Raw genomic sequence first — 56,956 nt, forward strand, 5'->3', positions numbered from 1 at the left:
CCGGAGCGGAGGGCAGGGGTCGCCCGAGGAACGAGGGCGGCACCTGTCCGCAGCGGTGGCGAAGCCCAGCGCGACCGAAGAACCGAGCGGCTGAGCTGAGCCGGAGCGGAGGGCAGGGGTCGCCCGAGGAACGAGGGCGGCACCTGTCCGCAGCGGTGGCGAAGCCCAGCGCGACCGAAGAACCGAGCGGCTGAGCCAGGAAGGGGCGGGGCCGCTTCCGGCCCCCGTTCTCCAGGGACCGAACGCGTCAACCACCCCGCGTCCAAGCCGTGACCGAATCTCCCCCAGGATGTGACATACATCCCGGGGGAGTTCGTTTTCCCAGGTCAGGGTGGTTCTGGGACTAAACACCCAGCCAAAATACCTGTCCGTTTCGTGACGTAATGCACTGACAGGGGGTCCCGGGCCGCGACAAGCTGATGTAGGAAGTCGGGGGATCGACTCGAATCGGGAGTACGTCAGTGAGCGCCATGTCTCTTGCCCTGCTGCTGACCACCGCCGCTGCCACGGCCGTGGGCGCTGCTGCCCTGCACCACGTGCGGGGTCTCCGCCGGGAGGTCACCGCCCTGCGCACCGAGCTGGCCGCCGGCCGCGGCGTGACGGTCCCCGCGGCCCGCACCACGCCCGCCGCCGAGATACGGGCCGCGGTCGCGGAGGCGCTGGCCGAGGAGCGCGAGCGCGAGCTCGCCGAGGCGCGGGCCTTCTGGGCCGCGCAGGAGGCCCGGGACGCGGCGGACGCGCCCTCCGCCCTCCTCGGCGGCCCGGGCGGCGAGGAGTCCACCGGTCTCTTCGTGCCGCGCCAGACGGACTTCGTGGGCCTGGAGGCGATGGCGCTGGAGGCCATGGAGGCCGAGGCGGCCGCGCTCGACGGCCTCGTCGAGCCGGTGGACGACTTCCCGGAGGACTCCGCGGAGCTGGCCGCCGCCCGCCGCCGCCACCCCTCGCACCCGGACTTCGTGCCGGTGCAGACGCCGGTGGTCACGGACCACGAGCGCACGGTGGCGCGCCTGGAGGAGCTGGCCGACACGGCGACGGCGCTCACGGACGTCCGCCCCGGCCCGCTCGGCACGCTGGACGTGTACGTCTTCGCCGACGGCACCACGCTCTGTATGACCCCGGGTCACCGGGAGACCGCGGAGCGCCTCGCGGAGGCCCTCCGCGCCGGCCGCACCCCGGTCCTCCTCGGCGGCTCCGGCGTCTCCGGCGCCTTCGCCCTGACCTTCTCGTACGGCGAGTCCGACGAGGAGAACGTCTACATCCTCGCGGACCGCGTCATCGCGTCCCTCTGATCGACCGCGCCCCTCGCACTGCGGGGCCCCGGGGGCCTCGCAGGCTTCGGGTCGCCGCGGCGGCCTCCGGCCGCCGGGCGGGGGCCGGGCCGGCACTCCGGCCGCGGATCCCCCGGGCGGACCCGCCCGGGGTCCCCCCACCGCCGTTAGAGCCCCGACCGCTCCCGCGCCGCCCTCACCAACGTCACGGCCTCGTCCAGTTCCCGCTCGCGGGAAGGGGACGGGGCCGTTCGCAGTACCTCGGCCAGATCGGCGCCGGCCACGGCGAGCTGGTCGGCGACGGTGAAGACGCCCGCGTCGGGGATGATCCGCGGCTCCCGGTCCGGCTCCTCGGCGCGCTGCGCGCGTACCGCCAGCTCCCTCGCCAGGGCCAGGCCCTCGGCGGCCGCGCCCTGCTGGAGGCGGCTCTGGGGGGCCGCCCGCAGCCGGTCGGCGAAGCGTTCCACGGCGGCGGTCAGTTCACTCGTATCCAGCACCCGGCCGACCCTACCGGGGGCGCCGGGGAGGGACGCGGAAGGGCCCGCCCGGCGGGTGCCGGACGGGCCCTTCCCCCGAGTCACGGGGTGCGTCAGTCGTCGCCCTGGAGGATCGACAGCAGACGCAGCATCTCCAGGTAGATCCACACCAGGGTCATGGTGAGACCGAAGGCGGCCAGCCACGCCTCCTCGCGCGGGGCACCGTAGGTGATGCCGTCCTCGACCTGCTTGAAGTCGAGGGCGAGGAAGCAGGCGCCGAGGATGATGCCGATGACGCCGAAGAGGATGCCGAGGCCGCCGCTGCGGAAGCCGAGGCCGTCACCGCCCGCGAAGACCGCGAAGAGCAGGTTGACCACCATGAGCAGCATGAAGCCCATGGCGGCGGCCATCACGAAGCCGGTGAAGCGCCGGTTGACCCGGATCCAGCCCATCTTGTAGGCGGTCAGCACGCCGGCGAAGACCGCCATGGTGCCGAGGACCGCCTGGATGACCACGCCGTCGGCGATGTACGTCGAGACGGCGGCGGAGATCACGCCGAGGAAGACGCCCTCGAAGGCCGCGTAGGCCAGGATGAGCGCCGGCGACGGCTTGCGCTTGAAGGACTGCACGAGCGACAGGACGAGCGCGACCAGGGCGGCGCCGATGGCGATGCCGTAGGACTTGCCGAGGTTCGCGGGGTCGACCGGCAGCAGCAGCCAGGACAGGACGGCGGTGAGCACGACCGTGCCGAGCGTCATGGCCGTACGGCTCACGACGTCGTCGATCGTCATCACGTTGCCGCGCGCCTGCTGCGGGGCGCCCGTCTGGACGTCCTGCGGCGCGTAGGGGTTGGTGGCGTACGGGTTGGCCGTGGCGCCCTCGGCGTACGGGTTACCGGTCGCGTAGGGGTTCGTTCCGACGGCGGGGCCCCCGGCCTGCGGCTGCTGCGCGTTGAAGCCCGCGTAGCCGTTGTCGCGGCTGAACCCCCGTCGCGAGAAGACCGGGTTGCTGCTCCTCATCTCACTCCTCCATGGACGGCCGCACTGCGCGGCCTTGCGTCAAGGGTAATGCGTAGGCAAAAGAAACTCTCTAGTGCTCGGGGAGGATCTTTTGCGACAACTTCCGATCTTCCCCGGCCACCCGGGAGCCCGGGAAGGGGGGAGAGGGAGAGGAGTGGGGGGAGTCCGGGAGGGAAGGAGCGGTTCACCGGGCCACAGGGGGTCACCTGGGCCCGGGTGGTGCCCGGAACCGGACTTGAACCGGTACGGCCCGAAGGCCAGCGAGGTTTAAGCTCGCCGTGTCTGCTATTCCACCATCCGGGCGTTGCCGCGAAGCTCCGCGTTGGCACAGGAGCCTATCGGGGCCCTTCCCTCGTTCAGCGGAACGAGCGACCGATGTTGTCTTATTTTATTGACGTCTGAGGGTGCGTCAGTGCAGGTGGGCGGGGTTTTCCCGAACTGTGACGGGGATCGCGGGCGCAAAGCCGCCACCCCCGGATTGACCAGATCTCGCCGCAGGTGTGTCACCTCCGCGGTCGGGGTCGCCGTCATACCAGAGGAGGAGGAGCGGGGCTCCCGGTCCGACCCGAGAGGGCCCCGGGAACGGGCACCTGGGCGGACGACCGGCGCGATAACGTTCGAAACGATGGAGTGGTTCCCGGGACACCGGGTTGCCGCTCATCCGATCGACCGTCGTGACAGGAGTCCCCTCGTGACCACCACCCCCACCGTGCCCCGCGCCACCGCGGTGGCCGCCCGCGCCACGGAGCTCACGAAGGTCTACGGCCAGGGCGAGACCCAGGTCGTCGCGCTCGACCGGGTCAGCGTGGACTTCCGCCAGGGCGAGTTCACCGCGATCATGGGCCCCTCCGGTTCGGGCAAGTCGACGCTCATGCACTGCGTCGCCGGCCTCGACTCCTTCTCCTCCGGTTCGGTCCGGATCGGCGAGACCGAGCTGTCCACCCTCAAGGACAAGCAGCTCACCCAGCTCCGCCGGGACAAGATCGGCTTCATCTTCCAGGCGTTCAACCTGCTGCCCACCCTCACCGCCATGGAGAACATCACGCTCCCCATGGACATCGCCGGACGCAAGGCCGACCGGGCGTGGGTCGAGAAGGTCATCGACATGCTCGGCCTCTCCGGCCGCCTCAAGCACCGCCCGACCGAGCTCTCCGGCGGCCAGCAGCAGCGCGTCGCCGTCGCCCGCGCCCTCGCCTCCCAGCCCGAGATCATCTTCGGCGACGAGCCCACCGGAAACCTGGACTCCCGCTCCGGCGCCGAGGTCCTCGGCTTCCTCCGGAACTCGGTCCGCGAACTCGGCCAGACCGTCGTCATGGTCACCCACGACCCGGTCGCCGCCTCCTACGCCGACCGCGTGATCTTCCTGGCCGACGGCCGGATCGTCGACGAGATGCTCCGCCCCACGGCGGACGGCGTGCTCGACCGGATGAAGGCCTTCGACGCCAAGGGCCGTACGAGCTGACACCCGGCGCCCCCGCCGGGGCCCGCACCCGACTTCCGTCCCGCCTTCCTCCAGGACACACCCATGTTCCGTACCGCCCTGCGCAACGTCCTCGCGCACAAGGCGCGGCTGCTGATGACCGTGCTCGCCGTGATGCTCGGCGTCGCCTTCGTCTCCGGCACCCTCGTCTTCACCGACACCCTCTCCCAGGCCTTCCGCAACCAGTCCGCGAAGAGCTACGACGACGTGGCCGTCGCCGTCTCCCTGCGGCCGGACCCCGAAGAGGCCGCCAAGAACCCGGGCCTCTCCCAGGCCACCGTCGACGAGGTCGCGAAGCTCGACGGCGTCACCGGCGTCCAGCCCCGCGTCGACGGCTTCGCCGGCGTGCCGGACGCGAAGGGCAAGCTGATCGGCTCCGGCTGGTCCAACAAGGGCACCAACTTCGCCCCCGGCCCCGACGGCAAGGACCCGGCCCTCGCCTTCACCACCGGCGCCGGCCCCGCCGCCGCGGACCAGATCGCGCTCGACAGGGAGACCGCCGACAAGGGCGGCTACCAGGTCGGCGAGCGCGTCCGCGTCGCCACCAACGGGCCGGTGAAGGAGTACACCCTCTCCGGCGTCTTCACCACGGAGGACGGCGCCGTCAACGCCGGCGGCAGCCTCGTCGTCTTCGACGCCCCGGTCGCCCAGAAGCTGTACCTCAAGCCCGGCTACTACTCCGACCTGAACGTCTCGGCCGCCCCCGGCACCGACGACGACAAGCTCCGCGACGCGGTCCTGAACGTCGTCCCGAAGGCCGCCACCGCCCAGACCGGCCAGGCCCTGGCCGACGAGCAGGCCCGCCAGATCGAGTCCGGCCTCGGCGCCCTCAACCAGACGCTCCTCGGCTTCGCCGGCATCGCGCTCTTCGTCGGCGTCTTCCTGATCTCCAACACCTTCACCATGCTGGTCGCCCAGCGCACCAAGGAACTGGCCCTGATGCGCGCGGTCGGCGCCTCGCGCAAGCAGATCACCCGCTCCGTCCTGGCCGAGGCCGGCATCGTCGGCATCGTGGCCTCCGCGGTCGGCTACCTGCTCGGCATCGGGCTCGCCGTGGGCCTGCGCTCCGGCATGGCCGCCTTCGACATGAAGGTCCCGGACGGCGACCTGGTCCTCGGCACCACCCCGGTCCTCGCCGCCTTCGGCGTCGGCGTCGTCATCACCATGCTGGCCGCCTGGCTGCCCGGCCGCCGCGCCGCGAAGATCCCGCCGGTCGCCGCCATGAACAGCGTCCACGCCACCCCGAACGCCAAGTCGCTCGTCGTGCGGAACGCCATCGGCGCCGCGATCACCGCCATCGGCGCCGTCCTCATCGTGCTCGGCGCCAACGCCGGCGGCGACGAGGGCCGGATGACCATCGCGGGCGGCGCCTTCGCCACCCTCATCGGCATCATCATCCTGATCCCGTTCCTCTCCCGGCCCGTGATCGCCCTGATCCGCCCCTTCTTCGTGAAGGCGTTCGGGATCTCCGGAAAGCTCGCCGGCCTCAACGCGGTCCGCAACCCGCGCCGCACCGGCGCCACCGCCTCCGCCCTCGCCATCGGCCTCACCCTCGTCACCGGCCTCACCGTGATCGGCGTCAGCGCCGGCCAGGCGCTGGACAAGATGACCGTCGAGCAGATCAAGGCCGACTACATGGTCACCATGGCCAGCGGCGGCGGCCTCTCCCCGGAGGCCCTGACCGCCCTGGAGAAGGCCCCCGGCGTCACCGCCGTCTCCCCGCAGCAGGCCGGCGCCCTCGACATCAAGGGCTCCTACGTCTCCGCCTCCGGCGTCACGCCCGGCGCCATCGAGAAGGTCCTCGAAATCGAGGTCCTGGAGGGCTCGCTGAGCGGGCTCGCCGACGGCCGGATCGCCGTCGCCGACAAGACCGCCGCCAAGCGTGGCCTGAAGGTCGGCGCCACCGTCCCGGTCGAGTACCTGGACAAGAAGAAGGGCGCGCTGAAGGTCGCCGCGATCTACAAGGACAGCGAGTTCCTCTCCCCCGTCCTCGTGGACACGAAGGTCCTCGACGCGCACGACGCCGAGAAGTACATCGGCCAGATCTTCGTCTCGACCGAGGGCGGCCCGAGCGACGCCCACGAGCAGGCCCTGACCAAGGCCATGGGCGACAACCCCGCCATCTCCGTCATGGACGAGAAGGACATCCGCGACACCTTCGGCGGCCAGATCAACCTGCTCCTGAACATCATGTACGGCCTGCTCGCGATGGCCCTGATCATCGCCGTCCTCGGCGTCGTCAACACCCTCGCGATGTCCGTCTTCGAGCGGCAGCAGGAGATCGGCATGATCCGCGCGATCGGTCTCGACCGGCGCCGGGTGAAGCGCATGGTCCGCCTGGAGGCCGTCGTGATCTCGGTCTTCGGCGCGATCGTCGGCATCGGCCTCGGCACCTTCCTCGCCTGGGCCATCGGCAAGACCTTCGAGGCCAGCCTGCCCGGCTACGGCCTGGTCGTGCCGTGGGACCGGGTCGGGATCTTCCTCCTCCTGGCCGCCCTGGTCGGCGTCCTGGCCTCGCTCTGGCCGGCCCGCAGCGCCGCCCGCCTGAACATGCTCACCGCCATCAAGGCCGAGTAGGCGCCGCCGTACGACGAAGGGCCGGTCCCCCCGCACGGGGACCGGCCCTTCGCGTCGCTCCGCTACTCCGTCCACTCCCGCGACCGCAGCGGCAGCCCGCTCGTCCCCGACGGCGGCGTCCTGACCGCCAGGAACTGGTTCACGCCGATCCGGTTGCGCTCGAAGGAGACCGCGGAGGCCGCCATGTACAGCCGCCAGATCCGGGCCCGGCCCGGGGAGGTGAGCCGGACCGCGCGGTCCCACTCCCCCTCCAGGTTCGCCACCCACCGGCGCAGCGTCAGCGCGTAGTGCTCGCGGAGCGCCTCGACGTCCCGGACCTCGAAGCCGGCGTCCTCCAGGGTCGTCAGGGTCCGGCCCATCGGGGCGAGTTCGCCGTCGGGGAAGACGTACGCGTCGATGAAGGGGTCCACGCGGTACGCCTCCTCGTCCGGCTCCGGTCGGCGCGAGATCTGGTGGTTCAGGAGCCGTCCGCCGGGCTTCAGGAGGCCGTACAGGAGGTCCGCGTACTCCCGGTACCGCACGGCCCCGACGTGCTCGGCCATGCCGATGGAGGAGATCGCGTCGAACGGGCCGTCGGACACGTCCCGGTAGTCCTGGACGCGGATCTCGATCCGGTCGGTCAGTCCCTCCTCGGCGATCCGCTTGCGGGCGAAGGCCGCCTGCTCGCGGGAGAGGGTGATGCCGACGACCCGGGCGCCGTACGCGCGGGCCGCGTGGATCGCCATCGAGCCCCAGCCGCAGCCCACGTCCAGGAGCCGGTCGCCCTCCTTCAGGGCCAGCTTGCGGGCGACCAGGTCCAGCTTGTCCCGCTGGGCCTCCTCCAGCGTCCCGCCGTCCGTCCAGCGGGCGCACGAGTAGACCATCGACGGGCCGAGGACCAGGGAGTAGAACTCGTTGCCCACGTCGTAGTGGTGGCTGATCGCCTGCCGGTCGGTGCGCCTGCTGTGCCGCCCCCCGCCGTGGCCGCGGGCCTCCTCGGCCGGCGGCTTCGGCGGCGGCAGCGGCCCGGCCAGCCGGACCAGCTCACCGGCGGCGGCCCGCAGCCGCGGATCGCGCACGGCGGCGAGCAGGCCGCCGCCCTCCCCGTCGCGCTCCCAGAGCAGCCCGGAGAGCCGCTCCAGGGCCTCGTAGAGGTCCCCCTCGACGTCGAGCTCGCCGGCCACCCAGGCGCGGGCCAGGCCCAGTTCGCCCGGCTTCCAGATCATGCGGCGCAGCGCCCTGCGGTCCCGGACCACCAGCACGGGTCCGCCGTCCGCCGGGCCGGCCTCGCTGCCGTCCCAGGCGCGCAGGCGCAGGGGGAGGGGACTTCCCAGCAGATCCTCGGTGAGAGTCGCGAGCCGCGTCGCGGCGTCGGCCATGGTGAAACACCTCCGTGGTCCTTGCCCCAGACTTGTCCGTCACCAAGGGAACACCGACGGTAGGGGTTTCCCATCCCGCCGCGACGCAAGGACTCGGCAAAACGCGCCGAAAGCACGCCGAAGGGCCGCCCGCACCACGGATGACGGACGGCCCTTCGGTACTGCCGGGGGTGTTACGACGCCTTGGCCTTCTCCGGGGCCGGGGCGGCCGCGGCGGGGGCGGGCTTGGCGGCCTCGTAGAACTCCTCGCGCGGCGTCTCCATGGCGCCGAGCGAGACGACCTCGCGCTTGAGGAACATGCCGAGGGTCCAGTCGGCGAAGACGCGGATCTTGCGGTTGAAGGTCGGCATCGCCATGCCGTGGTAGCCGCGGTGCATGTACCAGGCGAGACGGCCCTTGAGCTTGATCTTGAACTTGCCCATGACGATCATGGCGACGCCCTTGTGCAGACCGAGGCCGGCCACGGCGCCCTTGTTGGCGTGGCTGTACTCCTTCTGCGGGAAGCCGCGCATGCCGGACACGACGTTGTCGCCGAGGATCTTGGCCTGGCGCAGGGCGTGCTGGGCGTTCGGCGGGCACCAGGCGCGCTCGGCCGGGACGCCGGCCTTGATGGCGGCCAGGTCCGGGACCTGGGCGTTGTCGCCCGCGGCCCAGACGTAGTCCATGCCGTTGACCTGGAGCTTCTCGTTGCAGTCCACGTGGCCGCGGGGGCCGAGCGGCAGACCGAAGCGGGCGAGCGCCGGGTTCGGCTTGACGCCGGCGGTCCACACGATGGTGCTGGAGTCGACCTCCAGGCCGTTCTTGAGCACGACGTGGCCGTCCACGCAGGAGTCCATGGAGGTCTCCAGGTAGATCTCGATGCCGCGGCTCTCCAGGTGCTCCTTGCCGTACTGGCCGAGCTTGGGGCCCACCTCGGGGAGGATCTTGTCCGCGGCGTCGACCAGGATGAAGCGCATGTCCTCGCGCGACACGTTCTGGTAGTACTTCGCGGCGTCGCGGGCCATGTCCTCGACCTCGCCGATCGTCTCGGCGCCGGCGAAGCCACCACCGACGAAGACGAAGGTCAGGGCCTTGCGGCGGACCTCCTCGTCGGTGGTCGAGTCGGCCTTGTCCAGCTGCTCGAGGACGTGGTTGCGCAGACCGATGGCCTCCTCGATGCCCTTCATGCCGATGCCCTGCTCGGCGAGGCCGGGGATCGGGAAGGTGCGGGAGACGGCACCCATCGAGATGACCAGGTAGTCGAAGGGCAGCTCGTACGCCTCGCCGACGAGCGGCGCGATCGTGGCGACCTTGCGGTCCTGGTCGATGGTGGTGACCCGGCCGGTGAGCACCTCGGCTCCGCGCACGACGCGTCGCAGCGGGACGACGACGTGGCGCGGCGAGATGCTGCCGGCGGCGGCTTCGGGGAGGAAGGGCTGATAGGTCATGTACGACCGGGGGTCGACGACCGTGACGGTCGCCTCGGCGTAACGCATCTTCTTGAGGATGCGCCGCGCGGCGTACAGGCCAACGTACCCGCCGCCTACGATGAGGATCCTGGGACGCTCCGTGGTGCTCATGGCATCGAGTATCCACCCACTCGTGGGGGGTACCTCGTGCGCCCCTTCACAAGCTCTCCGGGGCGCTCTGCTACACTCCGCCGCCCACGTGATCCACGTCATGGTCGTGCAAAGGAACCGGAATGCAGTGGTGAACGTTGTTCACCCCTACTGAACTGGCCCGGAGAGCCCCCGTTAACGCGGAACCAGGGGGCGCGTTCACACGATGGAAACTTCGAGCGAAGTGGCCTCCGCGCCTGCGAAAGGGTCCCGATGACCCCCTCGGGAGGCCCAAACGCCTCCCTCGGGTGCCATCAGGACCCTTTTCCTTGTGAAGAACTTCACGAAGCTTCTGCGGCGGGGTGTCGTGGGACCCCTCGATAGCTGCCCGCTATGCCACGGATAGGGCGATCCCATCGAGGATGTCGTGCTCGCTGACCACGACCTCGGCCGCTCCGACCCGCTCGACGATCTCCTGGAGCACCAGCGCGCCGGCCACGATGACGTCCACCCGGCCGGGGTGGACGACGGGGATCGCGGCCCGCTCCTCGTGGGTGGAGGCGAGCAGCCGGGCGACCACCTCGTCGACCTGCGCGCGGGAGATCCGGGAGTGGTGGACCTTCTCGGAGTCGTACTCCGGCAGGCCGAGGGCGATGGCGGCGACCGTGGTCACCGAGCCGGCCAGGCCCACCAGGGTCTCGGCCTCGGTGATCGGCACCGTGCCGGCGGCCAGGTCCATGGCGGCGCGGACGTCGGCGCGGATCGCCTCGGCCTCCTCGGCGGTCACCGGGTCGTGCCGGACGTGCCGCTCGGTGAGCCGGACGCAGCCGACGTCGACGGAGCGGGCGGCCTCGACGTGCCGGTTGCCGACCACGAACTCGGTCGATCCGCCGCCGATGTCCACGACCAGGCGCCGGTCGTCGCCGTGCAGCTCGCCGGTGGCGCCGACGAAGGAGAGCTCGGCCTCCTGGTCGCCGGTGACGACCTCGGGCTCGACGCCCAGGATCGCCACGACCCCGTCGACGAAGTCCTGCCGGTTCTCGGCGTCGCGGGAGGCGGAGGTGGCGACGAAGCGGATCCGCTCCGCGCCCAGCTCCTCGATGACGGCGGCGTACTCGCGGCAGGCGGCGAAGGTCCGCTCCAGCGCCTCGGGGGCGAGCCGGCCGGTCCTGTCGACGCCCTGGCCGAGCCGGACGATCGTCATCCGCCGGTCCAGCTCGACCAGCTCGCCGGTCCCGGGATGGACGTCGGCGACGAGGAGGCGGATGGAGTTGGTGCCGCAGTCGATTCCGGCGACCCGGGTCACTCGCCCTTCCCCTCTTCCCGGTCTTCCCTGTCCGCGCACGGGTTCACGCAGGGGCCCTTGGCCCACCACTCGGGGAGCATCGCCAGGGCCTCGTCGCCGAAGGGGTTGACGCCCGGGCCGGCGACCAGCGAGTGGCCGACGAGGACGTGCAGGCACTTCACGCGGTCGGGCATGCCGCCGGCGCTGGGGAAGCCCTCCAGGACCTCGATGGCGTCGCGGCGGGCGAGGTAGTCCTCGTGCGCGGCGCGGTAGGCGGCGGCCAGCTCGGGGTCGGTGGCGAGCCGGGCCTGCATCTCCTTCATGACCCCGTTGGCCTCCAGGGTGCCGATGGCCGAGGCCGCCCGGGGGCAGGTGAGGTAGTACGTGGTCGGGAAGGGGGTGCCGTCGGGCAGCCGGGGCGCGGTCTCGACGACGTCCGGGTTGCCGCAGGGGCAGCGGTGCGCGATGGCGCGCAGGCCGCGCGGCGGCCGGCCCAGCTGGGCCTCGAAGGCGGCGACGTCCGCCTCGGTGGGCTCGGTGCGTTCGGTCTGCGGAGGGGGCGTTTCCATCGTGGATCCTGAGTCGGGTCGGTCAGTGGCGGTCGGCGTTGTCGACGCCGTCCCAGAGGTTGTCGTACCAGGGCCGGTCGGCCGTGCCCTGGTCGGCGCGGGGGCGGTCGGACGCCCCGGGGTCGTTCACGGTGAAGCCGGTCTCGCCGGGGAGCACGTAGTGGAGGTGCTCGCGGGCGAGGCGGCGGACGTAGGCCGGGTCCTGGAGGCGGGCCTTCTCGTCCCTCAGCTCCTCGACCCGCTGTGCCGCCTCGGCGGCCCTGCGCTCCTGTTCCTCGATCTCGCCCTGCTGGGAGACGTAGCTCCTTATGGGGTAGGCGAGGGCGACGACGAGGGAGCAGACGACCAGGGCGAGGAAGGCGGCGCGGCCGGTGAGCCGGGAGCGCCGGGCCTGGCGGCGGGTCTGGGAGCGGTAGACGCGGGCCGCGGTCTGCTCGCCGAGCAGCCTGATCCGGGTCGCGGTGGAGAACCGGTCCCCGTTCTTCACGGCCATGCGGTGTCGCCTCCCCTGGTCACACGTACGTCCCCGCACACGGTACGGGACCGGGTGCGGGGACGGACGGAACTGCGGTGCCGGGGCCGGTCGGCCCCCGCGATCAGCCCTTGAAGCGCGGGAAGGCGCTGCGGCCGGCGTAGACCGCGGCGTCGTCGAGGATCTCCTCGATGCGCAGCAGCTGGTTGTACTTGGCGACGCGCTCGGAGCGGGCCGGGGCGCCGGTCTTGATCTGGCCGCAGTTGGTGGCGACGGCGAGGTCGGCGATGGTGACGTCCTCGGTCTCGCCGGAGCGGTGGGACATCATGCACTTGAAGCCGTTGCGCTGGGCGAGCTCGACGGCGTCCAGGGTCTCGGTCAGCGAGCCGATCTGGTTGACCTTGACGAGCAGGGCGTTCGCGGACTTCTCCTCGATGCCGCGGGCCAGGCGCTCCGGGTTGGTGACGAAGAGGTCGTCGCCGACGAGCTGGACCTTGTCGCCGAGCTTCTCGGTGATGACGTTCCAGCCGGCCCAGTCGTCCTCGAACAGCGGGTCCTCGATGGAGACGAGCGGGTACGCGGAGACGAGCTCCTCGTAGTACTCCGTCATCTCGGCGGCGGAGCGCTCCTTGCCCTCGAAGAGGTACTTGCCGTCCTTGTAGAACTCGGAGGCGGCGACGTCCAGGGCGAGGGCGACGTCCTTGCCGGGCACGTAGCCGGCCTGCTTGATGGCCTCCAGGATGAGGTCGAGCGCCTCGCGGTTGGAGCCGAGGTTCGGGGCGAAGCCGCCCTCGTCGCCGAGGCCGGTGGAGAGGCCCTTGGTCTTCAGGACGGACTTGAGGGTGTGGTAGACCTCGGTGCCCCAGCGCAGCGCCTCGGAGAAGGACTCCGCGCCGATCGGGGCGATCATGAACTCCTGGATGTCGACGTTGGAGTCGGCGTGCGACCCGCCGTTGAGGATGTTCATCATCGGAACGGGCAGCAGGTGCGCGTTCGGGCCGCCCAGGTAGCGGAAGAGGGGGAGGTCGCTGGCCTCGGAGGCGGCGTGCGCGACGGCGAGGGAGACGCCGAGGATGGCGTTGGCGCCGAGCGACGACTTGTCCGGGGTGGCGTCCAGGTCGAACATGGCCTGGTCGATCAGGCGCTGCTCGGTGGCGTCGTAGCCGACGAGCTCCGGGCCGATCTGCTCGATGACGGCGAGGACGGCCTTCTCGACACCCTTGCCGAGGTAGCGGTTCTGGTCACCGTCGCGGAGCTCCAGGGCCTCGAACGCACCGGTGGAGGCACCGGACGGCACGGCAGCACGGCCGGTGCTGCCGTCGTCGAGGCCGACCTCGACCTCGACCGTGGGGTTGCCTCGGGAGTCCAGGATTTCCCGGGCTACGACGACGTCGATGGACGGCACGAGCATCTCCTTCTGGGATGTGACGCTAGGTGTGACGCATGGGTCGCAAGGTCTCGTTCGCCTTGCGACAAGAGCCTAACCGGCTCGGGCGCTCCGGCCAGCCGACCGCCCGTCCCCTGGGACGAAAAAGGGCCCAAGAGCACGCAGTGGGGGACGAAAGACCCGGGATCTACTGGACGGTAACGGCAGAACCCCGGTTCCGGGCCCCCGGGGGGAGGGCTCGGGACCGGGGTGGTCACCGCGGGAGGGTCGTCGGGCACCGGTGAGCCGCCGGACTCACGGGTGCCGCGGGGCTCACTTCAGGTGGAGCTGCTGGCCCGGGTAGATCAGGTCGGCGTTCTCGACGACGTCCTTGTTGAGCTCGAAGAGCTTCGCCCAGCCGCCCTGGACGCCCTGCGCCGCGGCGATCTTGCTGAGGGTGTCGCCGGCCGTGACCTTGTACTCGCCGTCGCCCTTCTTGACCGTCTTGCCGGTCGGGGTGGTGACGGTCTTCTTGGCGGCGGCCTTCGGAGCGGCCTGGACGCTCCGCTTCGGGGCCTGGCGCTGCTCGCTGCGGTTGGCGGGCTGCTCGGCGGTGCGCTTCGGGGCGCTCTGCTGCTGCGGGGCGCTCTGCTGCGGGGCGGCAGCCTCGGCGGAGCCGCCGTCGTACGAGGCACCGGAGAGGCCCACGCCGCAGCTCGGCCACGCGCCCTTGCCCTGGCCCGCGAGGACCTTCTCGGCGACGGCGATCTGCTGCGACTTGCTGGCCTGGTTGGCGGTGGGGGCGTAGGCGGTGCCGCCGTACGCGGCCCAGGTGGAGGCCGAGAACTGGAGGCCGCCGTAGTAGCCGTTGCCGGTGTTGATCGACCAGTTGCCGCCGGACTCGCACTGGGCGACGCGGTCCCACTCGGAGGCGGTGGCGGCCGAGGCGGTGCCGGCGGCCATCAGCGGGGCGGCGACGGCCGCACCGGTGACGCCGACGAGGGCGACGACGCGGGTGGCCTTGGAGGGACGACGACGCTTGCCCGTGCCGGAGAACAGCATGGAGTTTCCTCTTCTACCGACGCCTGTGAGGTGAGCTGTCGGGTTCGGGCCGGAAGAGTTCGCCCGGCCGCGCGTCCTTGCGCGCGGCTTCACCCCTAGCCGGTCGTCGGCCGTCCGTCTCGACGGCCGGGACCGGCGCAAACCTTGGGTCCCCCACTCCTGCCTGCGGCGCTTTCGCGACGACAGTTCCCGACGGCCGACGGCAGGACTCGGCGTTTCGGTCGACGGGGCCCGCGGTGGCGAGCGGTCACGACCGTAGACACACAGGTGCTCGAAGTTCAAAGAGGCTCACGACGGACAAAACGCCCTTACTTGCACACCGTCAGACCTCGTTTGCGCAGGTGAGGCCTGACGGGAGCAAAGTTTGCGGACGTGACACGCCAGTTGGGACGAAGAGACCCATGTCTCACTTTCCCAAAATCGGACATACGCCCCTGAAACGTCCTCACTTCTCCAGCGGAGGGGTCGTCAACTCAAGGCTCTGACCAGGGATGATGAGGTCAGGATCGGCTCCGACCGTCTGGCGGTTGGCGTCATAGAGGGCGTCCCAGCCGCCGGCAAGATCGTTCTCCTGCGCAATCTCCGACAGGCTGTCACCCGGCCGCACGGTGTAGGCGTCACTTGCGTCCGACTTGAAGGGGGTTGAGGAGACCTTGTCCGATGCTGCGGCATGACGACCGGATTCCGCACTGGTGTCCGTTACGCCGGTTTCCTCCGGTGCCGCCTCGCCCCGGTGCTTGCCGGTGCCGGTCGTGGCCGACGGCGCGTCAGCCCCGTCCGTACCGGGGGTCACGGGGGTGGTGGGCGCCAGGGGGGTCTCCGAGGCGTCCGGAGGCGTGACGGGGGTTCCGGGCGTGCCGGGCGTCACCGGGGTGCCCGTGGAGGCGTCCGGAGCGGTCGGGGCGGTGCTGCCGGGAGCGGTCGGGGCGGTGCCCGCCGCCGGCGGCGTGGCCGTGCCCGTGCCCGTGGGGGCCGGGGTCGTGGCGGAGCCGGTGGGGGCGGCGGGCTTCGCCGGGGCGGTGGTGGTCTCCGCCTCCTCCGCGGCCTTCTCCGCCTTCTCCCGCACACCGGGGGCGTGCCCGGCCCCGGCATCCCGCTCCGGCGCCGTGGCGACGGCCGTGCCGCCGGTCCGGTTCGACTCGGGCGCCACTCCGCCCTCGTCCTCCTGCTGGACGGCGGGGCCCGGCTGGACGCCGGTGGCCACGCCGTCGTTCTCCAGGCCCGCGATGGGGGCGCAGGTGGCCCAGTCGGTGCTGCCGGAGGCGAGCGCCTCGTCGGCGATCGCGATCTGCTGGGCGCGGCTGGCGAGGTCCGGGCTGGGGGCGTACGCGAGTCCGCCGTGGCGCTCCCACGCCTCCTGGGTCATCTGGAGGCCGCCGTACGCGCCGTTGCCGAAGTTGGCGCTCCACTGGCCGCCGGACTCGCAGGCGGCGACCCGGTCCCAGGTGGCCGCGTCGGCGGCGGAGGCGGAGCCGGTGGCGAGCAGCGGCAGCGCCAGGGCGGATCCGGTCACTCCGGCGGTGACGACGATCGCGGGAGCCTGGCGGGGTCGACGGTGTCGTCCGTTTCCGGAAAGCATGTCGGGGCCTTTCGCGTGACGGCGGGGACTGCGGGGACGGCCGGGGTGGGGCCGAACGTTGGCGCGAACGTAGCCGCATTCGAACGTCCGTCACAAGTCGATGGCTTCGCGATCACGCGAAGATCACATTTCTGACGCGACGTCACCCTTCCCGCGGGGGTGCGGAAGGGGTGAACTCCACCGGAAGCGTGCGCAATCCCCTCATGATGAGCCCGCCGCGCCACCGGAGTTCGTCCGGATCGGCGCCAAGTCGCAGGTCCGGCAGACGGGTCAGCAGGGTGGCGAGCGCGGTCTGCCCCTCCAGGCGGGCGAGCGGCGCGCCCAGGCAGTAGTGGATGCCGTGGCCGTACCCGAGGTGCTGGTTGTCGCCGCGGGCGAGGTCGAGGGTGTCCGGGGCGCCGAAGCGGTCCGGGTCTCGGTCGGCCGCCGCGAGCACCACGAGGACCGGGTCGCCGGCCGGGATCGCCTGCCCGCCGATCGTGAGGGCGGTCGTCGCGTACCGCCAGGTCGCCAGCTCGACCGGCCCGTCGTAGCGGAGCAGCTCCTCGACGCCGGTCTCCAGGAGGCCGGTCTCCCCGGCGGCGAGCGAGGCCTGGAGGAGGGCGCGCTGCTCCGGGTTCCGCAGCAGCGCGTAGGTGCCGTTGCCGATCAGGTTGATGGTCGTCTCGAAGCCGGCGAAGAGCAGCACGAAGCACATGGCGACGGCCTCGGCCTCGGTGAGGTGGTCGCCGTGGTCGGAGGCCCTGATGAGCCCGGAGATGAGGTCGTCCTCCGCCCCGTCCTCGCCCAGGTGCTCCCGCTTCCGGTGGATCAGCTCCGCCAGGTACCCGCGGATCTTCTTCACCGACCGCGCCACCCCGCCGCGCGGGCCCCCGCCGTGGCGGATCATCATCCCGGCCCAGTCGCGGAAGTCGTCCTGGTCCTCCGCGGGCACCCCGAGCATGTCGCAGATGGCGTAGATGGGCAGCGGGAAGGCGAACTCGTGGATGAGGTCGGCGCTGCCCCGCGCCGCGAAGTCGTCGATGAGCCGGTCCGTCAGCTCCTGCACGCGCGGCGCGAAGGCGGCGACGCGGCGCGGGGTGAAGGCCTTCGACACCAGCCGCCGCAGCCGGGTGTGGTCCGGCGGGTCGATGTTGAGGAGGTGGGTCATCAGCCCGGCGCTGCGCTCGCCCGGGATGCCGGTCTTGCCCGGCTCGGCGTGGTGCGCCGGGTTCTTGGAGAGCCGCTGGTCGGCGAGGGCCTGCCGGGCGTCCGCGTACCGCGTGACGAGCCACGCCTCGACGCCGCTGGGCAGCGTGGTCCGGTGCACCGGCGCGTGCTCCCGCAGCCAGGCGTACGCCGGGTAGGGATCGCTCGCGAACTCCCAGCCGAACAGCCCGGGCACGGGCCCGCCACCGGCTCCGTCCACCCGGTCGCCCGCACGTCCGCCAAACCCGTCACCGCGTCCGCCGGACCCGTCACCGGGTCCGCCCACGCCTCCGGAGACGGGGCAGGAGGCCGGGGCAGCAGGGGGCGTATCGGACCTTCCGGGCACATCGGGTGCGGCGGGCGTCGGGGCGGATCCTTCACTCACTCCCCGACCGTACCGTCCGGCCTCCCGCGCCCCGCCGGCCGACCTGACGTGATCACCGCCCGGTGATCACGTCGTGACGGCCCGTGCCCTACATTTCCGGCGTGGACCTCCCCTTGCTCAGAAGCACGTTCGCGATCGTCGAGAGACGGGCCGAACACGCCGTCACGTACTTCTACTCGCACCTCTTCTGGCGCAACCCCGGCGTGCGTGAGCTCTTCCCCGAGGACATGGTCCCGCAGCGCGACCGGCTGTTCGCCGCCCTCACCCACGTGGTGACCGGCCTCGACGACCCGGGACTGCCCGCCTATCTGGGGCGGCTCGGCCGCGACCACCGCAAGTTCCTCGCCACCCCCGCCCTCTACGCGGCGGTCGGCGAGAGCCTGCTCGCCGCCTTCGCGCACGCCGCCGGTTCGATGTGGACGGTCGAGGCGGAGAAGGCCTGGTCGGAGGCGTACGGCCGGGTCGCCGACCTGATGCTGCGGGGCGCGGACGAGTCCGCCGCCGCCGGGGACCCGGCCTGGTGGGACGCGGACGTCGTCGGTCACCGGCGGCACGGCGACGACCTGGCCGTGCTGACCCTCCGCCCCCGGCGGCCGTACCCCTACCTCCCCGGCCAGTACGCCGGCGTCAGCTCGCTCCGGGTCCCGCGGGTGTGGCGCACGTACTCGATCGGCAACGCCCCGCGCGAGGACGGCACGCTCGACCTGCACGTGAGCCGGATCCGCGGCGGGGCCGTGTCCACGGCCCTGGTGGCCGGCGTCCGGCCGGGCGAGACGCTGCGGCTGAGCGCGGCCGGCGGGGCGGCGGTCTCCCGCACGGCCCCGGGCGGACTGCGCACCTACATATGCGCCGGTACGGGCTGGGCGCCGGTCAAGGCGCTCCTGGAGGAGGCGGCCGCGTCCGACCCGGGGGCCGAGGGCCGGATCTTCGCGGTGGCCCGCTCGCGGGAGTACCTGTACGGACGCGAGGACCTGGACGCGCTGGCCGCGCGGCTCCCCGGCCTGAGCGTCACCTACATCACCTCGGCCCCCCGCCACCCGCGCGACCAGGCGACCGAACGCCTCCTCACCGCGCTGCGGACCTGCGGCCGCTGGCCGGACCACGACGTGCACCTGGCCGGCCCGCCCGGCTTCCTCTCCGAGGTCTCCGAGGTCCTGGCCGAGCTGGGCGCCGACCCGGCCCGCACCCACCACGACGACCTCCCCCCGGTGGGCCGCTTCACCGCCCGCCCCGCCTCCCGCGCCGAGTGGCTCCTGGAGCCCCCCGCGGTCCGCTGGCACGACCCGGCGGCCCGCGCCCCGCGCGGGGGCTAGGCCATCTCTTTCGGATCTTGCCGGGCTCGCGACGCCTGGCACGCACGCTCGCCGCGTTGTCGTCGGTCGCCGATGCTCCGCATGGTCTCCCTCCTCCGCCTTGCGATCGCACGCACCAGACGCCGCTCCCTGACCCGGCCTGATCCGAAAGAAACGGCCTAGACCCCTTCGGCCGTGCGGATCGCGTCCCGGTAGGCGCGGGCCGCCGCGCGCAGGGCGGCCTCCGGGTCGACGCCCTCGGCTTCGGCGCGGACCGCGAGGGCCAGGAGTTCGTAGCCGACGCCCTCGCCGCGCGGCAGCGGCGCGTCGAGGCCGGCGGTGCGGACGCGGCTCGCGAGCTTGGCGGCGAGCGCGAGGCCGGGCTGGCCGACGGGCACGCCGTCCGTGACGGACTCGCGGCGCTTCTCGGCGGCCTTGGTGCGCAGCCAGTGGGCCCGGACGTCCTCGGGGGTCTCGGCCGTCTCGTCGCCGAAGATGTGCGGGTGGCGCTGGATCAGCTTCTCGATGAGCGTGGCGGCCACGTCGTCGACGGAGAACGGCTCCTCGGCGTCCTCCTCGGCGATCCGCGCGTGGAAGACGACCTGGAGGAGGACGTCCCCCAGCTCCTCGCGCAGCTCGCGCCGGTCGCCGGCCTCGATCGCCTCGACGAGTTCGTACGCCTCCTCGATGGCGTACTTCGCCAGGCCCCGGTGGGTCTGGAGCGAGGACCAGGGGCACCGGCGGCGGATGACGTCCATGACCTGGACGAGGTCGAGGAGCCGGGCGCCCGGCAGGTCGTACGAGCCGGGCAGCAGCTCCAGGTCGGGCATGGCGACCCGGCCGGAGCCGGCGAGCCGGGCGAGCCCGTCGGTGAGGGCCCGGTCGCCCTCGCCGGAGGGCAGGACGAGGACGGTACGGCCCCCGGCGCAGGCGGCGACCAGCTCCTCGGCGGTGGGGCGGACGTGCTCGACGGCGACGCCCGCCTCCCGCAGGTACGGCAGCTGGGGGTGGTCCTCGTCGGGGCACAGCACCCGGTCGGCGCCCCGCAGCGCCTCCCAGGCGGGCCAGGACAGCAGTCCGGGCGCCACCCGGTGGCTGGCGGTGAGCAGGACGACGCGGCCGGGGTTCTCGGAAGTCACCCTCCGAACCTACCCCGGGCGCGGGGTCAGCCCGGAAGCTGCTCCGGGCCGGCGGCGGCCGGGTCCTTGGTGACCTTCAGGAGCCAGGGGGCCGTGTCGGCGCCGGTGTCGAGCTGGACCTTGGTGTCGTCCCAGGCGCCGTAGCGGGGGTTCACGTCGATGTCGAGGGACTTCGACGCGGCGGTGAAGAGGTCCTGGAGCTTCTGCTGGCCCTCGGGGGTCTCGGTGATCCCCTGCTTCTCGATGATCTTCGTCATGAGGACGTTGCGCCGGACGACGTCGTCGACCTGGCCGGGGGCGACGCCCTGCTGCTGGAGCAGGACGGCCTCCAGGCCCTCCTCGCCGCCGTTCTCACGGACGAACGCCTCGCGGGTCTCCTGGAGTTCGGCGCGGCTGGCGGTGACGCCCTGGTCGGCGGCGACCTTGCCGAGGATCCGGTCGAAGATCATGCCGTTGAGCTTCTGCCGGCCGAGGTCGCCGGTGGCGGCGATCAGCTGGGCGGACTGCGGGGACTTCGCCTGGGCGTCCCGGGCGGCCTTCACCTGGGCCTGGAGGGCGGAGACGTCGATCCGCTCGCCGCCGACGACGGCCGCCGCCCCCGGATGGGCCTCGCCGCCGCACGCGGTGAGCAGCGGGGCCGCGGCGAGGAGCGCGGCGGAGAGGGCAAGCGCGGTGCGGCGGCGTGCGGGGCTGTCGTGGCGGCGGTCGCGGCGGTGCAAAGGAGCCTCCCGGGCTGGTCGTGCGTCAGTTGGACGACCTTGCGGTGATCGATGTTAGGGAGTCGCCGGGACCGTAGCCACTACTTCGCAGCGACAACTTGCCCGTCGCCGCGTCACGGAGGTCACTTCCGGACGACCGTCTCCCACAACGAGGCACCCGCCGCCCGGGTGTCGGCCCGGGCGCCCTCCTTCTCGCGGCCCGCGTGCGTCTCGGCGACCAGGTAGTGCGGCCGGCGCTTCACCTCGTAGTAGATGCGGCCGACGTACTCGCCGATCAGGCCGACCATGACCATCTGGACGCCGGCGAGGGCGGTGACGGCGACGAGGAGGGTGACGTAGCCGGGGGTGTCGACGCCGTGGGCGAGGGCGTCGACGACGATCCAGCCGGCGTAGGCGAGGGCGAGGGAGACGAGCAGCAGGCCGAGGTAGACGGCGGCGCGCAGCGGCTTGTTGTTGAAGGAGAGCAGGCCGTCGAGGCCGTAGTTGAGGAGCTTGCCGAAGGTCCACTTGGACCGGCCCTCCTCGCGCACCGCGTTCTCGTAGGCGAAGGTCGTCGTCCGGAAACCGACCCAGGAGAACAGCCCCTTGGAGAAGCGGTTGTACTCGCCGAGCCCGAGGACGGCGTCGACCGTGCGCCGGGACAGCAGCCGGAAGTCGCCTACCCCGTCGACGAGTTCGACGTCGACGAGCCGGTTGATCGCCCGGTAGTAGAGGCGGGCGGTGAGGGTGCGGGTGACCCGGTCGCCCTCGCGGGTGCGGCGGGCGACGACCTGGTCGTACCCCTCGGCGTGCAGCGCGACCATGCGGTGCACCAGCTCGGGCGGGTGCTGGAGGTCCGCGTCCATGATGACGACGGCGTCGCCGGCCGCGTGCCGCAGCCCGGCGAGCATCGCGGCCTCCTTGCCGAAGTTGCGGCTGAAGGAGACGAAGCGGACCCGCGCGGAGTCGGCGGCGGCGAGGTCCCGCAGGATCGGGAGGGTCCGGTCGCGGCTTCCGTCGTCCACGTAGACGATCTCGAAGTCGCCCTCCAGGGCGTCGAGTTCCTTCGTCACGTGGGTGTGGAAGCGGGCGAGGACGTCCTCCTCGTTGAAGCAGGGGACGACGAGAGAGAGCAGCACACCGGACACCCAAAGGCAGGCCGGTGACCCGGCAGGTCCACCGGGGTGACGACGGGGCGACCATTGCGTGAACTGCCCCGCGGCCACCGCCTCCCGCCCCCCGGGCACTGCGATATTCGGACCGTCATGCGAACTGCCCTGCGAACCGCCCCGCGCGCCGAGGCCCCCGGAACCCCCGCCCCGCGCCGCGCCACCGCCGCCGCCACCGCCCTGGCCGGACTCCTCGCCGTCGCGGCCGTCTGCGCCGGGGACGCGGCCGCCCGGGTCTTCCCCTTCGGCCCACGCCACCGCTCCGTGAACGACCTGGCCAACCAGTTCGTCCCCTTCCACGCGCACCTGTGGGACCTGCTGCACGGCCGCGCCGACGGCGGGCTCCCGCTGGACTGGCGGGCGGGCTGGGGCACGAGCTTCCTCCCCGACTACGGCACCTACCTGTCGAGCCCGCTGGCCCCCCTGGTGGCGCTGGCCCCGCGCGCCGACGTCGAGTACGCCGTCTACGCGCTGACCGTCCTGAAGACGGCCCTGGCGGCGGCCGCGACCGCCCTCCTGCTGCGCCGCCTGTCGACCGCCCCCGCCTGGTGGTGGCCCGGCCTGCTGGGCGCCGCCTACGCGCTGTGCGGCTGGTCGCTCGTGGAGGGCGCGTACAACCCGATGTGGCTGGACGGGCTGATCGCCTTCCCGCTGCTCTGCCTGGTCGCGGAGCGGGCCCGCGAGGGCCGCCGCCCGCTCGCGGGCGTCCTGACGGTGGCGGTCTGCTGGACGGCGAACTTCTACACCGCCTACATGGCGACCCTCGGCGCGGCCCTCTTCCTCCTCGCCCGCCTGACGGCCACCGGCGGGCCGCGCCCCCGGGTCCTGCTCCGGGCCGCCGTCACCGCGGCCCTCGGGGTGGGGCTCGCCGCGCCGGTCCTCGCGCCCGTCTTCCTGTCGACGCGGCAGGCGTACCCGGGGGTCGTGCGGGACTTCGACGCGGCGGGCGCCACGGACGTCCTGGCGCGGCTGCTGCCGGGGACGTACGGCTTCTCCACGCCCGCCGCCTTCGTCGCCACGCCGGTGCTGCTGCTGGTGGCCTCGCTCGCCTTCCGGCGGGACGTGCCGGGGCGGGAGCGGTGGGTGTGGACCGGGCTCGTCCTGGGGGCGGCGCTCTCCCTCCAGTGGGGTCCGACGCACCTGGTGTGGCACCTCTTCGCCACGCCGAACGGCAGCCCGTACCGCCAGAGCTTCGTCCTCGCCGGGCTGCTGGTCCTCGCCACGCACGCCGGCCTCGTCCACGGACCGCCCGGCCTCCGGCCGCTCGCCGCCGGCGGCGCGGTCGTCCTCGCCCTCACCGCCGCCGCCGTCCCGAGCCCCCTCGCCACCCGGCCGGCCCTCCTCCTCGCCCTCGCCGGCCTGGCCGCGACGGCGGGCGCGCTGGCCCTCCCCCGCCGGCGCCGCCACGCCGTCCTCGCCGCGCTGCTGGTCACCGGCACGCTCCTCGGCCAGGCCGCCGCGACGACGGCGTACGCGGACCGCCGGCGCCTCGCCCACCTCGACGACTACCCGCCGTACGGCCCGGAGCAGGAGCGCCGGGCGGCGGCCCTGGCGGCGGCCGACGGCTGGCCGGAGTACCGCACCGACTCCGGGCTGCCGCGCGTCGCGGGCAACGACCCGCTGCTCCTCGGCGGCCAGGGCGCCGCCTACTACAGCAGCCACACCCCCGCCGTCCTCACCGGCCTGCTGACCGGTCTCGGCGGCGGCTGGACCTCCCGCGGCCGCAATCTCCAGAGCCTCGACAACCCCGTCGTGGACGCCCTGTTCGGGGTCGGCGCCCGCTGGCGGGACGGCGGCGTCGTCCGTACCGGGCCGGTGCCGCCGCTGGTGACGGTGCGGCCCCCGGGGCCCGCCCCGGTCTTCGGTCCTTCGCCCTTCCGCAACCAGGAACTCCTCCTGGGCGCCCGGGTGTACGCCGCCCCGGCCGCCGGCGCCTGCCCGGTCGGCACGGAGGTCTTCCTCTGGGCCCCCGAGCGCACCGGCGAGGCCCGCCTCGGCACCGGCGCGCCCGTCCGCCTCCTCGGCGGCGGCCCGAAACGACGGGCCGCGATGGTGTCCCTGGGCCCCCAGCCCGCCCCGGGCGTCCGCCCGCGGGTCCCCGCGGGGCGGGGCCCGGCGGAACTCGGCTGCCTGGACCGGACGCGGCTGCGCACGGCCGTGGCCGCGCTGCGCGCCTCGGCGGCGGTCACCGTGACCCCCACGCCGGCCGGCCTCACGGCCCGCTTCCGGGCGCCCGTGACGGGCACGGCGGTGGTCGCCGCCCCCGCGATCGCCGGCTGGACCTGCCGGGGCCGCGAGCCGGTCCCGTACGCCGGCCTCCTGGCCGCCCGCGTCACCGCCGCCACCACCCTGGAGTGCTCCTTCCGCCCTCCGGGCCTGCTGCCCGGCCTGGCGGCCGCGGCCCTGGCGGCCCTGGCCCTCGTGGTCCGGGCGGTGGTCCGGCGGCGCCGGTCCCCGGCCGCGGGCGCACCGCCGCGGACGACGGACGGCCGGGAGCGCGCGCTCCCGGCCGTCCGTTCCGCCTCCCGTGGGGCGGGGGTTACTTCTTGACCTCGGAGAGGCACAGGACGAACTTGTCCGAGTCCAGCTGCTGCGCCAGCGCCGAGAGCTCCTCGCCGCACTTCTCCAGGTCGAAGGTGTCCTCGAAGACCTTCTCGACCTTGTACAGGTCGGCCTTGCCGGAGGAGCAGTCCGCCGTGTCGACCTTCGGGTCGTTCTCCGCGCCGGTCACGACCACGCACTCGCCGACCTTGGCGTGCACCGGCGCGTCGCCGGTGAGGTACGGCAGGCCGAGCTTCAGGCCCACGGCGACGACGATCGCCACGACGATGCCGCCGATCTTCTTCAGGGCCTTCTTGCTCTTGGGGGCCTCGGGCGCGGGGGCGTGCTCGGGCAGGGGGGAGGTGGACGGCGTCGTCATGAAGGGTCCTTGATTGGCGTGGACGTGATCAGACGCGAACATTACAACCCGCAAATCAGACAATCGTGATGATGGGGTTTCCTTTCCCCTCACGTTGCGGAGTCGTGATGCTGACGGTCCGTCCGGCCGGTCGCGGACCCGCGCTCAGGGGCGCGCGTACGGCACCGTCATGATCTCCATGTTGTGCCCGTCCGGGTCGTCGAAGTACGCGCCCCGGCCGCCGAAGAGGGTGTTGACCTCGCCCGGCTGCCGGTGGGACGGGTCCGCGTAGTAGGTGACCCCGGCCGCCTCCAGGCGGTCGATCATCGCGTCGAAGTCCTCGTCCCGGACGAGGAAGGCGTAGTGCTGGCCCTGGATGGGCCCTTCGGGCGCCTGGTAGAAGTCGAGCGTCACGCCGTTGGCGAGGTCGACGGGGAGGAAGGGGCCGAAGGGAGCGCCCACCCGGAGGCCGAGGATCCCGGCGAGGAAGCGGGCGGAGGCGGCGCGGTCGGAGGAGTGGACGACGGTGTGGTTCAGCTGGACGGAAGGAGCGGAAGGAGTGGAAGGAAAGGTCACGCTTCCGACCGTACGCGACCCCCTCCCCCTCCGTCCCGCGCGAATCGGCCGAAGGGCTCAGGCCTGGCGGCCGAGTTGGCGCTGGTGCTCCAGTGCCCGGCGCAGCTCCGCCGCCAGCGGATGGTACGGCCCGTAGAACCGCTCCGCGTCGAGCAGGAGCCGGTGCAGCTCCGCCCGGCCCTCCGCGTGCTGCCCGGTCGCGAGGAGCAGCAGGCCGGTGCGGCGCCGGATGTCGAAGGCCCGGCCGGGGTCCTGCGCGGGGCCCCGCTCGAAGGCGGGGAGGACCGCGCGGAAGGCGGCGAGCGCCTCGGCGGTCTCGCCGAGCTGTTCCAGGCAGAGCGCGATGTCGTGGCCGAACTGGGCGTTGCCCGGGTCGTCGGCGGCGAGCCGGCGCAGCTCGGGCAGGGCGCGCCGGTACTGCCCGTCGTCCATCAGGGTGGACGCGTACTGCTTGCGCAGGATGCGGACCACCGGCGAGCCCTCGCCGTGCTCGGCGGCCGCGGCCGGGAGGATCCCGCCGAGGACGTCGACGGCCTGGGTGAGGGCGCCCTCGCCGAGGAGCCGCTTCACCTGCTCGACGGCGCCCGCCACGTCCGCGCCGCGTGGCGCCTGCGCCGGCAGCGGCGGCACGGGTGGCGCGGGGGGCGGCGCGGGGGCGGCGACCCGGGGGTCGGCGACGGCGGGAGGGGTGGACGGCGCGGCGGGCCGGACGGCGGCCGGGGCCGGGCGGGGTGCGGCGGGCCAGGGGGCGTGCGGGCGCAGGAACGGCCGGGTGGGGTCCATGGGGCCCGAGGGGGTGCCGCGCGCGGGGAGCAGGGGCAGCAGTGCCTCGTACACCTCGTGGGCGCCGGCGGGGCGGGCGGCGGGGTCCTTGGCGAGGAGGCGCAGGACGAGGGCCTCCAGGGCCTCGGGGACCTCGGGGCGCACCTGGCGGAGCGGGAGGGGCGGCTCGTAGAGGTGGCGGTGGAGGATGCCGAGGGCGGTGGAGCCGGCGAACGGCACGTTCCCGGAGAGGAGTTCGTGGAGCAGGACGCCGAGGGCGTAGAGGTCGGTCTGCGGGCCGACGGCGCCGCCCATCGCCTGCTCGGGCGCCATGTAGGCGGGGGTGCCGATGGGTTCGCCGGTGTGGGTGAGGCGGGTGGTGTCGGAGTCGAGGACGGAGGCGATGCCGAGGTCGAGGACGGTGACGGTGCCGTCGGGGCGGACCATCACGTTCCGCGGCTTGAGGTCGCGGTGGACGATCGGCACCGCGTGGACGGCGGCGAGCACCGCGCACAGCTGGGCGGCGACGCAGACCGCCCACTCCCAGGGGTACGGGTCGTGCTCGGCGAGGTGGTCGGCGAGGTCGGCGCCGTCGACGTACTGCATGACCAGGTAGAGGTCGTCGCCGTCGCTGCCGGCGTCGTGGACGGTGACCAGGCCGGGGTGGTCGACGTGGGCGGTGACCCGGCACTCGCGGACGAAGCGGCGGCGCAGTTCGTCGGCGGCGGTGGCGGGGCCGGTGAGGGCGGCCGGGCTGAGGAGCTTCACGGCGACCCTGCGGTCGAGGCGGGTGTCGTAGGCGGTCCACACCTGGCCCATGCCGCCCTGGCCGACGACGGTGGCGATCTCGTACCGCCCCCCGACGACCCGTCCGTTCACTTCTCGCCCTCCTTGCGGAGCAGGTCGCTGAGCTCGTCCAGCTCGGCGCGGACCTGGTCGATGCGGGGGGAGTGGGCGGGGGTCGCCGGGCCCGGTGCCGGGGTCGGCGCCTGGGCCGGGTGGGGCACCGGAGCCGGGGTCGGCGTCGCGTACGGGTTGGGGGCCTGGCCCTGCGGGGGGTGGCCGCCGGGGAGGGTGACGGCCGTGGCCGGGTTCACCGGCGGGTAGCCGTACGCGGGCGCGTGCGGGTGGAGCGGCGGGTACGGCCCCGGTGCCGCCGGCGCGCGGTGGTGCTTGATGTCGGCCGCCAGGTAGTGCGCGGTCACGGCGGTGGCCATGGCGATGACCAGGCCGGCGCCGACGTTGATCTGCCAGGAGTTCTGGTCCTCCTCCTGGAGCAGCACGAAGCAGCCGACGGTGGCGGCCAGCTGGAGCCAGAAGAGGGCCCAGTCGCGGACGGTCCGGCGCATGATCGCGAGCCGGAGCATCGCCACCCAGGCGAGCAGCCCGAGGGAGAGCACCACGGCGGCCGTCACGAGCACGCGGACGGCGACGGCCTTGGCGGACGGGCCGCCGCCGGGTCTCGGCGCGGGAGCGGCAGGCATCTGTCCGTACATGCGAATTCCCCCCAGGGACGGCTGTTCAGGCTATGAGATTAGCCCCGTCCTCACCCCGGGCGGACGCTTCCGTCCGCGAGGCCGTCGTAGAGGCCCTGGAGCAGTTGCTCGCCCAGGCGGGCGGTGAGCCGGAGGGCCTCCTCGAACTCGGCGAGGGTGCGGTAGCGCTCGCCGTGCCGGCGCTGGTCGGCGAGCGGCAGCCGGGGCAGCTGGAGGCGGCGGACGTCGAGCCGGGCGGCGGTGGAGGCGAAGCTGCTGGCCTGGCGGTTGTTGGCGGTGCCGCGCAGGAAGCCGGCGAGGAACCAGGGGTCGAGCGCCTCCGGGTCGGGGCGCAGCAGCTGGAGGCCGCGGCCGAGGGCGGCGCCGGCGGTGGCGGCGTCGACGACGCGGGCGGCGGGGCCGCCGCCGAGGACGGGCACGATGACGTCGCCCTCGCGGACCAGGACCGGCTCCTCGGCCTGGTCGGCGGCCGTCTCCGGGAGGGTCCCGGAGGGGGCGGCGCCGGTGAGGACGTCGTGCTCGGTGAGGACGGGGACCTCGCGGCCCGCGGGGGCGGTGCCGGCGCCGCCGGTGCGGAGCCGGAGGGCGCCGGTGCGGGCCAGTTCGCCGACGGTGGTGAGGGGGCGGGGCGCGGGGCGGGCGGGCTCGGGGTCCGGGGCGAGGGTCAGGGTGCGGCGCAGGGTGGCGTCCAGGCGCTCGCGGACGGTGGCGAGTTCGGCGGCGGAGCCGCCCGCGTCGGGGGCGGTGAGGTAGCGGGCGGGGGCGAGGTCGACCTCGTCGTCGAGGAGTTCGATGACGGGGACGGCGCGGGCCAGGGTGTCGTCGGCCGAGCGGCCGGCCCAGGCGTCGAGCACCGCGTTCTGCAGGGCGGTCCAGGGGAGCTTGTCGCGGCCCGCGTCGGGCGCGAGTCCCGCGGTGTCGACGAAGAGGGCCTCGGCCGGGGGGCGGCGGTCGGCGGCGGGGCGGACCAGGACCCAGAGGTGGAGCGGGATGCCGTACGGGGGCGCGGCGCCGGCCGGGAGGGCGATGACGGCCCGCAGGGCGCCGCGGCGCAGGAGGTCGGCGCGGATGCGGCGGCCGGAGCGGCGGGAGGCGACGGCGGGGGGCATGAGGAGGACGGCGGTGCCGCCGTCGCGGAGCCGGGCCAGGGCGTGCTGGACCCAGGCCAGCTCGGACTCGGTGCGGGCGGGGAAGCCGTACTCCCAGCGGGGGTCGTAGGCCAGCTCGTCGTGGCCCCAGGCGCGCTCGTTGAACGGCGGGTGGGCGAGGACGGTGTCGGCGCGCAGCTCGGGGAAGGCGTCGGCGCGCAGGGTGTCGCCGGCGGCGGAGCGGATGTCGGCGTCGCCGTGGAGGGCGAGGCGGAGCGCGGAGAGCGCGGCCAGCTCGGGGTCGGCGTCCTGGACGGCGAGGGTGGCGGGGTGGGCGGCGGCGCGCAGCAGGCCGCCGGTGCCGGAGGCCGGGTCGAGGAGGACGGTCGCGGGCGGGTCCCCGGCGCCCGCGGTCGCGGCGGCGGCGAGGGCGGCCATGAGTTCGGCGAGCGGCGGCGGGGTGAGCGTGTACTGGCGGGGGTTGGCGTCCAGGTGGCGGCCGAGGAGGAACTCGAACGCCTGCCGGGGGCCGCCCAGTTCGGCCGCGAGCTCGACGGCGGCACGGAGCAGCGGGGCGGCGGGGCCGAGCTCTCCCGCGGTGGGGGTGGGGACGGCCCGGGGGATGCCGAAGCGGAGGGTGAGGACCTCTTCCAGGGCGCCGGGCAGGGCTTCGGTGAAACGGGGGTCGGGGAGGGCGGCGAGCGCGGTGAGGGCGGGGGGCCGCTCGCGCAGGAGCAGGAGGACGGCGCCGGTGTGGACGAGGCCGGCGAGGGTGCCGGCGGGGTGGCCGGCGAGCTGCTGCCAGACGCGCTCGCGGAGCGGGACCTCGGCGAGCTTGCCCTGCTCGCGGAGCCACTGCTCGACCTCGGCGAGGGCGAAGGAGGGGCTGGTCTCGGTGCCGCCCACGGGCTTGGGGAAGTCCGCGTGGCGGCGGCGCCAGTTGCTGACGGCGGCCCTGCCTACGCCGGCGAGCCGGGCGATTCCGGCGGCGGTGACCTCTGTGGCGCTGTCCTCGGGCACCTGGACCCTCCGTCCTCCCGCTCGTACGACCTGTGCACGATGAGCATACCGACCGGAGGGGTTCACGGCGTGAGCAGAGCCGAACTTTGTGAACGTGGTTGACTCGGTTCACAGAAGCTGCTGTGATTGCGTCATCGGAACACGGAGTCCACAGGAATCCCCCGCCACCCGAAAGGTGTTCACAGCCATGTCGAACTCTCAGTCGCAGCGCAGCTGGTTCGCCCGCCACAAGGTCCTCACCGCCGCCGGCGCGGTCGTGGTCGTCGTCGCCGTCGGCGCGGCCCTGGGCGGGGGCGGGGACGAGGGCGCCGCTCCCGAGGCGAAGGCCTCGGCCCCGGCCACCCCGGGCGGCAAGGGGGCGGACGCCGGCTCCAAGGCCCCGGAGTCCAAGGCCCCGGAGGAGAAGAAGGCCGTCACGGTCGACGGGGACGGCGACTTCGAGGTCGGTTCCGACGTCAAGCCGGGCCTCTACCGCACGACGGGCAACAAGGACGCCATGTGCTACTGGGAGCGGTCGAAGGACGCCACCGGCGAGCTCGACTCGATCCTCGCGAACGACAACGTGACGGGCACGGCCTACGTCGAGATCAAGAAGAGCGACAAGTTCTTCAAGTCCACGGGCTGCGAGACCTGGGAGGCCGTGGACGCCAAGGCCACCGGCACCCCGAAGGACACGCTCCAGGGCGACGGCGGCATGTTCAAGGTCGGCGTCGACGTGGCGCCCGGCACCTACAAGTCCACGGGCAACAAGGACGCGGGCTGCTACTGGGAGCGCTCGAAGGACGCGGGCCACGGCACGGACGCGATCCTCGCGAACGACAACGTGACGGGCACGGCGATCGTCAAGATCACCGCCAAGGACGGCTACTTCAAGTCCGTCGGCTGCGGCGACTGGACCAAGACGTCCTGACGCCGCCGCAGCGCACCGCGCGGCACCCGGCGCGGCTCGGCCGGGGGTACGGCCGGGGTCAGCCGGCCGCCACGGAGTGGCGCACCCACACGTTGGGCTCGACGTAGACCGCGTAACCGCGCGCGGCCTCGCAGTGGACGGGCACGAGGGCGCCCGGGACCTCGACCGGCCCGTCCGCGTCGAAGGCGAGCCCCGTCCACGCCCGCCACTGCTCCAGGGAGCCGGAGACCGTCATCGACGCGGGCGCGACCGCCTCGATCCGGCCGCCCGCACGGACGTGCACCCGCAGCCACGGGTCGTGCGGCAGCCCGTCGGCCTCCCGGACGCGGAAGGCGTACTCGTGGATGGAGGCACCGGCCTCCAGGTGCTTGCCGTTGGGCCGGACCGGCGCGACGAGTTCGGCGAAGCCGAGCCGGCGCACGTTCTCCCGCATCGCGGCGAGCATCGTGTGCGAGATCCCGCGCCCGAGGGCGCTGGTGTCCACGGTGATCTCGATGGCGCTGACCGTGTCGGGCGTCCTGCCGTGCCGCCGGTCCGAGAAGGCCCACAGCAGCACCTCGTCCCAGCCCCGGTCGGGCAGCGTCCGCCGCCCGTCCGCGTCGAGCCGGAAGGGCACGCTGAAACCGCGGGCGACGACCGTGCCGGAGGGGTCGGTGGCCACGAGCACGTACTCGGGGAAGTCCCGCACGATCCGGCCCATGTGCGACCAGCCGATGGGGTCGTACATCATGAACTCGGGCCAGAGGTCCTTCATGGACCACATCGGCCCTTCGAGTTCGGGCCGCTCGGCGAGCGTGGTGATCGTCAGTTCCTGGTCCATACCCGCAGGTTAGGCGCGACTCCCGGCACGGCCAACCGAATATCGAACACCTCTCGGACGGGCGCCCCTCAGCCGCCGCACTGCCGGAGCATCGCCTTCTTGTCGGCGGGGGTCACCGGCAGCGCGTACTTCCGCGCCACCTGGGCGAAGCGGACCGCGTAGGCGCAGCGGATGTCCCGCGACGGCGGCAGCCAGGTCGCCGGACCGGAGTCGCCCTTGGCCGAGTTGGCCCGGCCCTGGACCGGGAGCAGGTTCAGCGGGTCGTTGGCGAGCTGCTGCCGCTTGCTCTTCGGCCAGCGCGACGCGCCCATCTGCCAGCTGTACGACAGCGGGACGACGTGGTCGATCTGGACCTCGGCGGCCTTCTGCTTGCTCCAGTCGATGGTGGTGCCGGTGTAGGGGTCGGCCAGCTTCATCGACACGACCACGCAGTTGGAGCCGGCCCGGTAGGACAGGTCGTAGCCGTCGCGGCGGAGCATGTCGTTGCGGGTGTCGCAGCCGTTGCGGGCGAGCGGCACGCCGTCGGCCTTGTCCATCCAGGCGTAGCCGAACTCGTCCCGGTCGTAGCCGGTCTTCGTCCCGCGCCCCTTGGTGGCGAGGCCGTCGATCAGCTCCCGCGCCCGTCCCGTCTCCGTCGTCACGGGCGCGAGGCCCGCGCGCAGGCCGTTCGGGTTGTCGAAGGGGTCCGTGCCCGAGACGGCGGAGGACCCTCCGGACAGGGAGCACCCGGCGAGGAGGACGAGCCCGGCGGGTCCCAGGGCGGAAAAAAGCTTTCGGCGTATCGACACGGGGGAATCGTAGGCACAAAACCCCTGATAGTGATCGTTTCGCCGCCGGCGGCCGCTCCGGTGTCAGACCTTCCCGATGCCGAGGGTGTTGTCGGCGGGCAGCAGCCCCGAGCCGATCGCGGCGAGCCAGGGCCCGCCGAGGAGGTCGGCGAGCCGGGCGGTGGCCTCGTCGCCGAGCACGGCCCAGGGCCGGGCGGCCAGTTCGTCCGTGCGCCGCTCCACCCCGGCCCGCAGCTCCCGCCCGGCCGGCGTGGCGCCGCCGTCGGCGTCCACGAGCCCCCGTCCCGCCAGCCGCTCCCGCGCGGCCGCCCACTCCCCCGCGCTCCACCCCCGGCTCGCGAAGACGGCCTCGGGGGCGGCCCCGACGGCGGCGAAGGAGACCAGCGCCTCGACGGGGTCGAGTCCGGCGCCGAGCAGCGCCGCCACGTGCCCGTCGCCCCGGTGCTCGCGCAGCAGGGTCGCGGCCTGCCAGAGCACCAGGTGCGGCTCGTCGGCCCAGGGCAGTTCGGCGTGGGCGGCGGCGAGCGGCCGGCCCGCCGTGTCGGCGGCCTCGGCGGCCCGCCGCGCGAGCCCGGCGGCCTCCTCGACCTCCGCCACGTCGAACAGCCCCCGGTACGTCCGGTCCACCGCCCGCAGCCGCGCCGCGAGGACGTCCCCCGGCGCGGCCACGTCCCAGGCGCCCGGCACGTACCGCGCGACCGCGGCCGGGTCGAAGCTGTAGAACGCGGACGCGACCCGCTCCGCCCCCACGGCCCCCAGCGGCGCGGCGCGCCAGGCGAAGTAGGCGGGCCAGCGCTCCCCGGTGGCGTAGCCGAGGGCGGCGGCCTCCTCGAAGGCCTCGGGGGCGTAGTAGTGCAGGGCGTGCAGCGGTTCGAGCAGGTGCCACATCTGTCGTACGCGGGCGGTGTCCATGGGGACCTCCGGGACGGGGACGGGGGGCGCGAATCTAGCCACTGACAAGACTGCGCCCGGCCGGGGAACTTGTCAATGACTAGATGCGGGCTAGGCTGCTCCCATGACACCTGGGAAGAGGGACCGGAGCACCTACCACCACGGCGACCTGCGCCAGGCCGTCCTGACGGCGGCCCTGGACGTGATCGCGGCCGACGGCCCCGCCGCCCTGAGCCTGCGCGACCTCGCCCGCCGGGCCGGCGTCTCCCACGCGGCCCCCGCCCACCACTTCGGCGACCGCACGGGCCTGCTCACCGCCATCGCCGCCCAGGGCTTCGGCCTGCTCGCGGACGCGCTGGACGGCGGCACCTCGCTCGCGGACCGGGGCCGCCGCTACGTCCGCTTCGCGGCCGGCCACCCCGCCCACTTCCAGGTCATGTTCTCCCCGGCGCTGCTGCGCGCGGACGACCCGGACCTCACGGCGGCCCGCGAGCGCGCGGGCGCCGGACTCCGCGCCGGCGTCGCCGGCCTGCCCGGCACGGCGGACGCCCGCGCCACCGGCATCGCCGCCTGGTCCCTCGCCCACGGCTTCGCCACGCTGTACCTCACGCACAACGTGGACGACGCCGTGGGCGCCCTGCCCCCGGAGGAGTACTTCACCGCCCTGACGGGCTTCCTCACGGACCGGGAGGACTGACGGCGGCGGGGTCAGTCCAGGATCGTCGTCAGGAACTCCCCTGTCCACGCCAGCAGTTCGCGGCCGACGAGCGGCTTGCCGCCGATCGGGCGGGTGGCCGGGCGCGGCACCAGGATCTGGTGGACGGCCGGCTTGACCACCGCCTTCGGGTGCAGGCGCTTGAGCCGCAGCTCCTGCGACTCCCGCAGCTCCACCGGGGCGAAGCGGATGTTCGGGCCCTGGAGGACGATCTCCCCGACGCCGCAGGCGCGGGCCAGCATGCGCAGCCCCGCCACCAGGAGCAGGTTCTCGACCGGCTCCGGCAGCTTGCCGTAGCGGTCGGTCAGCTCCTCCCGCACGGCCCTGACGTCCTCCTCCGAGTTCGCCGAGGCGATCGCCCGGTACGCCTGGAGGCGCAGCCGCTCGCCGGGCGCGTAGTCGTGCGGCACGTGCGCGTCGACCGGCAGCTCGATCTTGACCTCCAGCGGCGCCTCCTCCTCCGCGCCCCCTTCCAGGGAGGCCCGGTAGTCCGCCACCGCCTCGCCGACCATGCGGACGTACAGGTCGAAGCCGACGCCCGCGATGTGACCGGACTGCTCGCCGCCGAGCAGGTTGCCCGCGCCGCGGATCTCCAGGTCCTTCATCGCGACGTACATGCCGGCGCCCATCTCGGTGTGCTGGGCGATGGTCGCCAGCCGCTCGTGGGCGGTCTCCGTGAGGGGCTTCTCCGGCGGGTAGAGGAAGTAGGCGTAGCCGCGCTCGCGGCCCCGGCCGACCCGGCCGCGCAGCTGGTGGAGCTGGGAGAGGCCGAAGTTGTCGCCGCGCTCCACGATCAGGGTGTTCGCGTTGGAGATGTCGATGCCGGACTCGACGATCGTCGTCGAGACGAGCACGTCGAACTTCTTCTCCCAGAAGTCCACCACGACCTGCTCCAGGGCGCTCTCGCCCATCTGGCCGTGGGCCGTCGCGATCCGCGCCTCCGGGACGATCTCGCGGAGCCTGGCGGCCGCCCGGTCGATGGAGTCGACCCGGTTGTGGATGTAGAAGACCTGGCCCTCGCGGAGCAGTTCGCGGCGGATCGCCGCGCCGATCTGCTTCTCCTCGTACGGGCCGACGAAGGTGAGGACCGGGTGCCGCTCCTCCGGCGGGGTGGTGATCGTGGACATCTCGCGGATGCCCGTCACCGCCATCTCCAGCGTCCGGGGGATCGGCGTCGCGGACATCGTCAGGACGTCGACGTTGGCCCGGAGCTTCTTCAGCTGCTCCTTGTGCTCGACGCCGAAGCGCTGCTCCTCGTCGACGATGACCAGGCCGAGGTCCTTGAACTTCGTCTCGGAGGAGAAGAGGCGGTGGGTGCCGATGACGACGTCGACGGAGCCCTCCCTCAGCCCCTCCAGGGTCGCCTTCGACTCGGTGTCCGTCTGGAAGCGGGACAGGGCGCGGACGGTGACCGGGAACTGCCCGTACCGCTCGGAGAAGGTGCCGAAGTGCTGCTGCACGAGCAGCGTCGTCGGCACCAGGACCGCGACCTGCTTGCCGTCCTGGACCGCCTTGAAGGCCGCCCGCACCGCGATCTCCGTCTTGCCGTAGCCGACGTCGCCGCAGATCAGCCGGTCCATCGGGACCGTCTTCTCCATGTCCTCCTTGACCTCGGCGATCGTGGAGAGCTGGTCGGGCGTCTCCGCGTACGGGAAGGCGTCCTCCAGCTCGCGCTGCCACGGCGTGTCGGGGCCGAAGGCGTGGCCGGGGGCGGCCATCCGGGCGCTGTACAGCTTGATCAGGTCGGCGGCGATCTCCTTGACCGCCTTCTTCGCCCGCTGCTTCGTCTTCGTCCAGTCCGCGCCGCCGAGCCGGTGCAGGGTGGGCGCCTCGCCGCCGACGTACTTGGTGACCTGCTCCAGCTGGTCCGTCGGGATGTAGAGGCGGTCGCCGGGCTGGCCGCGCTTGGCGGGGGCGTACTCGACGAGCAGGTACTCGCGGGTCGCGCCCTGCACCGTGCGCTGCACCATCTCCAGGTAGCGGCCGACGCCGTGCTGCTCGTGCACGATGTAGTCGCCGACCTCCAGGGTCAGCGGGTCGATCGTCTTGCGCCGCTTGGCCGGCATCCGCCGGCCGTCCTTGCCCGCCGCCTTCTGGCCGGACAGGTCGGTCTCGGTCAGCACGGCGAGCTTCAGCGCCGGGTCCACGAAGCCGAAGTCGATCGAGCCGCAGGCCACGTGCACGACGGCCGGGTCCACCTCCGCCAGGTCGGCCGCGAGCCGGGCCGCGATGCCCTCGCCGCCCAGCACCTCCACGGTCCGCGAGGCCGGGCCGTGCGCCTCCGTCACGTACACCGTGCGCCAGCCGTCGGCCAGCCAGCCCTTGGTGTCGGCGAGCGCGCGGGCCGTGTCGCCGCGGTACGACTCCGGGGCGCGCATGCCCAGCACGAGCGTGTCGGCCTCCCGGCCGGCGTCGGCGTCGGCCGCGAACGGCGACACCGACCACCACATCATCCCCAGCTCCCGCGCCCGGTCCCGGACGTCCGCGATCCCCCACAGGGAGGCCGCGTCGACGTCGATCGGCGCCTCGCCCCCGCCGGCCGTCGCCGCCCACGACGCCTGGAGGAACTCCTGGCTGGTGGCGACGAGGTCGGCGGCCCGGGTGCGGACCCGCTCGGGGTCGCAGACGACGGTCATCGCGCCGGCCGGGAGGACGTCGAGCAGCAGCTCCATGTCGTCCACGAGGACCGGCGCCAGCGACTCCATGCCCTCGACGGCGATGCCCTCGGCGATCCTGTTCAGCATCTCGCCCAGCTCCGGGTGCTCCTCGGCGAGGGCCGCGGCCCTCCCCCGCACCTCGTCCGTCAGCAGCAGCTCGCGGCAGGGCGGCGCCCACAGGCCGTGCTCGGCCACCTCCAGGGAGCGCTGGTCGGCGACCTTGAAGTAACGGATCTCCTCGACCTCGTCGCCCCAGAACTCGATCCGGAGCGGGTGCTCCTCGGTCGGCGGGAAGACGTCCAGGATGCCGCCGCGCACGGCGAACTCGCCGCGCTTCTCCACCAGCTCGACCCGGGCGTACGCGGCGGCCGCGAGCCCCTCGACGACGTCCCCGAGGTCCGCCGTCTGCCCGCTGCGCAGCGCCACGGGCTCCAGGTCCCCGAGCCCCTTCACCTGCGGCTGGAGCACGGAGCGGATCGGCGCGACGACGACGCCGACCGGCCCCGTGGCCGGGTCGTCCGGATTCGGGTGGGCGAGGCGGCGCAGCACGGCGAGCCGGCGGCCGACGGTGTCGGAGCGCGGCGAGAGCCGCTCGTGCGGCAGGGTCTCCCAGGAGGGGTACTCGACGACGGTGTCCGGGTCCAGGAGGGACCGCAGCGCCGCCGCCAGGTCCTCGGCCTCCCGGCCGGTGGCCGTCACGGCGAGCACCGGACGCCCCGAGTCACGGGCCAGCGCGGCCACGGCGAAGGGGCGGGCGGCGGCGGGGCCGACCAGGTCCACGTGCGGACGGTTCCCGTCCGAGGCGGCCGTCACCGCCTCCGCGAGGGCCGCGTCCTTGACGACGAGGTCGAGCAGACCGTGCAGGCTCATGGAGCTTCCATCCCGGTACGTACGAGGGTGAACGGACAGGCGGACACCCGGGCGAGCGGACAACGCGAACGGCCCGACACGTGAACGGGCCGGGGGCCTCCACCCTACGACGCCCGCCCGCCCCCGGCGCGAGGGATCGCGCCACCGTCCCGCGGAGCCCGGTCCGCGCGGGGCGCGCACGGCCGAGGCCCCGGCGCGCACGGGGCGCACGCCGGGGCCTCGGCCGTTCACCAGACCGGGCTACTCGCTCGCGATCGCGTTCAGGACGTTCATGCGGCCCGCGCGGAAGGCCGGGACCAGCGCCGCGAAGAGGCCGACGAAGGCGGAGCCGGCGAAGACCGTGAGGATCGTCGTCCAGGGGATCTCCAGGACCCCCAGGCCCTCCAGCGCGAGGAGCTTCTGGGCGGCCGTGCCCCAGCCCATGCCGAGGCCGAGGCCGAGCAGCGCGCCGAAGAGGGCGATGACGACCGACTCCAGGCGGATCATCCTCCGCAGCTGGCGGCGGGAGAGGCCGATGGCCCGCATGAGGCCGATCTCGCGGGTGCGCTCCACCACCGACAGGGCCAGGGTGTTCACGACACCCAGGACCGCGACGACGATCGCCAGCGCCAGCAGGCCGTAGACGATGTTGAGGAGCTGGCCGACCTGGTCCTTCAGGTCCTCCTTGTAGTCGGCCTGGTTGGAGACCTTGTACTGGGGATACGGGTCCAGCGCCTCCTTCAGGGCCGCGTACGCCGCCTCCTCCTGCCCGTCCTTCGCGCTCGCGAGGAGCAGCGCGCTGGCCGGCATCCGCTCGGCCGGCAGGTGCGCGGCGGCGGTGGTGACGTTGGTGTACATGGCGCCGTTGTCGACGTTGCCGACGTCCGCCGTGATCGCCGCGACCCTCAGCTTCGCCGTCGAGCCGTGGGCGAAGGCGACGGTGAGGGTGTCGCCGACCTTCACGCCGTGCCCGGCGGCGTAGTCGCTGCCGACGGACATCGCGCCGGGGGCGTACGCGGCCGCCAGGTCACCGGAGGCGACCTCGCGCCGGAGGTCGGCCGGGTAGGACGGCTCGGTCGCGGCCAGCCACTCCTTGGAGGTCGTGCCGCGCGGGTCGGTGATCCGGACGTCGACGGGCCGGTACTCGGTGACGTGGTCGAGGCCGGCGACCTTCTCCACGGCGGCCTGCGCCTGCGGCACGATCGGGGCGCCCATCTGGTTCTGCACGATGTAGTCGGCGCCGACGGACCGGTCGAGCTCGTCGGTGGCCGAGGCGACCATGGAGGAGCCGACGACGGAGAGGCAGGCGACGAGCGCGAGGCCGATCATCAGGGCGGCGCCGGTCGCGCCGGTGCGGCGCGGGTTGCGGAGCGCGTTCCGCTCGGCCATCCGGCCGACGGGGCCGAAGACCCGCAGGACGACGACGCCGAGGGCCCTGACGACCCCGCCCGCGAGGACCGGGCCGACGACGACGAAGCCGAGCAGCGACAGCACGACGCCGGCGCCGAGCCACAGCGAGCCCGGGCCCGCCTCGTCGGCCCGGGTCGCGGCCCACAGCGCGCCGCCGCCGGCGAGCGTGAGGAGCAGGCCGATGACGGCGCGGACCCGTCCGGCGCGGCCGTCGGCGGGGGTGCCGGCGTCGCGGAGGGCGGCCATCGGGGAGATCCGGCCGGCCCGGCGGGCCGGGACGTAGGCGGCGAGGACGGTGACGAGGACGCCGAGGGCGAGGCCGACGACGGGCGTGGTCCAGGCGACGGTGAGGTCGCGGGTGGACAGCTCCATGCCCATGGACGACATGAGTTCCATCAGGCCGACGGCGAGGCCCACGCCGGCGGCGACGCCGGCGACCGAGCCGATCAGGCCGAGCAGGACGGCCTCGACGAGGACGGAGCGGTTGACCTGCCGGCGGCCTGCGCCGATGGCCCGCAGCAGGCCGATCTCCCGGGTGCGCTGGGCGACCAGCATGGAGAAGGTGTTGACGATGAGGAAGATGCCGACGAGGAAGGCGATCCCGGCGAAGCCGAGCATCGCGTACTTCATGACGTCGAGGAAGCCGGCCAGGTCCTCGCTGCCCTCGTCGGCGACCTCGGCGGCGGTCTGCACCCTGAAGCCGTCGCCGAGCGCGGCGGCGACGTCCGCCTTCAGCGCGGTGTCGGCGACGCCCGGCTCGCCGTCCACCATGACCTGCGTGAACAGGCCTTCCTTGCCGAGGAGTTGGCGCTGGGCGGTGGCGGTGTCGAAGTAGACGAGGGTGGCGCCCGGGTTGGTGACCTTGAACTCGACGATGCCGGAGACGGCGGCGGTGAAGTCGCCGGCGGCGGAGATCGTGCGGAGCCGGGCGCCGAGCTTCAGGCCGTGCTTGTCCGCGGTGCCGCGGTCCACGACGACGTCGGTGGGGCCGCGCGGCTCGTGGCCCTCGACCAGCTCCACCGAGCGGAGCTCGTACGGGCTCCAGTTGACGGCGATCGTCGGGGCGCCGCTGGTCGGCCCGACGTTCTCGTTCTCCTCGTCGACGACGGTGACGCCCATCGAGGTGACGGAGCCCTGCGCGTCGGCGACGCCCTTCGCCCCCCGCACCTCGGCGACGACGGAGGCGGGGAAGGACTCGGGGCGGCCGGTGTCCGGGCTCTCGTCCGTCGGGTCGCTCCCCGCGGGGGAGACGGTGACGTCGGAGGCGGTGGTGGCGAAGAGCTTGTCGAAGGTCGTGTTCATCGTGTCGGTGAAGACCAGGGTCCCCGACACGAAGGCGACGGACAGGAGCACGGCGACGGCGGAGAGCGCCATCCGCCCCTTGTGCGCGAGGAGGTTGCGCAGCGAGGTTCTGAGCACGGTCATGACGTCCGCCCGTGCGCGTCGAGGTCGGTGGCCCGGGGGTCTCCCCCGGAGAACAGGAGCATGCGGTCGAGGACGGCCTCGGCGGTCGGCCGCTCCATCTCGTCGACGATCCGCCCGTCCGCCAGGTACAGCACCCGGTCCGCGTAGGAGGCGGCGACCGGGTCGTGGGTGACCATGACGATCGTCTGGCCCAGCTCGTCCACGGACCGCCGCAGGAAGCCGAGGACCTCGGCGCCGGCCCGCGAGTCGAGGTTCCCGGTCGGCTCGTCACCGAAGATGATCTCCGGGCGGGCGGCGAGCGCCCGCGCGACGGCGACGCGCTGCTGCTGGCCGCCGGACAGCTCGGCCGGCCGGTGCTTCAGCCGCCCGGCGAGCCCGACGGTCTCGACGACCCGGTCCAGCCACTCCTTGTCGGGCCTGCGGCCCGCGATGTCCATCGGCAGCGTGATGTTCTCCAGCGCGCTCAGCGTCGGCAGCAGGTTGAACGCCTGGAAGATGAAGCCGATCCGGTCCCGGCGCAGCCGGGTGAGCTTCTTGTCCTTGAGCCCGGTGATCTCGGTGTCGGCGAGGAAGATCTGGCCGCCGGTGACGGTGTCGAGGCCGGCGAGGCAGTGCATCAGGGTCGACTTGCCGGACCCCGAGGGGCCCATGATCGCGGTGAAGCGCCCGCGGGCGATGTCCACGTCGACGTGGTCGAGCGCGACGACCCGGGTCTCCCCCGCGCCGTACGCCTTGACGACCTGCCGTGCCCGCGCGGCGACGGCCGTCTCCCCTCCCGTACCCCCGTGCCTGGGGATGGTCACAGCCGAAGTCACGGTCTTCTCCTCGCAGAGGCGGTGGTTTGTAAGTTCAAGTTAAGAAGCGGGCGGGCCGCTTCTCGTCCTCCGCCGGGACGACCGTCCCCTGGCTCGCATGGGGGAGCTCCCCCTAGGGGTTCCTCAGCCCGCGGTCGGAGTGAGACCCTGTCCGCGCACATTTAGGTGTACGAAGAAAGAGAAAGGCAGCAGGGTGACGGACCGGAGCACCGACGGCAGAACCGCCCCCACGCGGACCACCCCCGAGACCCCGCCGCCGCCCCGGCCCGCCGGCCGCCACCGGGGCGCCGTCGTCGCCGCCCTCATGCTCTGCATGGCGCTCGCCGCCCTCGACGGCACCGTCGTCGCCACCGCCGTCCCCCAGATCGTCGGCGACCTCGGCGGCCTCTCGGTCTTCTCCTGGCTCTTCTCCGGCTACCTCCTCGCCGTCACCGTCACCCTCCCCGTCTACGGCAAGCTCAGCGACACCTTCGGCCGCAAACCCGTCCTCGTCGCCGGAACGGTCCTCTTCCTCCTCGGCTCGCTCCTCTGCGCCGCCGCCTGGAACATGGCCGCGCTCATCGCCTTCCGCGTCGTCCAGGGCCTCGGCGGCGGCGCCCTCCAGGGCACCGTCCAGACGATCGCCGCCGACCTGTACCCGCTCAGGGAACGCCCCAGGATCCAGGCGAAGCTCTCCTCCGTCTGGGCCACCGCCTCCATCGCGGGCCCGGTCCTCGGCGGCCTGTTCGCCGGGTACGCGGACTGGCGCTGGATCTTCCTCGTCAACCTGCCGGTCGGCGGCCTCGCCCTCTGGATGATCCTCCGCCACCTCAAGGAGCCCGCCAGGCCCGCCCGTACGGCCCCGCTCCGCATCGACTGGGCGGGCGCGCTCGGCGTCTTCGCGACCGGCGCGCTGCTGCTGACCGCGCTCGTGCAGGGCGGCGTGGCCTGGCCGTGGCTCTCGGCCCCGTCCCTGGGCCTGCTGGGCGGCGCGGCGCTCCTCGCGGCCGGCACCGTCGTCGTGGAGCGCCGGGCGGCGGAGCCGATGATCCCCGGCTGGGTCTGGCGCCGCCGCACGATCGCCGCGGTGAATGTGGCCCTGGGCGCCCTGGGACTCCTCATGGTCGCCCCGACGGTCTTCCTCCCCACCTACGCCCAGTCGGTCCTCGGCCTCGGCCCGATCGCCGCCGGCCTCGTCCTCTCCGCATGGACCCTGAGCTGGCCCATCTCGGCGGCCTTCTCGAACCGCGTCTACACACGCATCGGCTTCCGCCTGACCGCCGTCCTGGGCATGTCCGGCGCCCTGGCCTGCCTCCTGGCCTTCCCGTTCCTCCCCTACCCGGGCGAGCCCTGGCAACCGGCCCTCCTGATGCTGGTGCTGGGCGCCTGCCTCGGCCTCTTCCAGCTCCCCCTGATGGTCGGCGTCCAGTCGACCGTCCCCTACGAGGAACGCGGCACCACCACCGCCTCCGTGCTCTTCTGCCGCCAGGTCGGCCAGAGCGTCGGCGCGGCCCTCTTCGGCGCCGTGGCGAACGCCGTCCTCGCCTCCCGCCTGGGCGGCGGCGACCTCGACGGGGTGGCCCGCGCCCTGGAGGCCCCCGCCTCCCTCACCGCCGAGGCGGCCGACCACCTCCGCCGGGCGGTGGCCGCGGCCGTCGACTACGTCTACCTCGGCGCCGCCGCCGCGGCCGCCCTCGCCCTGCTCGCCCTCCTCACCCTGGCCCCCCGTCGCTTCCCGGTCCTGGAGGAGACGGCGGCGGAGGACGGGAAGTAGCGGGCGACGGCGTCCGCTCCCCGCGCGACCGCCCCGGGCCTCAGGCCGTGAGGGCGGGGGCGAAGGCGTCCGGCAGCCGCGGCGGGGTGCCGCGGGTCCACACCACCCGCAGCGCCGAGGCGGCGATCCGCCACCCGTCGGCCGTCCGCACCAGTTCGTCGTCGACGTGCCCGGCGGACACGAACAGGCCGCCCGACCCGTCCGCCAGGACGTGCGTGCTCAACTGGGCCCCCCGCACGGTGGCCCGGTCGCCGTCGACCTCGACGACGAGGTCGGTGCCCAGGTGCACGGTCCGGTCGAACAGCGCCATGGCCTCCCGGACGTGGGACAGCAGGGCGTCCCGCCCGTGCACCGTGCCGATGGGCATCTCGGCGGTGACGTCCTCGGTGTGGAACGCGTCGGCCCACTCCTCGTCGAAGACCCCCACGTCCAGGGACCGCAGGTAGCGGCCCATCAGGTCGGTGATCTCGGCACGGTCGGTCAGGGCCCGCAGCTGCCGCTGCATCTCTTCGGTGTCCATGCCGAAACCCTCTTCCCTCAAGCTCACTTGAGGTCAAGTGCCGAAAAGGACGCGGGCTCGCCCGGCCCCTCACGGACTCGCCCGGCCTCTCGCGGCGGACACGGGGGGGCGGCCGGCGCCCCGCCCGGGGCCGGGGAGCGGCGCAGCCCGACGGAGCCGCCGGCCGCCCCCTGGCCGCCGGCGGAGCAGCGCTCAGAAGGCGGAGTCGTACGCCGCGTCCTGCGTCAGGTTCGTCCGGACGCCCCGCCTGAAGGGGGCCGCCCAGTCGCCCGTGCCGGCGTAGAAGGTCTCGTCGCCGTTCCACGCGACGAGGTCGGCGCGGCCGTCGCCGTCGGCGTCGCCGACGGCGGTGAGCCCCTTGAAGGCGCCCCAGCCGCCGCCGACCTGCTTGCGGGCGGCGAAGGTGCCGTCGCCCTTGCCCAGGTACAGCCAGAGGACGCCGGTGCGGTCCCGGGCGAGGAGGTCGCCCGACGCGGCGCCGCCGAGGTTCCCGGCGGCGGTGATCTCGTTGTAGACCTGCCAGCCGCCGCCGATCCTCTTCCGGGCGGAGAACGGCGCCTTGGCGTTGCCGGTGCCGGCGTGGAGCCACAGGACGCCGGTCTTGTCGAGGGCGAGGAGGTCAGGCCGCCGGTCGCCGGTGACGTCGCCGCCGCCGGTGATCCGGTCGTACGTCTGCCAGCCGCCGCCGACCTGCGTCCGGGCCGAGAGCGGCGCGTTCCGGTTGCCGGTGCCCTGGTAGAGCCAGAGCACGCCGGAGCGGTCCCGGGCGACGCTGTCGGGGGCGGAGCTCCCCGCCACGTTCCCGACGGACACCAGCCGGTCGTACGCCTGCCAGCCGCCGCCCACCCGTGAGGCGCCGGTGGCGGTGGGCGAGCCGCCCGGGGCGGCGGGCCGGGTGCCGTAGCGCCACAGGACGCCCTGCGGGTCCCGGGCGAGGAGGTCGGCGGTGCCGTCGTCGTCGTAGTCGTGCGCGGCGGCGGGCCGGGTCACGGAGAAGCGGCCGGTCGTGACGAGGTCGGGGCCGATGCCGTCGTCCGGGCGCGCGGTGAGCTTCCACTCGTACGTGCCGGAGCGGGCGGGACTCGCCCAGGCGGCGTTCTCCAGGTCCTTGCCGTCCCAGTGCCAGGTGATCCGGCGCGGTTCGCCGGCGGCGCCCTCGGCGGGCCAGGCGTGCGACACGCCCTTCCCGCTCGGCACGTGGGTCAGGGTCAGCTCCACCCGGGCGTCGCCGCGGGACAGGTCCCAGCCGAAGTCGACGCCGCGCGCCGCCCGTTCGCCGGTGATCTCGTTCGGGGTGGTGTGGCCGGTGAGGGTGACGACGGTCGACTGGCCCGTCGACGCGACGAGTTCGACCTGCGGGACGCCGTCGTCGGCGCGCGGCGAGATCCGGTACAGGCCCTCGCCGTGCTCGGGGGTGCCGCCGCGCACGAGCAGCGAGCCGCCGGGGCCGACGACGGCGGAGGAGAAGGCGGTGAGCAGGACGGCGCTCTCCCCGGGCCGCTCGGCCGACTGGACGACGAACGGCCGCCGCGTCACGGCCTGCCCGCCCTCGGCGGGCCCGGCCCCGTCGATGTGGGCCTTCTGGCCGGACGCCACCCAGCCGCCGACGAGGTACACGGGGTCGCTCGCGTCGTACTCCGACGGGAGCCAGATCTCACGGGTCGAGCCGCCGCGCCGGTGGACGACGACGCCGTGACCGCCCGGCACCCTCGCCTCCCGCCAGGCCACGTGGGTGGCGGAGACCGCGCCGTCCCAGGCCCACGCGTCCGGGCCGACGGGGTGCCAGCGGGTCTCGCCGGTGGCGAGGTCGGCGAAGATCTTGGTGGGGATCCGTTCGCCGGCCACCCAGCAGTCGTAGAGCGCGCCGCCCGCTCCGGTCCAGGCGCCGTCGCCGTTCTCGCAGTCGATCCGGGCGCCGCCCTCGACCTTGCGGAACTCGGGGGTCCCGCCCGCGAGGAGGACCGCGAGGCCGGTGGCGTACTGGATCGTGTGGCCGTCCTCGTAGCGCTCGACGAGGAGGGTGTCGCCCGCCTGGCCCGCGTACGTGTAGCCGCCCAGCGCGTCGAGGTCGACGACGACCGGCGCCGGGTCCGGCTTCGTCATGTCGTAGACCTTCAGCAGCGAGCTGACGCTCATCAGTCTCCGGTCGCCGGTGACGACGACGTCCGAGCCGCCGCCCGCCGCGTCGGCGCCCGACAACACCACCGAGGACCCGTCCGCGTACCGCGTCCACCGGAACTCCGGCGTCTCGCCGCGGGTCTTCGACAGGAAGCCGCCCGGGCCCGCGCCGACGACGTCCGCGTCGCGCGGGAACGGTACGGCGGACTCCTGCTGGTCCTGCGCGGCGACCGGTGCGGCGGCGGCCGGGAGCGTGGTGAGCGTGCCGCCGGTGGCGGCGAGGACGACGGTGACGGCGACGGCCGCGAGACGGCGGGCGCGCGGGCGCGTGATGTGCATGATCGTTTCCCTCCCCTGGGAGGCCAGACGCTACCGGACGGTCACATGCCGCGCCGCTTCCGGGGGGAGACGCAGAAGGGGTGGCCCGCCGGGTCCAGGAGGACGCGCCAGCGGGCGGGGTCGGGCTGGACCGGGGCGAGGACGGCGCCCAGGGCGGTCAGTCCGGCCACCGCCTCGTCGAGGTCGTCCACGTCGAAGTCCAGGTGCAGCTGGGCCGGGACCCCGCCCGACGGCCAGGTCGGCGGGCGGTGGTCCGCGACCCGCTGGAAGCCCAGGACCAGGCCGTCGCCGCCGACCAGGCCGGCGAAGTCGGCGCCGGAGCGCTCGTGCAGGGGCAGGCCCGTGGCCCTCGCGTAGAAACCGGCGAGGGCCAGGGGGTCGGCACAGTCGAGGTTCACCGCCGTCAGGTTCATCCGCATGCGCGGAGACTACGGGCGGGGACCGCCCTCCTCCGCCGCCGGGCCCTCCGGTCCCTCCGGGGCCGTCTCCCCGTCCACCGACGGTTCCTCCGGGTCCTCCGCCGCCGGGCCCTCCGGGGCCGCCTTCCCGTCCGCCGCCGGGTTCTCCGGGGTCGCTTCCCCGTCCGCCGCCGGGCCTTCCTCCGCCGTCTCCGGGTCCCGCTCCCCGCCGGGTTCCGGGGACACGGCCGGGCGGCCCGTCAGGGCGGCCAGGGAATTGCGGATGTGCTCCATGTGGGCGTGGATCTCGTCGCGCGCCTCGTCGTGCTCGCGCAGCACCCGCTCCGTCCCGCGCTCCGTCCGCTCGGCCCTCATCCGGGCCTCCGCCAGGATCTCCGCGGCCTTCGCCTCGGCGTCCTCCTGGCCGTGCCGGGCCTGCTCCTCCGTGCGGGCGAGGGCCCGGCGCTCCTCCTCCAGGCGGGCCTCGGCCTCCGCGATCCGCTCGGCGCAGCGGGCCTCCAGCCGGGCGGCCTCCGCCTCCGCGGCGCGATCGGCGTCGGCAAGGCCGGTGCGGTGCTCCTCGGCCTGCCGGGCCAGGAGCTCGGCCGCGCGGCGCCCGGTCTCCTCGTACGCCTCCGCCGCCGCCGTCCTGGCGCCCTCGGCGTCCCTGCGGGCGACGGTGGCGATCTCCCCGGCCCGCTCCCGCGCGGCCTCCAGGGTCGCCCGGGCCTGCGCCTCGGCCGCGGCCCGCACCCCTTCCGCGTAGGCGTCGGCGGCCTCCCGGGCCTCCCGCGCCGCCGCCTCGGCCGCCTCGGCGACGGCCTGCGCCTCGGCCTCGGCGGCGCGGACGAGCCGCTCGTCCTCCTGCTCCGCCAGCCTCAGGATCTGCTCGGCGGCCTCGCCCAGCGACTCGTACCGCTGCGGCTTCAGCGCCGCGACCGTCTCCCGCAGCCCGGCCAGCTCGGCCTCCCTCTCCTCGACGAGGGCCGTGAGCCGCGCGGCCCGCTCCCACGCCCCGTCGCGGTCCTCGGACAGTGCGGCGAGGTAGCGGTCGACCTGCTCCGGGCGGTACCCCCGGCCCCGTCCGACGGCGAAACTCATCCTGACGCCCCTTCCCTGTGGCCTCGCCCTCCAGGATGCGCCATAAGAACGGACAAAAGGCGCTCGATGTGATCACACATCGAGCGCCCTTCGTCACATTCCGCTCTCACGCGGCGTCAGATCCCGGACCGGCACCACCTCAGAGCAGGCCGTCCCACATCTGCTCCAGCAGCACCGACCACCAGTTCTCCGGCGACGACAGCGCCGCCGGATCCAGCATCGCCAGCTGCGCCTGGAAGTCGACCGTCCACCGCCCCGCCTGCTCCGGCGTCAACCCGAACCGCAGCCGCCACATCCGGCCCAGCAGCGCCATCGACCGCGTGAACTCCGGCAGCCCCGTGTTCACGAACTGCGGCGGCACCGGCGCCCCGCCCGGACCGGCCTCCACCGGCACCGCCACGATGTGCGCGGTCCCGTACTGGACGCAGATCGCCCGCCCGAAGTCCGAACCCAGCACCAGGTACGAGCCGGCGTCCGGCGCCGCCGGCACCTGGCGCTGCTGCGCCAGCTCCGCCAGCGTCGGCACCACCGGCATCGCCGGCTGCGCCCAGAAGAACGGCCCGAAGTCCGCCGGCAGCCCCGCCCACATGAGCGTCACCGCCACCAGCTCCGGCACGCCCTGCCGCGACACGGCCCGCTGGTCGAACCGCAGCACGCCCGGCCCGAAGGCACCCGCGAGCTCCTGCGCCACCCCCTCCGGAGGAACCGGCGGCGCCGGCTGCACCTGCGGCAGCGGGGCCCGGACCGGCGCGGGACGCGCCGGACCGTCCGCCACCTGGTGCAACTCGCCCTGATGGGTCAGCAGCTGCCGCATCCCCTGCTGACGACCCGCGTGATCGCGGCCGTACGGGGCGATGCTGGTGATCCGCGCCTGCGGCCACGTCTCGCGGATCATCCGCGCGCAGTAGCCACCGGGCAGCTCACACGACTCCAGCTCCGTGTGGAGTTCGAGCACCTGCTGCGGCGGCACCCCCAGCCCGCGCAGCTCGTGCAGGATCTGCCACTCCGGATGCGGGGTGCCCGGCGCCGAACGCCGGATGATCTGCTGCTCCGAACCGTCCGGCGCCCGGTACCGCAGCACCGCCTGGTACCCCGGACCCACCGTCGGCACCCCGGCCGGCGGCTGCTGCGGATACCCGTAGGCCGGAGCCGGAGCGGGCCCCGGCGCCGGAACCGGACCGGGAGTCCGCGGCGCCGCCGGAGCGGGCCCCGGCGGAGGCGGCGGCGCACCCGGACCCGCGCCCGGACCACCCGGCCCCGGCTGGGCCAGCATCGTCGGCGCGTGCTCGATGCCGTGCGCCGGCGTCCCCGGCCCACCGGGAGCACCCGGCGGAGGCGGAGGAGGCGGCGGCACCGCCGCACCGGGACCCCCCGGCCCCGGGTGCGCCAGCATCGTCGCCGCGTGGTGCACCGGCTGCGCGGGCGTCGCGGGACCCGGCGGCGCGGGCGGCGCAGGCGTCCCCGGCTGCCCCGGCACCGGCGCGGGCCCCGGAGGCGGCACGGGAGCAGGCCCGGGCGGCGGCGTCTGCGCCATCAGCTGCGTCGGCACGTACGCGGCCGCCGGCGCGGCCCCGCCCGCACCCGCACCCGGCACCCCCGGCGGAGGCGGGGGCGGCGGCGCGGCCGGACCCGGGGCCGTCTTCTTCGGCGGCAGCGTCGCCTTGCTCGTGGCCGCGTCCGCGATGTCCCCGGCACCCGGAAGACCCGGCGGAGCGACCGGAGGCGGAGGCGTCGCACCCGGCGGAGGAGTCGCACCCGGCGACGGGGCGGCGGCCGGATCCAGCCGCGGCGCCACCGCCGTCTTCGGCAGCGCGCTCCCGCCCTGCATCAGCGCCGTCGGCGCGTCCGCACCCACCGACAGCGGCGGCGCGTCCTCGTCGTCGGCCCCCGACAGCGGCGGCGCGAACACCGTCGCCGGCAGCGGCACGCCCTCCACTCCGCCGGAACTCGCGTTCGCGTCCGCCCACGGACTCGCCGGAACGGCCGGCACCGCCGGACCCGCCGGAACCCCGTCCATCGCCGTCGGCTCGTACGCCTCGTCCGACGCACCGGACGACACCGACGCGGACGCCGGAACGTCCAGGGACGCCAGCGGAATCGCCGCCGCGGGCGTCTCCGGCCCCTCCGGCACATCAGCCCCCGCGGACGACACCGACGCCGAACCCGAACCCGACGCCGAACCCGACACGGACACCGACGCCGAACCCGTCTCCGCGTCCGGCTCCACCTCCCCGCGCTCCTCCTGCGAGGCGTTCGGCCGCTGCGGCAGACCGATCTTGTCCGCCGCGTCCTGCAACCACTCCGGCGGACTCAACAGGAACGACGTCTGGTTCAGGTCGATCCGCGCCGACGGCACGGCCGGATCAGGCACGACCTCCTCCCCGACGCCCCCGTACTCCTCCTCGTACCGCCGGATCACCTCACCCACCGGCAACCCCGGCCACAGCGTCGCCTCACCCGAGTCCCGCGCGACCACCAGCCGCTGCCTGCCCACGTCCGACGTCGGACCGCCCTCCCGGCCCTCCGCCCACGCCACGAAACCCAGCGCGAACTCCCGCACCCTCACCTCCTGGTGCTGGTACGGCGGCAGATCGCCGTTGATCCACTCCTCGGCGCGCTCCTGCGCCTGCGCGAACGTCACCACAGCCGGCTCACCCTCCCACCGGGACCACGGGCACGGCACGCGCGAAGCCGCCGTCCACCATCAGATTCGCCACCGTCTCCAGCTCCGGCGGATTGCCGGCCAGCCGCAACAGGAACGCGTCGAAATCCTCACCACAGGGCAGCAGCAACCGCTCCACCCGCTCGCTCACCGACCACCCCGCGGCCTCCTCACCGGAATCCCGCACGTCGTCGTACGCACAGAACCACACCGAACCGACCCCGGCACCCCGCACCTTCACCGCCACCAGACCACCCTGCACGAACGCCACCCCCAGGTAGTCCTTCGTCAGGTGGTCCCGCAGACACTTGTTCACGTAGACGAGGTCGTTGACCCCCGCCTCCTCGCGCACCGTGAAGAACGGCTGGTCCACCAACAGCCCCAGCTCCGCGTCGAGCGCCGCACCCACCGGCGCGCACCCGCCCGCCACCTTCAGGAAGGAGCGGTACGCCCCCGGCAGCCGGTAACCGAGATCCTCCTCGACGCCCTGCAACTGCTGCTCCGACACCGGCATCCCGCTCTTCGGCAGCCCGAAGTGCACCGGACGGGTCTCCTGCAACGGCCGCGTCCCCCGCTTCGCGTGGTCCACCGCCGCCGTCGCCACACCACCGTGATGCCGCAACAACGCCTTCACCTCGACCGGCACCAGCTCGAGCCGACGCGAACCCGCCACGTGATGCCACGTCCAGCCGTGCGGCGTCGCCACCGCCGGAATCGTGTCCCACAGCTCATGACCGGTCGCCGCCATCGCCGCGTTCGCCGACACGTAATCCGTCAGCCGCAGCTCGTCGACACCGAAACCCTCCGGCGGCTCCGCGATCTCCGCCGCCGCACGCGCGTACGGCGAAAAGTCCGGAAAACCCCGCTCGTCCACCCGCACCCCTCGCGGATGCCGGGAAGCGCGCACCGGGTCCGGGAAGCGCACGACCTGCCCGGCATAGGCCGCGTTCGGTGGCGCGGTGGACTGCCCGAGCCGACCTGTCGTCATGGCGGTTGCCCCCTGCATGGCGTCACTGGCTGCTACTGCTAGCTCCTGCTGCCGGACCCCGCTGCGCACAGCGCGCCCGACCGATCCCGCACAGCCTATGCGCTGCCACAAGACCACGAACCGGCCCGCGCCCCCACCACCCCGCCCCGCACACCCACCGTCACCAACCGTCACGAACCCATGACGGGCCGACCACGGCTCCGACACACCGGCATGTCGAAACCCCCACCCGGCTTCCCCATATGGCTCCCTATTTGGCAGGCTGTGCACCGCAACTCGGGGGATTGCAGGAGGGGAAGACCAGCACCATGTACGCCAGCACGACGCCCACGCAGGGTGACCCACGCCTCAACTGGAGCAGCGACACCGACCACGGTCGCGCCCCCTTACTGCTCCACCGCCGCGACGGCATCCTCCCCGCCGTCGGGGCCGCCCTCTCCGTACGCGGCGAGACCCTCACCTGCACGGCGGGCCGCGGCGAGACACCCCCCGTCCTCCACCCCCTCGTGCAGGACTTCCTCGACACGCTCACCAGCGGCCAGCGGGAACGCTTCACCGGACGATGTCCCGAAGCCATCCTGCTCTCCCGGCACCTCACCGCCACCGAGAACGGCCGCTCCAAGCGCGCCCAGCGCAAGCCCCTCACCGCCGGCGAAGCCCGCCGCAGCCTCAAACACGCCAAACTCACCGCACGACGCATCCGCGAGGACGGCGACCCCCTCCACGGCAGCTACGCCGCACCCTGCCGCTCCTGCGCCGCCCTCCTCGACCACTTCGGCGTCCGCACCGTCACCCCCACCGAGAACGGCTGACCCGGCCCATGTCCGACACCACCCGCTTCCCCGTCAACGTCGACGCCGCCCTCCGCGACGCCGGCTGGCAACCCGGACGCTGGGACATCAAACTCGCCGAGGAATGGGCCGACGCCCTCCGCGCCCACGTCTCCCCCGCCGGCCACCGCCACAGCGTCTTCCCCGCCGTCGTCGAGGCCTGGGCCGAATTCGGCGGACTCCACCTCACCGCCCCCGGCCACGGACGCCACATAGCGCCCGCCACCCTCCGCTTCGACCCCCTCGCCGGCCTCCACCTCGCCCGCACCCTCGCCGACCTCGGCCGCGCCCTCGGCACCGAACTCGCCCCCCTCGGCGAAGAGGGCGACCACCAGGCCGTCCTCGCCATGGACGCCGAAGGCCGCGTCTACAGCCTCGACCACGCCGGCGACTGGTACCTCGGCCGCGACATCGACGCCGCCCTCGCCACCCTCGTCACCGGCACCCGGCCCACCCGCCTCACCACCGGCTGACCCCGCCGACCCTCACGACTCCCGCACGGGAACCACCGCCGACACCTTGAAACCACCGGCCTCCGTCGGCCCCGACACGAACACCCCGCCCAACCGCACGACCCGCTCCCGCATCCCCACCAGACCGTTCCCCCCACTCGGCAGACCCGCGTCCGCCGCCCCCGCGTCCGACGGACCGTTCTCCACCTGCACCGCCACCTCGGACCCCCGGTGCGCCACCCGCACCACCACCTCCGCACCCGGCGCGTGCTTGTGCACGTTCGTCAACGCCTCCTGCACCACCCGGTACGCCGTCCGCTCCACCTCCGGCGGACACCCCCCCGGCTCCCCCAGCTCCACCAGCTCCACCACGGCCCCCGCCAGCCGCGACTCCTGGCACAACTCACCCAGCGCATCCAGCCCCGGCCCCGCCGCCGCCTCCGCCGCCGCGGCCGCCGCCCGGCCCACCGCCGCCAAGGGCACCACGGCCGGAGCCACCGGACCCGGCTCCTCCCGCAACACCCCCAGCATCTCCCGCAGCTCCGTCAACGCCTGGCGCCCCATGTCACCCACCAGCGCCGCGTTCCTCACCGCCTTCTGCGGATCCTTCAACGCCACCGCCTGCAACGCCGCCGCGTGCACCACCATCAACGACACCCGGTGCGCCACCACGTCGTGCATCTCCCGCGCGATCCGCCGCCGCTCCTCCTGCCGCGCCCACTGCGCCCGCTGCTCCGCCCGGTCCGCCAGCAGCGACAACTCCTGCTCCAGCGAATCCGCCCGCTCCCGCAGGCTCTCCATCAGCCGCCGCCGCGCCCCTATGTAGAGCCCGAACAGCACCGGCGGCGCGTTCAGCCCCAGCGTCATGAACAACGCCATCACCGGCACGTACCAGGTGCTCGGGTCGAAGTCGTCCGCCTGCGCGGCGATGTCCCGCCGCATCTCCACGGCCGTCACCACGAACACGGCGACCGTCGCCATCCCCGCCAGCACCGCCGTGTACCGCCGCGGCACGTCCGACGCGGCCAGCGTGTACAGACCGACGATCCCCATCAGGAAACCCATCTCGGCCGGCGCCACCGCGATCGACACCAGCACCACGGCGATCGGCCACCGCCGCCGCACCAGCAGCACGGACCCCACCAGGAACCCGAACACCGCCCCGACGCCGTCCGGCACCCCCGCCCTCCCGGCGAACGCCACCCCCTCGGCGGCGCACTCCACCGCCGAGACAAGCGCCAGCCCCCCGTCGAGCACGACCCCCCGCCGCCGCGCCCACCACCACCACGTCCGCGCGCCCGGCGCGTCCCGATCTGCCCCCGTTGCGGTCATGCCCCCACCCTACGGGCGGCCCCCTGCGAAATCCGCAGGACGTCAACACCTCGCACACCAGTCCCTAGAACTGTTGAATCGCCGAAGTTTTCGACCCGAACGTCCGCATTCCGGACGACGCTCCTCACATGACCGCAGAAATGAACCGCTACGCGGACTTCGAGGGCCTCCGGGAACAGGCCCTGACCCTGCGCCGCGAGGGCCTCAGCCTCCGCCAGATCCGCGACCGGCTGAAGATCTTCAACAACGACCTCCTCCAGCGCCTGGTCAAAGGCGAACCCCCACCGGAGTGGACGAAGCGCCCCCGCGCCAAGGACGACCTCCGCGCCCGCGCCCGCGAGCTCCGCCTCCAGGGCATGACCTACGACCAGATCCAGGTCGAACTGGGCTGCTCGAAGAGCTCGATCAGCCTCTGGGTACGCGACCTGCCGAAGCCGGAGCGGCGGGATCCTGCCGAGCAGGCGCGTCTCGCCAGTCGGAAGCGCTGGGAGCACGAACTCGCCGTGCGGGACGAAAGGCGCCGAGCGACCAAGGCCGATGCGGCCCGTTCCGTCGGTGCGATGTCCGAGCGCGAACTACTACTGGCCGGCGTCGCCCTCTACTGGGCAGAAGGCACCAAGGACAAGCCGTACGACCGTCGCGAGAACGTTATCTTCGTGAACAGCGACCCTGGAGTCATCCAGCTCTACCTGGCCTGGCTGCGCCTCCTGAACGTCGAGCCGGAGCGGCTCGCGTACCGCGTCATGATCCACATGACGGCCGACGTCGAGGCGGCCGAACTCTACTGGGCCGACCTGGTCGGAGTGCCCGTTTCCGCTCTCCAGAAGACGACGATCAAGAAGCACAACCCGAAAACGGTCCGCAAGAACGTGGGAGAGGACTACCGGGGCTGCCTGGTGATCCGTGTCGCGCGAGGAGCCGAGCTCTACCGGCGCATCGAGGGCTGGTGGTCTGGCATGGTGGAGGCCCAACGCCTAACCGCGTAGGCTAACCAGGCCATCCCGGGTTGCTCTGTCGGCAGGGGCAACTGGACTTTGAATCCAGGTAAGACGCAGGTTCGACTCCTGCCCCGGGAGCCCACCGAGTTCGGGCCCTGACCTCCCAGGTCAGGGCCCTTCCGCATGTCCGGGTCCTGACCCCCCGGTATCCTTCGTGCGTCCACCACCCAAAGCCGAAGGGCATATCCGTGAGCGCCAACCGCCCCCAAGTTCTCGGCTCCGCTCGAACAGGGGGGACCCCCTTGGCAGCCGTCGTCGTCCTCGCAGCGGGTGAGGGCACCCGCATGAAGTCCAAGACCCCCAAGGTCCTGCACGAGATCGCCGGGCGTTCGCTCGTCGGGCACGTGGTGTCGGCCGCGCGGGAGCTGGAGCCCGAGCACCTCGTGGTGGTCGTGGGGCACGCGCGGGAGCAGGTGCGGGGGCACCTGGAGGAGGTGTACCCGGGGACCCGTACCGCCGTGCAGGAGGAGCAGAACGGCACCGGGCACGCGGTGCGGATGGCTCTGGAGGAGCTGGGCGCGGCGCCCGAGGGGACCGTGGTCGTGGTGTGCGGCGACACGCCGCTGCTGTCGGGGGCGACGCTGAAGGCGCTGGCCGAGACGCACGCCGGGGACGGGAACGCCGTGACCGTGCTGACGGCGGAGGTGCCGGACGCCACGGGCTACGGGCGGATCGTGCGGGACCTGGCGACGGGTGCCGTGACGGCGATCGTCGAGCACAAGGACGCCTCTCCCGGCCAGCTGGACATCCGGGAGATCAACTCCGGCGTGTTCGCCTTCGACGGCGTGCTGCTCGCCGAGGCGATCAAGCAGCTGCGGACGGACAACAGCCAGGGCGAGGAGTACCTCACCGACGTGCTGTCGATCCTGCGCGAGGCCGGGCACCGGGTCGGCGCCTCCGTGGCGGCGGACCACCGGGAGATCCTGGGGATCAACAACCGGGTGCAGCTCGCCGAGGCGCGGGCGCTGATGAACCGGCGGCTGCTGGAGGCCGCGATGACGGCCGGCGTGACCGTGGTCGACCCCTCCTCGGTCGTCGTGGACGTGACGGTGACGTTCGAGCCGGACGCCGTGATCCACCCGGGTACGCAGCTGCTGGGCGCGACGCACGTGGGCGAGGACGCGGAGGTGGGCCCGAACACGCGGCTGACGGACACCGTCGTGGGCCGGGGCGCGCGGGTGGACAACGCCGTGGCCGTCTCCGCCGAGATCGGCGAGGGGGCTTCCGTGGGGCCGTACGCCTATCTGCGGCCGGGTTCGAAGCTCGGGCCGAAGTCGAAGGTCGGCACCTACGTCGAGACGAAGAACGCGACGCTGGGCGAGGGCACGAAGGTTCCTCACCTGTCGTACGTGGGTGACGCGACGATCGGCGAGTACTCGAACATCGGTGCCGCGAGCGTGTTCGTGAACTACGACGGGGTGGCGAAGCACCACACGACGATCGGGTCCCACTGCCGGACCGGTTCGGACAACATGTTTGTGGCTCCTGTCACGATCGGGGACGGGGTCTACACCGCTGCCGGGTCCGTGATCACGAAGGACGTGCCGGCGGGTGCGCTGGCCGTCGCCCGGGGCCAGCAGCGGAATATCGAGGGCTGGGTCGCCCGGAAGCGGCCCGGCAGCGCCGCCGCGAACGCCGCCGAGGCGGCTTCGGAAGGGTCCGCCGGCGAAAGCTGACCGGAAACAGGTACGTCGATCGAGGCGTACCGTGATAAGTGCACACAAATTCGGCTGGTTCGCACACGCGCCCGGGAGGACCGGGAGCGCGGGTCTTGCGGCCAGGGAACACGTCTGAGGAGACAGTGCTGTGACCGGGATCAAGACGACCGGCGAGAAGAAGCTGATGCTCTTCTCCGGCCGCGCCCACCCCGAGCTGGCCGAGGAGGTCGCGCACCAGCTGGGCGTCGGTCTCGTTCCGACCAAGGCGTTCGACTTCGCCAACGGTGAGATCTACGTCCGCTTCCAGGAGTCGGCGCGCGGCGCGGACTGCTTCCTGATCCAGAGCCACACGGCTCCGATCAACAAGTGGATCATGGAGCAGCTGATCATGATCGATGCTCTGAAGCGGGCCTCGGCCCGGAGCATCACCGTGATCGTGCCGTCGTACGGCTACGCCCGTCAGGACAAGAAGCACCGCGGTCGCGAGCCGATCTCGGCCCGTCTGGTGGCGGACCTGATGAAGACGGCCGGTGCGGACCGGATCCTGACCGTGGACCTGCACACGGACCAGATCCAGGGCTTCTTCGACGGCCCGGTGGACCACCTGTCGGCGCTGCCGGTGCTGGCGGACTACGTGGGCACCAAGGTCGACCGCGAGAAGCTGACGATCGTCTCCCCGGACGCGGGCCGCGTGCGGGTCGCCGACCGCTGGTGCGACCGTCTGGACGCCCCGCTGGCGATCGTGCACAAGCGCCGTGACAAGGAC

The 56,956-nt window shown here is 73.6% G+C and carries 45 protein-coding genes, 2 tRNA genes and 1 riboswitch (1 of these 48 cut by a window edge); of the genes, 14 read left to right on the forward strand and 33 right to left on the reverse strand.

What is annotated here, in order from left to right:
• Window positions 1–470: 470 nt before the first annotated feature.
• Window positions 471–1,289, forward strand: coding sequence for a hypothetical protein (locus ACFW6A_RS06710; RefSeq protein WP_351843629.1), 819 nt, complete (start codon window positions 471–473; stop codon window positions 1,287–1,289).
• Between the two features lie 146 nt (window positions 1,290–1,435).
• On the opposite strand, the gene ACFW6A_RS06715 is transcribed toward ACFW6A_RS06710, so the two are convergent.
• From ACFW6A_RS06715 to ACFW6A_RS06725, 3 genes are all read right to left on the reverse strand, one after another.
• Window positions 1,436–1,765, reverse strand: coding sequence for a hypothetical protein (locus tag ACFW6A_RS06715; RefSeq protein WP_351843627.1), 330 nt, complete (start codon window positions 1,763–1,765; stop codon window positions 1,436–1,438).
• A 92-nt stretch (window positions 1,766–1,857) separates the two neighbouring features.
• Window positions 1,858–2,763, reverse strand: coding sequence for a Bax inhibitor-1/YccA family protein (locus ACFW6A_RS06720; protein WP_351843625.1), 906 nt, complete (start codon window positions 2,761–2,763; stop codon window positions 1,858–1,860).
• A 217-nt stretch (window positions 2,764–2,980) separates the two neighbouring features.
• Window positions 2,981–3,066, reverse strand: a tRNA-Leu gene (locus tag ACFW6A_RS06725).
• A 388-nt stretch (window positions 3,067–3,454) separates the two neighbouring features.
• Between ACFW6A_RS06725 and ACFW6A_RS06730 the strand changes: the two genes are divergently transcribed.
• Together ACFW6A_RS06730 and ACFW6A_RS06735 are read left to right on the forward strand one after the other, a co-directional pair.
• Window positions 3,455–4,225 carry an ABC transporter ATP-binding protein gene (locus tag ACFW6A_RS06730; protein ID WP_351843622.1) on the forward strand — a complete coding sequence of 257 codons (771 nt, stop codon included), beginning with the start codon at window positions 3,455–3,457 and terminating at the stop codon, window positions 4,223–4,225.
• 63 nt (window positions 4,226–4,288) lie between these two features.
• Window positions 4,289–6,820 (forward strand): FtsX-like permease family protein, encoded by a 2,532-nt coding sequence (locus ACFW6A_RS06735; RefSeq protein WP_351843620.1) that lies wholly within the window; start codon window positions 4,289–4,291, stop codon window positions 6,818–6,820.
• A 62-nt stretch (window positions 6,821–6,882) separates the two neighbouring features.
• Here ACFW6A_RS06735 and ACFW6A_RS06740 read toward each other — a convergent pair whose 3' ends face one another.
• The 9 genes from ACFW6A_RS06740 to ACFW6A_RS06780 all read right to left on the reverse strand — a co-directional run bounded on the left by ACFW6A_RS06740 (window position 6,883) and on the right by ACFW6A_RS06780 (window position 17,433).
• A complete protein-coding gene (locus ACFW6A_RS06740; RefSeq protein ID WP_351843617.1) occupies window positions 6,883–8,178 on the reverse strand; it encodes a cyclopropane-fatty-acyl-phospholipid synthase family protein in 1,296 nt (431 codons plus the stop codon).
• A gap of 173 nt (window positions 8,179–8,351) precedes the next feature.
• Window positions 8,352–9,737, reverse strand: coding sequence for an NAD(P)/FAD-dependent oxidoreductase (locus tag ACFW6A_RS06745; protein WP_351843615.1), 1,386 nt, complete (start codon window positions 9,735–9,737; stop codon window positions 8,352–8,354).
• A gap of 370 nt (window positions 9,738–10,107) precedes the next feature.
• The gene (locus ACFW6A_RS06750) at window positions 10,108–11,022 is read right to left on the reverse strand and encodes a Ppx/GppA phosphatase family protein (protein ID WP_351843612.1); all 915 of its coding nucleotides are present in this window, start codon (window positions 11,020–11,022) and stop codon (window positions 10,108–10,110) included.
• The gene (locus ACFW6A_RS06755; RefSeq protein WP_351843610.1) at window positions 11,019–11,570 is read right to left on the reverse strand and encodes a DUF501 domain-containing protein; all 552 of its coding nucleotides are present in this window, start codon (window positions 11,568–11,570) and stop codon (window positions 11,019–11,021) included. The genes ACFW6A_RS06750 and ACFW6A_RS06755 overlap by 4 nt, the downstream gene beginning before the upstream one ends.
• Window positions 11,571–11,592: 22 nt before the next feature.
• On the reverse strand, window positions 11,593–12,063 hold the full coding sequence (locus ACFW6A_RS06760; RefSeq protein WP_351843608.1) for a septum formation initiator family protein: 471 nt from the start codon (window positions 12,061–12,063) through the stop codon (window positions 11,593–11,595).
• Between the two features lie 103 nt (window positions 12,064–12,166).
• On the reverse strand, window positions 12,167–13,453 hold the full coding sequence (gene eno / locus ACFW6A_RS06765; protein WP_031013622.1) for a phosphopyruvate hydratase: 1,287 nt from the start codon (window positions 13,451–13,453) through the stop codon (window positions 12,167–12,169).
• A gap of 288 nt (window positions 13,454–13,741) precedes the next feature.
• Window positions 13,742–14,470 (reverse strand): transglycosylase family protein, encoded by a 729-nt coding sequence (locus tag ACFW6A_RS06770; RefSeq protein WP_351843606.1) that lies wholly within the window; start codon window positions 14,468–14,470, stop codon window positions 13,742–13,744.
• Window positions 14,471–14,474: 4 nt separating this feature from the next.
• Window positions 14,475–14,651: riboswitch (cyclic di-AMP (ydaO/yuaA leader) on the reverse strand.
• A gap of 264 nt (window positions 14,652–14,915) precedes the next feature.
• Complete coding sequence (locus ACFW6A_RS06775; RefSeq protein WP_351843603.1) at window positions 14,916–16,049, reverse strand: transglycosylase family protein; 1,134 nt, start codon at window positions 16,047–16,049, stop codon at window positions 14,916–14,918.
• Window positions 16,050–16,191: 142 nt separating this feature from the next.
• The gene (locus ACFW6A_RS06780; RefSeq protein WP_386639162.1) at window positions 16,192–17,433 is read right to left on the reverse strand and encodes a cytochrome P450; all 1,242 of its coding nucleotides are present in this window, start codon (window positions 17,431–17,433) and stop codon (window positions 16,192–16,194) included.
• A gap of 290 nt (window positions 17,434–17,723) precedes the next feature.
• On the opposite strand from ACFW6A_RS06780, the gene ACFW6A_RS06785 reads away from it, so the two are divergent.
• Complete coding sequence (locus ACFW6A_RS06785; protein WP_351843599.1) at window positions 17,724–18,935, forward strand: globin domain-containing protein; 1,212 nt, start codon at window positions 17,724–17,726, stop codon at window positions 18,933–18,935.
• Between the two features lie 158 nt (window positions 18,936–19,093).
• On the opposite strand, the gene ACFW6A_RS06790 is transcribed toward ACFW6A_RS06785, so the two are convergent.
• The 3 genes from ACFW6A_RS06790 to ACFW6A_RS06800 all read right to left on the reverse strand — a co-directional run bounded on the left by ACFW6A_RS06790 (window position 19,094) and on the right by ACFW6A_RS06800 (window position 21,890).
• Window positions 19,094–20,053, reverse strand: a complete 960-nt coding sequence (locus ACFW6A_RS06790) for a nucleoside triphosphate pyrophosphohydrolase (RefSeq protein ID WP_351843597.1) — start codon at window positions 20,051–20,053, stop codon at window positions 19,094–19,096.
• Window positions 20,054–20,079: 26 nt separating this feature from the next.
• The gene (locus ACFW6A_RS06795; protein WP_351843594.1) at window positions 20,080–20,772 is read right to left on the reverse strand and encodes a SurA N-terminal domain-containing protein; all 693 of its coding nucleotides are present in this window, start codon (window positions 20,770–20,772) and stop codon (window positions 20,080–20,082) included.
• Window positions 20,773–20,894: 122 nt separating this feature from the next.
• Window positions 20,895–21,890, reverse strand: coding sequence for a glycosyltransferase family 2 protein (locus ACFW6A_RS06800; protein WP_351843592.1), 996 nt, complete (start codon window positions 21,888–21,890; stop codon window positions 20,895–20,897).
• Window positions 21,891–22,016: 126 nt separating this feature from the next.
• Between ACFW6A_RS06800 and ACFW6A_RS06805 the strand changes: the two genes are divergently transcribed.
• On the forward strand, window positions 22,017–24,470 hold the full coding sequence (locus ACFW6A_RS06805; RefSeq protein ID WP_351843590.1) for a YfhO family protein: 2,454 nt from the start codon (window positions 22,017–22,019) through the stop codon (window positions 24,468–24,470).
• On the opposite strand, the gene ACFW6A_RS06810 is transcribed toward ACFW6A_RS06805, so the two are convergent.
• From ACFW6A_RS06810 to ACFW6A_RS06830, 5 genes are all read right to left on the reverse strand, one after another.
• Window positions 24,460–24,840 (reverse strand): hypothetical protein, encoded by a 381-nt coding sequence (locus ACFW6A_RS06810; protein WP_351843588.1) that lies wholly within the window; start codon window positions 24,838–24,840, stop codon window positions 24,460–24,462. The two genes, ACFW6A_RS06805 and ACFW6A_RS06810, sit on opposite strands and share 11 nt — an antisense overlap.
• 144 nt (window positions 24,841–24,984) lie before the next feature.
• Window positions 24,985–25,395, reverse strand: coding sequence for a VOC family protein (locus ACFW6A_RS06815; protein ID WP_351843585.1), 411 nt, complete (start codon window positions 25,393–25,395; stop codon window positions 24,985–24,987).
• 57 nt (window positions 25,396–25,452) lie between these two features.
• Entirely contained in the window at window positions 25,453–27,036 is a 1,584-nt protein-coding gene (locus ACFW6A_RS06820) for a protein kinase (RefSeq protein ID WP_351843583.1), read from the reverse strand.
• Complete coding sequence (locus tag ACFW6A_RS06825; protein WP_351843580.1) at window positions 27,033–27,653, reverse strand: hypothetical protein; 621 nt, start codon at window positions 27,651–27,653, stop codon at window positions 27,033–27,035. Before ACFW6A_RS06825 ends, ACFW6A_RS06820 begins: the two co-directional genes overlap by 4 nt.
• A 50-nt stretch (window positions 27,654–27,703) precedes the next feature.
• A complete protein-coding gene (locus tag ACFW6A_RS06830; RefSeq protein WP_351843578.1) occupies window positions 27,704–29,761 on the reverse strand; it encodes an N-6 DNA methylase in 2,058 nt (685 codons plus the stop codon).
• Between the two features lie 187 nt (window positions 29,762–29,948).
• Between ACFW6A_RS06830 and ACFW6A_RS06835 the strand changes: the two genes are divergently transcribed.
• Window positions 29,949–30,671: a hypothetical protein gene (locus tag ACFW6A_RS06835; protein WP_351843575.1), complete on the forward strand. Its 723-nt coding sequence runs from the start codon at window positions 29,949–29,951 to the stop codon at window positions 30,669–30,671.
• A gap of 58 nt (window positions 30,672–30,729) precedes the next feature.
• Here the strand turns inward: ACFW6A_RS06835 and ACFW6A_RS06840 are convergent, their stop codons facing one another.
• The 3 genes from ACFW6A_RS06840 to ACFW6A_RS06850 form a co-directional block, all read right to left on the reverse strand.
• The gene (locus ACFW6A_RS06840) at window positions 30,730–31,491 is read right to left on the reverse strand and encodes an N-acetyltransferase (RefSeq protein WP_351843573.1); all 762 of its coding nucleotides are present in this window, start codon (window positions 31,489–31,491) and stop codon (window positions 30,730–30,732) included.
• A 68-nt stretch (window positions 31,492–31,559) separates the two neighbouring features.
• Complete coding sequence (locus ACFW6A_RS06845) at window positions 31,560–32,279, reverse strand: HNH endonuclease family protein (protein ID WP_386639171.1); 720 nt, start codon at window positions 32,277–32,279, stop codon at window positions 31,560–31,562.
• A 63-nt stretch (window positions 32,280–32,342) separates the two neighbouring features.
• A complete protein-coding gene (locus tag ACFW6A_RS06850) occupies window positions 32,343–33,191 on the reverse strand; it encodes a hypothetical protein (protein ID WP_386639174.1) in 849 nt (282 codons plus the stop codon).
• 103 nt (window positions 33,192–33,294) lie between these two features.
• Here ACFW6A_RS06850 and ACFW6A_RS06855 point away from each other — a divergent pair, with 103 nt between their 5' ends.
• Window positions 33,295–33,867: a TetR/AcrR family transcriptional regulator gene (locus ACFW6A_RS06855; protein WP_351843569.1), complete on the forward strand. Its 573-nt coding sequence runs from the start codon at window positions 33,295–33,297 to the stop codon at window positions 33,865–33,867.
• A gap of 11 nt (window positions 33,868–33,878) precedes the next feature.
• Here the strand turns inward: ACFW6A_RS06855 and mfd are convergent, their stop codons facing one another.
• The 3 genes from mfd to ACFW6A_RS06870 all read right to left on the reverse strand — a co-directional run bounded on the left by mfd (window position 33,879) and on the right by ACFW6A_RS06870 (window position 41,041).
• The gene (mfd, locus tag ACFW6A_RS06860) at window positions 33,879–37,412 is read right to left on the reverse strand and encodes a transcription-repair coupling factor (protein WP_351843567.1); all 3,534 of its coding nucleotides are present in this window, start codon (window positions 37,410–37,412) and stop codon (window positions 33,879–33,881) included.
• A 240-nt stretch (window positions 37,413–37,652) separates the two neighbouring features.
• On the reverse strand, window positions 37,653–40,226 hold the full coding sequence (locus ACFW6A_RS06865; RefSeq protein WP_351843565.1) for an FtsX-like permease family protein: 2,574 nt from the start codon (window positions 40,224–40,226) through the stop codon (window positions 37,653–37,655).
• Window positions 40,223–41,041 carry an ABC transporter ATP-binding protein gene (locus ACFW6A_RS06870; RefSeq protein WP_351843563.1) on the reverse strand — a complete coding sequence of 273 codons (819 nt, stop codon included), beginning with the start codon at window positions 41,039–41,041 and terminating at the stop codon, window positions 40,223–40,225. Before ACFW6A_RS06870 ends, ACFW6A_RS06865 begins: the two co-directional genes overlap by 4 nt.
• A gap of 193 nt (window positions 41,042–41,234) precedes the next feature.
• Here ACFW6A_RS06870 and ACFW6A_RS06875 point away from each other — a divergent pair, with 193 nt between their 5' ends.
• Window positions 41,235–42,794 carry an MDR family MFS transporter gene (locus ACFW6A_RS06875; RefSeq protein WP_351843560.1) on the forward strand — a complete coding sequence of 520 codons (1,560 nt, stop codon included), beginning with the start codon at window positions 41,235–41,237 and terminating at the stop codon, window positions 42,792–42,794.
• Window positions 42,795–42,834: 40 nt separating this feature from the next.
• Here ACFW6A_RS06875 and ACFW6A_RS06880 read toward each other — a convergent pair whose 3' ends face one another.
• The 6 genes from ACFW6A_RS06880 to ACFW6A_RS06905 all read right to left on the reverse strand — a co-directional run bounded on the left by ACFW6A_RS06880 (window position 42,835) and on the right by ACFW6A_RS06905 (window position 50,920).
• A complete protein-coding gene (locus ACFW6A_RS06880) occupies window positions 42,835–43,314 on the reverse strand; it encodes a nuclear transport factor 2 family protein (RefSeq protein ID WP_351843558.1) in 480 nt (159 codons plus the stop codon).
• Between the two features lie 192 nt (window positions 43,315–43,506).
• Window positions 43,507–45,771, reverse strand: a complete 2,265-nt coding sequence (locus ACFW6A_RS06885) for an FG-GAP repeat domain-containing protein (RefSeq protein WP_386639180.1) — start codon at window positions 45,769–45,771, stop codon at window positions 43,507–43,509.
• Between the two features lie 41 nt (window positions 45,772–45,812).
• On the reverse strand, window positions 45,813–46,190 hold the full coding sequence (locus ACFW6A_RS06890; protein WP_386481631.1) for a VOC family protein: 378 nt from the start codon (window positions 46,188–46,190) through the stop codon (window positions 45,813–45,815).
• Between the two features lie 9 nt (window positions 46,191–46,199).
• Window positions 46,200–47,270, reverse strand: a complete 1,071-nt coding sequence (locus ACFW6A_RS06895) for a cellulose-binding protein (protein WP_386639183.1) — start codon at window positions 47,268–47,270, stop codon at window positions 46,200–46,202.
• Window positions 47,271–47,409: 139 nt separating this feature from the next.
• Window positions 47,410–49,914: an SUKH-4 family immunity protein gene (locus ACFW6A_RS06900; protein WP_386639186.1), complete on the reverse strand. Its 2,505-nt coding sequence runs from the start codon at window positions 49,912–49,914 to the stop codon at window positions 47,410–47,412.
• 7 nt (window positions 49,915–49,921) lie between these two features.
• Window positions 49,922–50,920: an SMI1/KNR4 family protein gene (locus ACFW6A_RS06905; protein ID WP_351843547.1), complete on the reverse strand. Its 999-nt coding sequence runs from the start codon at window positions 50,918–50,920 to the stop codon at window positions 49,922–49,924.
• Window positions 50,921–51,228: 308 nt separating this feature from the next.
• On the opposite strand from ACFW6A_RS06905, the gene ACFW6A_RS06910 reads away from it, so the two are divergent.
• On the forward strand, window positions 51,229–51,732 hold the full coding sequence (locus tag ACFW6A_RS06910) for a YwqJ-related putative deaminase (RefSeq protein ID WP_351843545.1): 504 nt from the start codon (window positions 51,229–51,231) through the stop codon (window positions 51,730–51,732).
• A gap of 8 nt (window positions 51,733–51,740) precedes the next feature.
• Window positions 51,741–52,223 (forward strand): SUKH-3 domain-containing protein, encoded by a 483-nt coding sequence (locus ACFW6A_RS06915; RefSeq protein WP_351843543.1) that lies wholly within the window; start codon window positions 51,741–51,743, stop codon window positions 52,221–52,223.
• A gap of 12 nt (window positions 52,224–52,235) precedes the next feature.
• On the opposite strand, the gene ACFW6A_RS06920 is transcribed toward ACFW6A_RS06915, so the two are convergent.
• The gene (locus tag ACFW6A_RS06920) at window positions 52,236–53,534 is read right to left on the reverse strand and encodes a sensor histidine kinase (RefSeq protein WP_386481643.1); all 1,299 of its coding nucleotides are present in this window, start codon (window positions 53,532–53,534) and stop codon (window positions 52,236–52,238) included.
• 128 nt (window positions 53,535–53,662) lie between these two features.
• Between ACFW6A_RS06920 and ACFW6A_RS06925 the strand changes: the two genes are divergently transcribed.
• The 4 genes from ACFW6A_RS06925 to ACFW6A_RS06940 all read left to right on the forward strand — a co-directional run.
• On the forward strand, window positions 53,663–54,520 hold the full coding sequence (locus ACFW6A_RS06925; RefSeq protein WP_386481646.1) for a hypothetical protein: 858 nt from the start codon (window positions 53,663–53,665) through the stop codon (window positions 54,518–54,520).
• A gap of 13 nt (window positions 54,521–54,533) precedes the next feature.
• Window positions 54,534–54,610, forward strand: a tRNA-Gln gene (locus ACFW6A_RS06930).
• 110 nt (window positions 54,611–54,720) lie between these two features.
• Window positions 54,721–56,208 carry a bifunctional UDP-N-acetylglucosamine diphosphorylase/glucosamine-1-phosphate N-acetyltransferase GlmU gene (glmU, locus tag ACFW6A_RS06935; RefSeq protein WP_386481649.1) on the forward strand — a complete coding sequence of 496 codons (1,488 nt, stop codon included), beginning with the start codon at window positions 54,721–54,723 and terminating at the stop codon, window positions 56,206–56,208.
• A 130-nt stretch (window positions 56,209–56,338) separates the two neighbouring features.
• Window positions 56,339–56,956: the 5' portion of a ribose-phosphate diphosphokinase gene (locus tag ACFW6A_RS06940; protein ID WP_043227344.1), read on the forward strand. The gene runs 357 nt beyond the window's last position; the window shows 618 of its 975 coding nt (coding positions 1–618); its start codon is at window positions 56,339–56,341; its stop codon lies beyond the right edge, outside the window.

The organism is Streptomyces sp. NPDC058758 (assembly GCF_042746075.1).
In the GTDB taxonomy this organism is placed as follows: domain Bacteria; phylum Actinomycetota; class Actinomycetes; order Streptomycetales; family Streptomycetaceae; genus Streptomyces.

What these genes read in the sequence shown, in the direction of transcription:
- ACFW6A_RS06710 (WP_351843629.1), top strand. Translation starts at nt 471, where the DNA reads ATGTCTCTTGCCCTGCTGCTGACCACCGCCGCTGCCACGGCCGTGGGC.
- ACFW6A_RS06720 (WP_351843625.1), bottom strand. Translation starts at nt 2,763, where the DNA reads ATGAGGAGCAGCAACCCGGTCTTCTCGCGACGGGGGTTCAGCCGCGAC.
- ACFW6A_RS06735 (WP_351843620.1), top strand. Translation starts at nt 4,289, where the DNA reads ATGTTCCGTACCGCCCTGCGCAACGTCCTCGCGCACAAGGCGCGGCTG.
- ACFW6A_RS06740 (WP_351843617.1), bottom strand. Translation starts at nt 8,178, where the DNA reads ATGGCCGACGCCGCGACGCGGCTCGCGACTCTCACCGAGGATCTGCTG.
- ACFW6A_RS06745 (WP_351843615.1), bottom strand. Translation starts at nt 9,737, where the DNA reads ATGAGCACCACGGAGCGTCCCAGGATCCTCATCGTAGGCGGCGGGTAC.
- ACFW6A_RS06755 (WP_351843610.1), bottom strand. Translation starts at nt 11,570, where the DNA reads ATGGAAACGCCCCCTCCGCAGACCGAACGCACCGAGCCCACCGAGGCG.
- ACFW6A_RS06760 (WP_351843608.1), bottom strand. Translation starts at nt 12,063, where the DNA reads ATGGCCGTGAAGAACGGGGACCGGTTCTCCACCGCGACCCGGATCAGG.
- eno (WP_031013622.1), bottom strand. Translation starts at nt 13,453, where the DNA reads ATGCTCGTGCCGTCCATCGACGTCGTCGTAGCCCGGGAAATCCTGGAC.
- ACFW6A_RS06770 (WP_351843606.1), bottom strand. Translation starts at nt 14,470, where the DNA reads ATGCTGTTCTCCGGCACGGGCAAGCGTCGTCGTCCCTCCAAGGCCACC.
- ACFW6A_RS06775 (WP_351843603.1), bottom strand. Translation starts at nt 16,049, where the DNA reads ATGCTTTCCGGAAACGGACGACACCGTCGACCCCGCCAGGCTCCCGCG.
- ACFW6A_RS06805 (WP_351843590.1), top strand. Translation starts at nt 22,017, where the DNA reads ATGCGAACTGCCCTGCGAACCGCCCCGCGCGCCGAGGCCCCCGGAACC.
- ACFW6A_RS06810 (WP_351843588.1), bottom strand. Translation starts at nt 24,840, where the DNA reads ATGACGACGCCGTCCACCTCCCCCCTGCCCGAGCACGCCCCCGCGCCC.
- ACFW6A_RS06825 (WP_351843580.1), bottom strand. Translation starts at nt 27,653, where the DNA reads ATGTACGGACAGATGCCTGCCGCTCCCGCGCCGAGACCCGGCGGCGGC.
- ACFW6A_RS06835 (WP_351843575.1), top strand. Translation starts at nt 29,949, where the DNA reads ATGTCGAACTCTCAGTCGCAGCGCAGCTGGTTCGCCCGCCACAAGGTC.
- ACFW6A_RS06840 (WP_351843573.1), bottom strand. Translation starts at nt 31,491, where the DNA reads ATGGACCAGGAACTGACGATCACCACGCTCGCCGAGCGGCCCGAACTC.
- ACFW6A_RS06850 (WP_386639174.1), bottom strand. Translation starts at nt 33,191, where the DNA reads ATGGACACCGCCCGCGTACGACAGATGTGGCACCTGCTCGAACCGCTG.
- ACFW6A_RS06855 (WP_351843569.1), top strand. Translation starts at nt 33,295, where the DNA reads ATGACACCTGGGAAGAGGGACCGGAGCACCTACCACCACGGCGACCTG.
- mfd (WP_351843567.1), bottom strand. Translation starts at nt 37,412, where the DNA reads ATGAGCCTGCACGGTCTGCTCGACCTCGTCGTCAAGGACGCGGCCCTC.
- ACFW6A_RS06865 (WP_351843565.1), bottom strand. Translation starts at nt 40,226, where the DNA reads ATGACCGTGCTCAGAACCTCGCTGCGCAACCTCCTCGCGCACAAGGGG.
- ACFW6A_RS06880 (WP_351843558.1), bottom strand. Translation starts at nt 43,314, where the DNA reads ATGGACACCGAAGAGATGCAGCGGCAGCTGCGGGCCCTGACCGACCGT.
- ACFW6A_RS06885 (WP_386639180.1), bottom strand. Translation starts at nt 45,771, where the DNA reads ATGCACATCACGCGCCCGCGCGCCCGCCGTCTCGCGGCCGTCGCCGTC.
- ACFW6A_RS06890 (WP_386481631.1), bottom strand. Translation starts at nt 46,190, where the DNA reads ATGCGGATGAACCTGACGGCGGTGAACCTCGACTGTGCCGACCCCCTG.
- ACFW6A_RS06895 (WP_386639183.1), bottom strand. Translation starts at nt 47,270, where the DNA reads ATGAGTTTCGCCGTCGGACGGGGCCGGGGGTACCGCCCGGAGCAGGTC.
- ACFW6A_RS06905 (WP_351843547.1), bottom strand. Translation starts at nt 50,920, where the DNA reads ATGACGACAGGTCGGCTCGGGCAGTCCACCGCGCCACCGAACGCGGCC.
- ACFW6A_RS06910 (WP_351843545.1), top strand. Translation starts at nt 51,229, where the DNA reads ATGTACGCCAGCACGACGCCCACGCAGGGTGACCCACGCCTCAACTGG.
- ACFW6A_RS06915 (WP_351843543.1), top strand. Translation starts at nt 51,741, where the DNA reads ATGTCCGACACCACCCGCTTCCCCGTCAACGTCGACGCCGCCCTCCGC.
- ACFW6A_RS06920 (WP_386481643.1), bottom strand. Translation starts at nt 53,534, where the DNA reads ATGACCGCAACGGGGGCAGATCGGGACGCGCCGGGCGCGCGGACGTGG.
- ACFW6A_RS06925 (WP_386481646.1), top strand. Translation starts at nt 53,663, where the DNA reads ATGACCGCAGAAATGAACCGCTACGCGGACTTCGAGGGCCTCCGGGAA.